This window comes from Actinoplanes sp. URMC 104, from assembly GCF_051386375.1.
In the GTDB taxonomy this organism is placed as follows: Bacteria; Actinomycetota; Actinomycetes; order Mycobacteriales; family Micromonosporaceae; genus Actinoplanes.
Window position 1 is genome coordinate 333639 of sequence record NZ_JBPQTO010000012.1, and the last position, 55258, is coordinate 388896.

Here is a 55258-nt window from a genome sequence, read left to right on the forward strand (position 1 = left end):
ACGCCAGGTCGGCGGTGTCGTTGAGCCGCACGACGAAGGGCCGCGTGGGCGTGTAGCGGATGACGCTGACCGACGCGGGGTCGGCCACGATCCGCTGGAACTGGTCGAGGTGCAGCCCCAGGGCGTCCGCCACGATGGCCTTGATCACATCGCCGTGGCTGCACGCCAGCCACAGGGCGTCGGGCCCGTGCGCCTCGGTGACCCGGGCGTCCCAGCGGCGTACGGCCGCGATCGCCCGCGCCGCCATCGCGGCCATCGCCTCGCCGCCGGGGAACACGGCCGCGCTGGGATGCTGCTGCACGACCGGCCAGAGCGGCTCGGAGGTCAGGTCCTTGAGCAGCCGGCCCTCCCAGTCGCCGTACCCGCACTCGGTCAGCCCCTCGTCGGTCACCGGGGTGACGCCCGGCAGCGCCAGCTCGAGGGTCGTGCGGCAGCGCACCAGCGGGCTGGTGACGACCGCGGCGAGCGGCAGCGGGCGCAGCCGCTCCCCGACGCGCTCGGCCTGGGCGCGCCCGGTCTCGTCGAGCTCCACGGGGCGCCGGCCGGCCAGCTCGCCGCTGGTGTTGGCCGTGGTGCGCCCGTGCCGCAGCAGCAGGAGGGTGGCCACTACGCGCCCACGCCCGACTCGGCGTGGGCCTCGGCGACGATCCGCAGCGTGTCGAGGCCGCTCTTGAGGTCGCCGACGTACGGGCTGATCGACAGCGTGCCGACGCCCGCCGCGGCGTACTGCTTGAGCCGTTCCCTGACCTGGATCTTGTTGCCCAGGATCGAGGTGCGCTCGATGAACTCCTGCGGCACGGCCGCGGCCGCCTCCGCCTTGCGGCCGCTGAGGTAGAGCTCCTGCACGCGCGCCGCCTCGTCGGCGTAGCCCATGCGCACCGCCAGCTGGTTGTAGAAGTTCTGCTCGCGGCTGCCCATGCCGCCCACGTAGAGCGAGGTGTAGGGCCGCAGCACGTCGGCGCAGCGGGCCACGTCGTCGCCGACCACGACCGGCACGCCGGCCGCCACGTCGAAGCCGCTCAGCCCGAGCCCGCGCTTGGCCCGGCCGCGCTCGATGTGCTGCAGGTGCTCCCCCGCGGCGTCGGGCGCGAAGAAGATGGCCAGCCAGCCGTCGGCGATCTCGCCCGCGAGCTCCAGGTTCCTGGGGCCGACCGCGGCCAGATAGATCGGCACGGCCTCGCGCGGCGGGTGGAAGCCCAGCCGCAGCGCCTTGCCGGGGCCGTCGGGCAGCGGCAGCGTGTAGTGCTCACCCGCGTACGACACCGGCTGCCGGGCGATCGCCATCCTGACGATCTCCACGTACTCCCGGGTGCGGGCCAGCGGCTTGGCGAACCGCACGCCGTGCCAGCCCTCGGAGACCTGCGGGCCCGAGACGCCCAGCCCGAGCCGGAACCGGCCGCCGGAGAGCGCGTCGATGGTGGCCGCGGTCATGGCGGTCGTCGCGGGCGTGCGCGCCGGGATCTGCATCACCGCCGCGCCCAGGTCGATGCGCTCGGTCTGCCCCGCGATCCAGGCCAGCATGCTGACCGTGTCGGACCCGTACGCCTCGGCGGACCACACCACCGAGTAGCCGAGCCGGTCCGCCTCCTGAGCCATCGCCAGGTGGTCGGCCGGCGTGGTCCACGCCGCCTGATAGCCGAGGTTCAATCCGAGCCGCACGATTACCCTCCCGCAGGTGGTCGTTCCCGCAGAGCCTACTGATCGCGCGGCGGTCCGGATCGGCCCGGCTCCGAGGATTTCGCTCTTGACAAGTTCTGAATAAGGTTCACCCATGCTGCAACGACCGCTCGGCCGTAGCGGGCTGGCGGTCTCCCGGCTCGCTCTCGGCACCATGACCTGGGGACGCGACACCGACCCGGACGACGCGGCCGCGCAGCTCAAGCTGTTCCTCGAGGCCGGCGGCACGCTGCTGGACACCGCCGACGTGTACGGCGACGGCGACGCGGAGTCGGTGATCGGCTCGCTGCTCGACCACCTCGTGCCCCGCGACGAGGTGGTGATCGCGACCAAGGCCGGGCTAACCCCGCACGGGTTCCGCCGCCGCGACGGCTCCCGCGGCAACCTGCTGCGCTCGCTCGACACGTCGCTGCGCCGGCTCGGCACCGACTACGTCGACCTGTGGCAGGTGCACGGCTACGACCCGATGACCCCGCTCGAGGAGACGCTGGCCGCCCTCGACCACGCCGTGACCAGCGGCCGGGTGCGCTACGTCGGCGTCTCGAACTTCGCGGCGTGGCAGACCGCCCGGGCCGCGACCTGGCAGGCGGCGTACCCGGGACGGGCGCCGATCGTGGCCGCCCAGATGGAGTACTCGCTGCTCGAGCGCGGCATCGAGCGCGAGCTGCTGCCCGCCTCGGCGGCGCTCGGCTTCGGCGTGCTGGCCTGGTCGCCGCTGGGCCGCGGCGTGCTGACCGGCAAGTACCGCAACGGCCGCCCGCTCGACTCGCGCGCCGCCACCGAGCACCTGGCGCCGTTCGTGCAGACCTATCTGGAACCGCGCAGCTCCAGCATCGTGCAGGCGGTCGTCACCGCCGCCGCCGGGCTGGGCGTCTCCCCCGTCGAGGTGGCGCTCGCCTGGATCCGCGACCGCCCCGGCGTGGCCGCCCCCATCCTGGGCGCCCGCACCGCCGGTCAGCTGCAGGGGGCGCTGCAGAGCGAGCAGCTGACCCTGCCCGCCGAGATCGCCAACGCGCTCGACGACGTGTCCGCGATCGACGTCGGCTACCCCGAGCGCGAGGGCGTCGGCTACCCGGACGGCGAGGGCTGACCCGTCGTCCTGCTGCGCCCGCTGCTGCGCGCCGCCACCTACCGGCGCGCGGTGTTCCTGCTGCTCGGAGCGGTCATCCTGCTCCCGTACGCCCTCATCGGAGCGCTGCTCGCGGGGATGGTGGCGGGTCCGCGGGAGGACCTGCCCGGCGTGGTCGTCACCGGTCTGGTCGCCGCCGCGGTGGCCGCCGTCCCGCCGTTCCTGGGCGGCACCCGCGAGCTGGAGATCGCCGCCGCCCGCGCGCTGCTCGACGTCGACCTGCCCGCCCCCGACCGCGGCCGCCCGCTCGCCCGCGAGACGCGGATCCGCGCCGCCCTCTGGTTCGGGCTGCACCTGCTGACCGGCGCGGTCGTCGGCGCCGCCGTGCTCGTCGCGGTGCCGGTGGCCGTGCTGGCAGCGGCCGGGCAGGAGCGCGTGCTCGGCCCGGTGCCCGGCCTGGCGGCCGCGGTCCTGCTGCTGCTCGGCGCGCTCTACGCCACCGCCGGGCTGGGCTCGCTGGCCGCGACGATGGCGCCGGTGCTGCTCGGCCCGTCGCAGGCCGAGCGGGTGGCCACGCTGGAGGCCCGGGAGCGGGAGCTGGCCGAGCGCAACCGGCTGGCCCGCGAGCTGCACGACTCGGTCGGGCACGCGCTCACCGCGGTCACGCTGCAGGCGGGCGCGGCGCGCACGGTGTTCGACAGCGACCCCGAGTTCGCCCGGCGCGCGCTGAGCGCCATCGAGGACCAGGGGCGTACGGCCCTGGAGGAGCTCGACGCCGTGCTGGGCCTGCTGCGCGACGCCGAGGCGCCCACCCTCGGCGAGGTGGGCCGGCTGCTCACCGGGCCGGTCGACGCCGAGATCGCCGACGTTCCAGTGCCGCCGCCGATCTCCCGGGAGGCCTACCGGATCGTGCAGGAGGGGCTGACCAACGCGGCCAAGCACGGCACCGGGCGGGCACGGCTGCGGATCACCGCGCCGGACGACCTGGTCATCGAGGTGACCAACACGATCAAGCCGGACGGCCGGGCCGGCGGCGGGCGGGGGCTGGCGGGCATGCGGGAACGCGTACGGCTGCTGGGCGGCGAGCTGACGGCGGGCGCGGACGGCGGCGTGTGGCGTGTGGTGGCGCGGCTGCCCTACGGGGGTGAGGGCCGGTGACCCGGGTGCTGATCGTGGACGACGACGACCTGATCCGCGCCGGGCTGCGGGCCGTGCTGAGCGCCGCGGACGGCGTCACGGTCGCCGGCGAGGCCGCGGACGGCGACGAGGTCGTCCCGCAGGCGCTCCGGCTGCGCCCCGACGTGGTGCTCATGGACGTGCGGATGCCGCGCATCGACGGCATCCAGGCGACCCGCCTGCTGCTGGACCGCCTCGACGACCCGCCCCGGGTGCTCGTGCTGACCACCTTCGAGAACGACGAGTACGTGTACGAGGCGCTCGCGGCCGGCGCGAGCGGCTTCCTGCTCAAGCGGGCCAGACCCGAGCGGATCGCCGAGGCGGTCCGGCTGGTGGCCCGGGGGGACTCGCTGCTGTTCCCCGAGGCCGTACGGCGCCTGGCCGCCGGCCACCAGCGGCCGTCCACCGGCCGGCTGCCGGGCGCGCCGCTGACCGAGCGCGAGGCCGAGGTCCTGCGGCTGATGGCCGAGGGGCTGTCCAACGCCGAGATCGCCGCCCGGCTGGTGCTCGGCGTCGAGACGGTCAAGTCGCACGTCGGCAACGTGCTGGCCAAGCTCGGCGTCCGCGACCGCACGCAGGCGGTCGTCGCCGCGTACCGCTCGGGGTTCATCTCCCCCTAGCGAGGGAGCCCGCTCCCCCGCCGCCGGGATCCGCCGCGGTCGATCCTCCGCGAGGGTCGGGGCATGACGAACAGGGCACCGAAACTGGCGGCCGGCTGGGCCGCCCTCTACGGCACCGTCGCGCTGGTCTGGACCGTCACCGGCAGCGGCTTCCCCTACGGCCCCGGCACCCGGGCGAGCGAGGTGAGCCCGCTGCGGGCCGTGACCGCCGAGGTCGGGGCGCCGCTGTTCGCGGCCGTCCTGCTGACGACCGCGCTGGCGCTGCTCATCATGAGCGGGGGCGCCCGGCCGCCGCGGGCGGCGCGGGTCGTGCTGCTCGGGTACGTCGGGCTGGTCGCCGCCGCCCTGCTGGTGGTGCTGCCCGACGTCCGGCTGCTGGAGGTCGCCGGCTACGCGCCGATGCTCATCCTCGGCGCGCCGTTCGGCTGGCCGCCCGTCGACTACTCCGAGGTCTTCACGTGGACGCTGGCCAACCAGGCGTTCGCCGTGCTCGGCGGCGTGCTGCTCGCCCGGGCCGCCGTGCGCTGGCAGTTCCGCACCTCGGGAGCCTGCGAGGACTGCGGACGCGACGACCGGCGGGAGGGCTGGACCTCACGCGAGTCCGCGGCGCGGTGGGGCCGGTGGGCGGCGTACCTCGCCGCGTTCATCCCGGTGCTGTACGCCGTGGTGCGGCTCGCCTGGGCGGCCGGCATCCCGCTCGGCATCTCCGAGGAGTTCCTGCGCCAGTTGCAGGACACCGGGCTGGTCTGGGCCGGCGCCGGGCTCGGCACGTTCGCCGTGGTGGGCGCGGTGCTGACGCTGGGCCTGACGCAGCGGTGGGGCGAGGTCTTCCCGCGGTGGATGCCCGGCCTGGCGGGCCGGCGGGTGCCGATCCGGCTGGCCACCGTGCCCGCCACGCTGGTCGCGATCTTCGTGATGTCCGCGTCGATCGGCTTCTTCACCCAGGGCGACGCCTTCGCCGACATGGCCGTGGAGGGGCTGGCTGCCGCGCCGATCGCGACCTGGCCCCTCTGGAGCCTCGCGCTCGCCGCGGCCACCCTCGGATACCACCTGCGGCGCCGTCCCGCCTGCGAGACCTGCGGCCGCGGAGCCGGCCACGCCGCGGTGGCGCCCGGACGGGTCGCGGCATGACCGCCGCGGCGCAGAAACTGGCGGCCGGCTGGGCCGCCCTCTACGGCACCGTCGCGCTGCTCTGGACCGTCACCGGCAGCGGCTTCCCCTACGGCCCCGGCAGCGACGCGAGCGACACCAGCCCGCTGCGGGCCGTGCCGGCGGACGTCGGCTCGGCGCTGTTCGCCTGCGTGCTGCTGCCGGCCGCCGTCGCGCTGCTCGTGATGAGCGGGACGGCGCGGCCGCCCCGCGCGGCGCGGTTCATCCTCCTGACGTACGTCCTTCTGGTCGCGGCCGGCCTGCTAGTGGTGCTGCCCGACATGCGGCTGCTGGCCCTCGCCGGCTACGCGCCGATGCTCATCCTCGGCGCGCCGTTCGGCTGGCCGCCCGTCGACTACTCGGAGGTGTTCACGTGGACGCTGGCCAACCAGGTGTTCGCCGTGCTGGGCGGCGTGCTGCTCGCCCGGGCCGCGCTGCGCTGGCAGTTCCGCACCGCCGGCGCCTGCGAGGACTGCGGACGCGACGACCGGCGCGGAGGCTGGACCTCACAGGAGTCCGCCGAGCGGTGGGGCCGGCCGGCGACGTTCGTGGCGGCCGCCGTCCCGGTCCTGTACGCGCTGACCCGGTTCGCCTGGGCCCTCGGCATCCCGCTCGGCCTGTCCTCCGACGGCCTGGACGACCTGCGCGACAGCGGGGCCGTGTGGGCCGGCACGGGGCTGGGCGCCTTCGCCGTGGCCGGCGCGGTCCTCACGCTCGGGCTGGTGCAGCGCTGGGGCGAGGTCTTCGGTCGGTGGATGCCCGGGCTCGCGGGCCGGCGGGTGCCGATCCGGCTGGCCACCGTGCCCGCCACCACCGTGGCGATCCTCGTGATGTCGGCCTCGGTGGCGTTCTACGCCGACCCGGTCTTCTACGACAAGCTCGGCACCGACACGATGGCCGTCGCGCCCATGATGACGTGGCCGGTCTGGGCGGTCGCGCTGGGCGCGGCCACGCTCGCCTACGCCCTGCGCCGCCGGCCCGCCTGCCGCGTCTGCGGCCGGGGAGCCACCGGCGCGGGGGATGCGGCAGCGCGTCAGGGCTCCGTGGTCGCCGGGTGAGAGCCGCCCGGGCCGGCCTCCTCGTCGGACCCGTCGAACGGGTCCTCCACGACGTCGAGCACGATCGGCGCGGCGTCGTCGCTCCAGAGGAACTTGCTGCTCATCCGCTCGGGGCCCGGCTCGTGCTGCTGATCGGTCATGCCGTCCCCGCCCTCTGCTCGTCCCGGCGCCTCGTCGGCCGGGAGGTATGTGTACCAGCTGTCACGGGCGGCGGTCTGTGATCGTCGCCGCAGCTCGGGGCATCGGCCGCCGACGCTTGTCGGGGCCCGCGGGGCGGGTGCACTCTAGTGGCCATGGACTACGAATACGCGCCGCTGCGGTTGCCCTCGAATGTCGATCGGTTGACCGCGGCGGCGCAGCTCGCCATTCAGGCGGAGTTCTCGGGATGGGAGCTGGCCCGCGTCCAGCTGTTCCGGGACGGCACCCGCAAGGTGATGCTCCGCCGCCGGATCCAGCCCACCCCGCAGCCGGGGCTGAGCTACTGAAGAAGGGCCCGTCCGCCAGGACGAGCCCTTCTTTCGGTCACAACTTGATCAGTGATGGTGATGGCCCGCGTGGTCGTGCTCGTCGTCGTCCTCGTCGGGCAGGAAGGGGTGCTCGTCGAGGCGCCCGACGAGCAGGTCGCCCTGCTTGGGCGCGAACGGGCCGTCGCCGTCGGAGTCCTCGAACTCGTCGAGGTCGAGCGGCTGGGAGATCTCGCTGACCGTGAGCAGGCCGTCGAGCGGCTCCAGCTCGGGCACGTCCAGCGACGACAGCGACCCGTCGCCGGCCTGCAGCAGCTCGAGCACGGCCTCGCCGACCGTCTCGACCGCGCCCGGGTCCTCGTCCTCGGGCACGGAGCTGCGGCGCGCCTCCTCGGCCCGGCGCAGCAGCGCCGACACGCTCGGCACGCGGTAGTCGCGCCGCTGGCGCACCGACAGCACCTGCGGGTACGGGTCCGCGGAGTCGGCCGCCTCGAAGCCGTCGACGCCGAGCCCGAAGCGCTGGTCGGCCTCGTTGGGGTCGATCGACTCCACGTCCCACGGCGTCACCTCGCCGTAGGCGTCGAGCAGCTTCTCGTCGTACGCGTAGGAGGCGTTGTTGAGGTCGACGTACGCCTGCCAGACGCCGTCGTCGTCGACCCGGCCCTCGGCCGCCTTGACCGCCGCGAGGTGCGCCCGGGCAGCCTCCACGACGCGCTCGAGGGCGGCGTCGAGCTCCGCGTTCTGGTCGGTCATCGGTATGGGTCCTTCCACAGATTCAGCTGTTCCGGAGCAGACGGTCGAGCACACGCACGCCGAACTTTAGCCCCTCCACCGGGACGCGCTCGTCGATGCCGTGGAACAGCGAGGCGAAGTTCAGGTCGGCCGGAAGCCGCAACGGGGCGAACCCGAAGCACCGGATGCCCAGCGTCGAGAACGCCTTCGCGTCGGTGCCCCCGGACATCAGGTACGGCACAGTACGCGCCCCCGGGTCCTCCGCGCGCAGCGCCGCGCCCATCGCGTCGACGAGTTCACCGCCGAACTCGGTCTCGACGGCCGGCTGCTGGTGCACGTGCTCGATCTCGAGGTCGGGCCCGATCAGCTCGCGCAGCTCGGCCAGGAACCGGTCGGCCTCGCCGGGCAGCGTGCGGCAGTCGATCGTCGCCGACGCGCGGCCGGGGATGACGTTGTCCTTGTAGCCGGCCTCGAGGCGGGTCGGGTTCGCGGTGTTGCGGATGGTCGCGCCGATCAGGTTCGCGATCGGGCCCAGCTTGGCGATCGCGATCTCCGGCTCGGCCGGGTCGATGTCGATCTGCAACGCTTCGCCGACCTGCTCGAGGAACGCCCGTACGGTCGGGGTGACCACGGTCGGGAACCGGTGCCGGCCCACCCGCGCGACGGCCTCGGACAGCGAGGTGACCGCGTTGTCGTCGTGGATGAACGAGCCGTGCCCGGGCCGCCCGGTCGCGTGCAGCCGCAGCCAGTCCAGGCCCTTCTCGGCGGTCTGCACCAGATAGAGCCGCAGGTCGTCGTTCACCGTGTACGAGTAGCCGCCGACCTCGCCGATCGCCTCGGTGCAGCCGTCGAACAGGTCGCGGTGGTTCTCCACCAGCCACTGCGAGCCGTACTGCATGCCGGCTTCCTCGTCGGCGGTGTACGTCAGCACGATGTCGCGCGGCGGCACGTAGCCCGTGCGCGCCCAGTCGCGGACCACGGCGAGCATCATCGCGTCGAAGTCCTTCATGTCGATCGCGCCGCGGCCCCAGAGGTAGCCGTCCTTCTCCTCGCCGGAGAACGGGTGCACCGACCACTCGCTCGCGTCGGCGGGCACCACGTCGAGGTGGCCGTGCACCAGCAACGCGCCGCGGCTGCGGTCGGCGCCGGGGATGCGGGCCACCAGGTTGGCGCGGGTGGGCGCCGACTCGTGCAGCTCGACGCCGATGCCCACCTCGCCCAGCTTGCCGGCGACGTACTCGGCGGCGGCGCGTTCCCCGACCGTCGTCCGCGGGTCGCCCGTGTTGGTGGTGTCGATGCGCAGCAGGTCGCGGCAGATGCCCACGACCTCGTCGGCGGCGGTGGTCTCCATTGGCTCTTCTTACCAGGGGTTTGTAACGACCGGCCGCTCGGGTAATGGCCGCCCGTGTCTTCGTTGAACCTTCCCCCGCTGCCGCCGGTCGGCGGCGAGACCACCGGGCGCAACGTCGTCGACGTGGTCACCGAGGAACACCGTAAGCTGCAGCGGCTCTGCGACCGGCTGCTCGCCGAGCCGGGTGACAGGCGGCTCGCCGACGTCGTGGTGGCCGAGCTGTCGCGCCACCTCAGCGCCGAGGAGCAGTACCTCTATCCCGCCGTGCGGCGCACCGTTCCCGGCGGCGACGAGCTGGCGGCGCGCGAGCTCGCCGAGGACCGGCAGCTGTTGACCACCCTGCAACATCTGCAGAAGGACCCCTCCCCCGAGCGCGCCCGGGACGTCGCCGAGGCCGTACGCCGGCACGTGGACGCCGACGCCGAGGAGCTGCTGCCGGTGCTCGTGCAGATGGTGCCGATCGAGGACCTGATCCGCGTCGGCAACCGCTTCGAGACGGCCGCCGAGGCGGCGCCGACCCGCCCGCACCCCGGCACCCCGTCGACGCCGCCGTGGAACAAGGTGGTCGACCCGGCCGTGGCCGTCGTGGACAAACTTCGCGATGCCGTCACGCGGCGGACGACGTACGCCAAGGATTTGTAGGCATTACACCGGATTCGTTAACCCATTTGTCACAAGTGTGGGAATCTTCGCACGCTCATAGGGCTAGCCTTCGATGTCTTCTTGGTCCTAACGTCACGTTATGAACCTGGAGCTGCGGCATCTCAAGGTGGTCTGCGCCATCGCCGAGACTGGCAGCGTGACCAAGGCGGCATCGCAGCTCGGGCTGGCCCAGCCGGCCCTGACCGCGCAGCTGCAGCGCATCGAACGCACTCTGGGCGGCCCGCTGTTCGAGCGGGACCGTCGCGGCGCCCGGCCCACGGCGCTCGGCGAGCTGGTGCTCGCCCGCGCCCGGGTGCTGCTCCCGGCGATGAAGGGCCTGCAGGACGAGGCGGCCCGGCTCGCCGGCGCGAGCGGGCACGACTCGATGAGCCGCTACCGGATCGGCGCGTCGGGCGGCCCGATCATCGGCGGCATGGTGTCGCGGCTGGCCCAGGCCCAGCCCGACGCGCAGATCACCACCCACGCCTCGTACTACGTCGACGACCTGGCGAACATGGTGCTCGCCGGCAAGCTCGACTACGCGCAGGTCGGGGTCTGCGGCGACGCGTTGCCGTCGGCGGACTACGGGCTGCACTGGCAGACGATCGCCGTGGACGGCATCTGCGCGCTGATGCCCGAGGACCATCCCGGCGCCAAGGAGGCCGACGTCGACCTCGCCGAGCTGGCCTCCGAGTCGTGGGTGGCCACCACCGGGGACGGCTGCTTCGGCGACTGCTTCGCGGCCGCCTGCGCGCGGTCCGGCTTCACCCCGCGGCGCATGCTGGAGAGCGACGTGCGCGGCTGCCTCGACATGGTCGAGTCCGGGATGGCGCTCGCGCTCTGCCAGGGGACGTTCCGGCCGCCGCCGGGGCTGACCTCGCGGCCGCTGCGGGGCGCGCCGCTGCGCTGGCGGCTGGTGCTGGGCTGGCACCCCGACTCGCAGGCGGCCGGCAGCGCGGCCAAGCTCATGGAAATGGCCCAGGAGGCGTACCAGGAGGTCGTCGGCCGCAACCCCGACTTCGTCGAGTGGATGGCCGACCATCCGCACCTCGGCGTGGTGGGCCTGGCCGCCGCCACGGAGAAGTAGAAAAGGGCCCGGCGCGCAGCCGGGCCCTTTCCTCGCTTGCTCAGACGTTCGCGGTCGCCGCGACCTGGAAGGTGAGCGCGCCGTCCGGGGCGTCCACCTTCACCGTCTGCCCGGGCGCCAGGTCGGCGCCGAGCAGCATGCTCGACAGCCGGTTGTCCAGCTCGCGCTGGATCACCCGGCGCAGCGGGCGGGCGCCGAACTCCGGCTGGAAGCCCTTGTCCGCCAGCCAGTCGATCGCCGCCGTGGTGAGCTCCAGGGTGACGTCCTGGTTGTGCAGCCGGCGCCGCGTCTCGCCGAGCATCAGCTCGGTGATCTGGCGGACCTGCTCCTGCTCCAGCTGCCGGAAGACGATGATCTCGTCGATCCGGTTGATGAACTCGGGCCGCAGCTGCTCCTTGAGCCGCCGGTCGAGCCGGTCGCGCAGCTCCTCGTCGGGCGAGGCGCCGCCCACCGCGCCGAACCCGACGCTGCGGCGGGTGCCGCTGATCAGGTCGGAGCCCAGGTTGCTGGTCATGATCAGCACGGTGTTCTTGAAGCTGACCGTACGGCCCTGGCTGTCGGTCAGCCGCCCGTCGTCGAGCACCTGCAGCAGCACGTTGAACACGTCCGGGTGGGCCTTCTCGATCTCGTCGAGGAGCACCACGCTGTACGGGCGGCGGCGCACGGCCTCGGTGAGCTGCCCGGCCTCGTCGTAGCCCACGTAGCCGGGAGGCGCCCCGACCAGCCGCGACACGGTGTGCCGCTCCTGGAACTCGCTCATGTCGAGCCGGATCATCCGGTCCGAGTCGCCGAACAGCGCCTCGGCCAGCGACCGGGCCAGCTCGGTCTTGCCGACGCCGGTCGGGCCGAGGAACAGGAAGCTGCCCACCGGCCGGTCCGGGTCGCCCAGCCCGGCGCGCGAACGGCGCACCGCCTCGGCGACCGCCACGACCGCGTCCTCCTGGCCGATCACCCGCTCGTGCAGGTGCCCCTCGAGGCGTAGCAGGCGCTCGCGCTCCTCCTCGGTGAGCTGCGCGACCGGGATGCCGGTGGCCCGGCTCACCACCTCGGCGATGTCCGCCTCGGTGACGTGCGGAACGCCCTCGATCCCGGTGACGCCCTGCTCGATCTTGGCCTTGAGCTGGTTGATCTCGTCGCGCAGCGCGGAGGCCTTCTCGTAGTTCTCCGCCGCCACCGCCTGGTCACGGTCGCGCGACAGCTCGTCGAGCCGGCGCTCCCGCTCCCGTACGCCCGCGTCCGGGGTCTTGACCCGCAGCCGCACGCGCGCGCCGGCCTGGTCGATCAGGTCGATCGCCTTGTCCGGCAGGAACCGGTCGGTGATGTAGCGGTCGGACAGCTCCGCCGCGGCGTCCAGCGCCTCGTCGGTGATCCGCACCTGGTGGTGCGCCTCGTAGTTGTCGCGCAGGCCGCGCAGGATCTGCACCGTGTCCTCGACCGAGGGCTCGCCGACCAGCACCGGCTGGAAACGCCGGGCCAGCGCCGCGTCCTTCTCGATGTGCTTGCGGTACTCGTCGAGGGTGGTCGCGCCGACCACCCGCAGCTGACCGCGGGCCAGGGCCGGCTTGAGCATGTTGCTCGCGTCCATGCCGCCGCCGTCGCCACCGCCGCCACCGGCGCCCACCAGGGTGTGGATCTCGTCGAGGAAGACGATCAGGCCGTCGCCCTCGCTCTGGATCTCGTCGATCACCTTGCGCAGGCGCTCCTCGAAGTCGCCGCGGTAGCGGGTGCCCGCCACCAGGCCGGCCAGGTCGAGCTGGATGACCCGCTTGTTCTCCAGGGTCAGCGGCACGTCGCCGTCCACGATGCGCTGGGCCAGGCCCTCGACGATCGCGGTCTTGCCGACGCCGGCCTCGCCGATCAGCACCGGGTTGTTCTTGGTGCGCCGGGAGAGGATCTCGACGGCCTGCTCGATCTCGTCGGCGCGGCCGATCACCGGGTCGATCTCGCCGCGGCGGGCCATCTCGGTGAGGTCCACGCCGAACTGCTCGAGGGTGGGGGTGTTCGGGTTGCCCGGGTTGCCGCCCCGGCCCTGGCTCGGCTTGGGCTCCGCGCTGCCCTGCTGCTGCAGCGCCTGCGGGTCGAGCTTGCCGGCGAGCATCCGGCCCGCCGCCGAGTCGGGGTTGAGGCCGAGCGCCATGAGGATGTGCTCGGGGCCCACGTACGAGGAGCCCAGCGCCCGCGAGATCTGCAGGCTGTCGAGCAGCGCGCGCTTGGCGGCGGGGGTCAGCGCGACCTGGGCCGGCAGCTCCTCGCGAATTCCGGCGGGGCGGCCGAGCGCGGCGAGCAGCGACTCGGGGTCGGCGCCCGCGCGGCGGACGGTCTGCTTCATCGGCTCCTGCTGGAGGACCGCCCACAGCAGGTGGTCGGTGTCCAGGTCGGCGACCGGACGATCCGGATCGGCGAGCTCGGCCGCGCGGCGGGCGGCGGCGGAGAGCACCTCACGCGCGTCGCCGCTCATGTACTTCGTGATGTCGATGCGCGCGGAGCGGCGCGGGTCGGCCGCACCGAAGAAGCGCGCGAAGAAGTCGTCCCACTGGCCGGGACCAGTCGGTCCGATCGGTCCGATGCTCATACGTCTTCTCTCTTCTTTCCGTAGCCTTCGTGCGGGCGGTTCACCCGCCGTGCACGCCCCCATGTCAGCGCCGTGGACCTGACAACCATTCCCATCTTTCGCGGAAAGTTGACTCGGGTACGCTCAACTCCATGACCGTACCTCTGGTGGTCGTCGACGGGGCCAACGTCGTCGGTTCCGTACCCGACGGATGGTGGCGCGACCGTGCGGCCGCGGCCGTCCGGCTGCGCGACGCCCTGGCGCCGGTCGCGACCCAGGGGCTGCCCGGGCTGCCGGGGCCGGTCGAGGTCGCGCTGGTCGTGGAGGGCAAGGCCCGCGACATCGCGGCCGGCGGCACGGAGGTCCGGGTGGTGCGGGCGGCCGGGTCGGGGGACGACGCCATCGTCGACCTCGTGCGTGCCGAGGCCGGCGACCGGCAGATCGTGGTCGTCACGGCGGACCGCGGGCTGCGGGAACGGGTGGCGGCCCTCGGCGCCGAGGTGAAGGGTCCGTCCAGCGTTCCGCGGCGGTAGGCTGAGGGCGTGATCGCACGCTCGACGGCCGCCGTGTGGGTGCCGGCCGCCACGTGGATCACGCCGCCGTTGCCGCTGTACGGCGATGATCACGAGCGTCGCGACTTCGCGCCGTCTCCGCCGCCCGGGTAGACGGCTCTGCGGCCGGTGCGTGGTGCGCCCGGGCTTCACGTTGCGCTCGCCGCGGCTGCGGGCCGGCCGGGCCCTTGCGCCGGGCGCGCCGGGTTCCAAGCTTCCCGGGCCTGCCGGGTTCCACGCTGAGTCGCCGGGGCCGCCGCGCCCGCCGAGGCCCGCCGGGGCCTGTCGAGTCCTCCCGGCCCGCCGGGGCCAAGCCCGCTGGGGCCCGCCGGGACCGCGGGGGCCCGCCGGGACCGCGGGGGGCCCGCCGGGACCGCGGGGGGCCCGCCGGGACCGCGGGGGGCCCGCCGGGACCGCGGGGGGCCCGCCGGGACCGCGGGGGCCCGCCGGGACCGCGGGGGGCCCGCCGGGACCGCGGGGGGCCCGCCGGGACCGCGGGGGGACCCGCCGGGACCGCGGGGGGACCCGCCGGGACCGCGGGGGGACCCGCCAAGTCCGCCCGGCCGGCGAAGCCGCCGAGCCCGCCGGGACGGCGGGGGCCGCGGGCGCGGGGGCCCGCCAAGTCCGCCCGGCCGGCCGAGGCCGCGGGGGCCGCGGGGGCCGCTGAGCTGAAACGCTGAGCCTGCCAGGCCTGTGGGCTTTTCATGCTGTGCGTGATCGGGCGCTGTGGACAGCGCCGGGGAAGCGCTTTCCGTCGCGTAGTGTCGCCCCTTCCCTGGGTGGGCGGGGGAGGTGGTGGCTCACTACGCACCGCTTGCTGATCTTGGTGGGAGATCTGTCGTGTCCGCTGAGCAAGTCGAACGGGCCGGGGCCCGTGCCGTGCTGCGCCGGCCGTCGGTGCCGCTCGTGCTCGCCGCCAGCCAGGTGGGCCGGCTTCCGCTGGCGGCCTCGCCGCTGGCGCTGCTGTTGTTCGCCCGCGAGTCGGTCAGCCTGGCCGTCGCGGGCGCGCTCGTGGCCGTCTTCACCGCGGGCATGGCGGTGGGCGCGCCGGTGCTGGCCCGCGCAGTCGACCGCTGGCGGCAGCCACCCGTCCTGTACGGGTCGGCCGCCGTGTCGACGGTGGGCTATGTGATCGCCGCGCTCGGCGGCGGGCGGCCGCTGGTGATCGGCGTGGGCGCGGCGCTCGCCGGGCTGGGGACGCCGCCGCTCGAGGCCTGCCTGCGCGCGCTGTGGCCGGCGCTGGTTCCCGCCGACGTGGTGCACTCGGCCTACGCCCTGGACATCGCGGTCCAAGAAGTAATCTTCGTGACCGGGCCGCTGGTGACCCTCGCCGCGGTGGCCGCCGCGGGACCTGTCGCGGGGCTGTACGCGGCCGCTCTGCTGCAGGTCGTGGGCGTGGTCGCCTTCATCAGGGCACCTGCCGTACGGGCGTGGCGAGGCACGGCCGCGGTGCAGCGGCACTGGCTCGGGCCGCTGCGGTCACGGCGGCTCGCGGTGCTGGTGGCCGGCGTGGCGTTCGTGGGCGCGGCGGTCGGCAGCATCCCCGTGGTGCTGACCGGCTATGCGGAGGGGCTGGGCGACCGTTCGCTGACCGGCTGGCTGCTCGCGGCCCAGGCGGGTGGCGCGCTGGTGGGCGGGCTGGTCTACACGCGCGTCACCCCGGGCGGGCGCCGGCGGTTGCCGCTGCTGACCGCGGCGCTCGCCGTCGGCTACCTGCCGCTGCTGACCGCGCCCGGCACGGTGGCGATGACGGTGCTGCTGGTGCTGAGCGGCGTCATGCTGCCACCGGTGCTGACCGCGGTGTTCCTCAACGCCGACCGGCTCGCCCCCGCGGGGACCGCCGTCGAGGCGTTCGCGTGGATCATGACCGCGTTCAGCGTGGGCAGCGCCCTGGGGGCGGCGGTCGCGGGGCCGCTCACCGCCGCGGGGGTGCGGGCCGGGTTCGCCTTCGCCCCGATTGCCGGCGTTGTCGCGGTCGCCGCCATGGCCATCACGACGCGGCGAGGGTCCACACCGGCGGGTCCGCCGGGGCTGCGGGAGCGGTGACGCCACGAGATGATCCCGGTAGGGGAAGAAGATCCACTCCCCGGGGTGAATGTCGTCGCTCCGGGGCCGGGCGTACGCTTCCGCCGATGCGGCTCGGCTGCCACTCTCAGGGTTCATTCCGGTTCACTCGCCGGTCGGGTCCGGGGCGTGCGGCAGCGCTCGCCCCGGGCGTTCCGGAAACGCTCCCATCAGGGAGCGCCCAAAGGGGACGGCCCGGACGGCGGGACACCAACGGGGCAGTAGTCTGAAGTTCGGTATGCAGGCTCCATACAGCAGGAGGCACTACGGGTGGCCAGTGTCGCCGAAGTCAAAGCGGCTGTGGACGCTGCACTGCAGCAGGTCACCGAGGGGCAGGCCGCGATACAGGCGGCCCGCGAGAAACTCGGCGAGGCGCAGCAGAGCCTGGCCTCCGCGCTGGACGGCAGCGGCAGCGACGCGGTCGGCTCGGCGCACGCCTCGCTCTCGCAGGCCGATCAGTCCCTCGAGGACTGCCTGAGCGCGACGCTGCAGGCGATCGAGCAGGCGCAGACCTACACGGCGATGCTCTGACGCGATGTCGCTGATCCAGGAACTCGGCGCGCAGCTCCGCGCGACCTCGGAGGACCTGCCGACCGGCCAGGTCACCGTGGCGCTGGAGAAGCTGCGCAGCGCGACCGAGCTGCTGATGTGGGTGCGCGAGACCTCGCAGGACCCGATGGGCGTGCCGCAGCTGGGCAACGCGACCGAGCACGCCGAGCGGGCCGCGGCCGCGCTGCGGCTGGCGCAGGACTCGATCGCCCGCTACCTGGCCGCGATCGGGCTGTCCGGCGAGGCCGCCGCGCCGCCCGACCGGGACTGGAAGGCCGGCCTCGAGCAGACCCCGCAGCAGCAGCCGGACGAGGAGGCCGCCGCGCCGGCGGAGAACCTCGGGCCGTGGTGGCAGAAGCGCGTCGCGGAGCTGACCGGTGAGCCGGCGCCGGCCGAGACCGACCGGAACAACAGCCCCGACACCGCGGAGCTGCTGCGGCGGGTGGCGACGGGGGTACGGGCCGGCGACCGCGCGCGGCTCGGCCGGGAGCTGCACGGGGTGAACGCCTCGACGGGGCTGGCGCTGTCGGCGGTCAGCTCGCCGGTGCTGCACCGGCTGGCGAGCGACCTGCTCGGGCACGACCCGCGCCCCGAGGACGTGCCCCGGCTGCGCTCGGCCGCGGAGGGACGGGTCAGATCGCTGCTGCCGGGCACGTCGCCGGCCGTGCTCGAGACGCTGATCGCACGCATCTGCCGCGTGCCCACCCAGGACAAGGAACCCCGCGCCGCCACGCACCCCGCCGACAGCGCGGTCACGTCGAGCGTGCTCACCGGCGTGCTGCTCGCCCGGCTGGGGCGCGACGCCGGCTCGCTGGACCCGAACACCCCGGATCCCGTACGCCATGAAGTAGAGGACGATGGCTGAGTCGACCACACAGCAGGTGATCGACATCCGCGCGGGGCTGTCGCACGCGCTCGGCGCGGCGTCGACCGCGCTCGACGAGGCCCGTGCCGCCTACACCCGCGCCGTCGACCGCCGCCGCCGGGTGGCGCAGGCCGCCGGGGAACGGCGCTACAAGCTGGACGCGGCCCGCGACGCGCGGCTGGCCGAGATCGACGATCAGCACAGGACGGACCTGGCCGCGTACGCCGAGGCCGCCGCGAAGGCCGCGGACCGCGCCGCGCCGGGCGCCGCCGGGGACCCGTGGGACGACTGGCAGCCGACCCCGCTCGACCGGGCCGCCGAGCTGCGCGTCGGGCGGCTGCTGCTGCCGCACCCCGAGGACGTGCCGGCGCTGGTGCCGCTGCTGGACCGCGGGCACGTGGTGGTGCGCGGCGACCGGACGCTCGGCGACGAGGTGGTGGCCGGGCTGCTGCTGCGCGCGCTGGGCACGGCCCCGCCGGGCGCGGTGCAGATCATCGGGTACGACCCGGAGCACCTGGGCGGCGGGCTGGCCCGGTTCGCGCCGCTCGCACCGGTCAACGTGCTCACCTTCGTGGGGCCGGGCGGGCTGGGCGCGCTGCTCGACGACCTGACCGACCAGGTGCGCCGGATCAACGAGACCGTGCTGGCCGGCGAGTACACGTCGCTGCGCGAGCTGAACGCGGCCACCCACCGGCGGCCCGAGCCGTGGCGGATCGCGGTGCTGCTGGGCGCGGGCGAGCTGAGCCGGGCCGAGCAGGCGCAGCTGCAGCGGCTGCTGCGCACGGGCGCGGCCTGCGGGGTGCACCTGGTCATCCAGGGCCTGCCCGTGCCGGCCGGCGACGGCGTGGAGTTCATCACGGCGGCCCCGGGCGACCACGCGCGCATGAGCAGCGCGGGGGCTCTGCCCGTACGGCTGGACGGGGGCCCGCCGCAGGCGGTGGTCGCGGCCACGTGCCGCCGGATCGCCGAGGCCGTCGCCGCCGGGCCCGCCCCCGTGGCGCTGGACAGCCTGCTGCCGCAGGTGGAGTGGCAGGAGAGCTCGGCGACCGGGCTGACCGCGCCGCTGGGCGACAGCCCGCAGGGCGTGCCGGTGCCGGTGACGCTGGCTGACTACCCGCCGCACGCGCTGATCGCCGGGCCGTCGGGCACCGGCAAGACCAACCTCATCTACGCCTGGATGGGCGCGCTCGCCGCCCGCTACTCCCCCGGCGAGCTGGCCTTCTATCTGCTCGACTTCAAGGAGGGCGTGTCGTTCGCCCGGTTCGCGCCGGGCCGCCGCGACCAGACCTGGCTGCCGCACGTGCGGCTGGTCGGGGTCAACGTCAACACCGACCGCGAGTTCGGGCTGGCGCTGCTGCGCTTCCTCGGCGACGAGCTGCGCCGGCGGGCCGACGCCGCCAAGCGGTACGAGGTGACCAGCCTCGCGGAGCTGCGGGCGGAGGACCCGGAGGGGTCGTGGCCGCGGATCGTCGCCGTGATCGACGAGTTCCAGGTGCTGCTCTCGGGCCGCGACGCGGTCGAGAAGGAGGCCGTGGACCTGCTCGAGGACCTCGCCCGCCGGGGCCGCTCGCAGGGCATCCACCTGATCCTGGCCAGCCAGGACGTGTCCGGCATCGAGGCGCTGTGGGGCCGCCCGGCGCTGGTGGCGCAGTTCTCGCTGCGCATCGCGCTGCCCCGGGCCCGGCGGGTGCTGGCCGAGCAGAACACGGCGGCCGAGTCGCTGCCCCGCTATCACGCGGTGGTCAACGCCGACTCCGGCGCGGCCGAGGCCAACCGGGTCGTCCGGGTGCCGGCCGCGGGCGACCGGGAGCGGTGGAACGCGCTGCAGCACCGGCTGTGGCGTCAGCGCCCGGCCGAGCTGGGGGCGCCGCGGCTGTTCGACGGCGACGTCGTCCCGCGGCTGGCGGACAGCCCTGACTTCCGGCGGCTCGCGCCGGCCGAGTCGACGCCCGCGCCGGCGGTGCTGCTGGGCGAGACGATCGACGTCCAGGCCCGCTCGGCGCGGACCGTGCTGCGCCGCGCGCCGGGACGCAACCTGGCCGTGCTGGGCACCCGGATGGACGAGGCGTGCTCGGTGCTGGCCACCGCCGCGCTGTCGCTGGCCCGGCAGTTCCCGGCCGACGGCGCGCGGTTCTCGATCCTGTGCCTCGACCCGGACGCCCGGGCCGCCGCGGCGGCGCTGTGCTCGCAGCTGCCCGACTGCGGCTGGTACGAGCACGACAACGCCGACTGGGTGCTCGAGGACGCGGCGGCCGAGTCGGCGGCGTCCTGGCCCGCGGACCGGCCGCATTTCCTGCTCGTCTACGCCGCCGACGCGCTGCCCGGCGGCAAGGGCGCGGCCGAGCAGCTGCGCACGATCCTTCGGCAGGGCCCGGAGCGGCGCATCCACGTGCTGGGCTGGTGGCGGGGCGCGGGGCTGCTGCGCGACGCGCTCGGCGGGCCGGCCTCGCGCACCGACCCGATCGGCGCGTGGGTGGCCCTCGACGTGCACGGCAGCGAGCTCGCGCCGTTCTATCCGGGCGCCGGCGCGCCGGCCTGGTATCCGCGGCCGTGGCGGGCGCTGCACTTCGACCGCTCGGTGCACCGGGGCGCCGAGGTCATCATCCCGTACGGAGTGGCATGAGCGACTGCACCGAGCGGCACCCGGCCGCACCGGCCCATGGCCTCGCGGGCGAGGGCCAGGAGGGCATGCCCAGAAGGGACAGCCAGTGAGCGAGCACGCGGGGCTGCAGCCGGCCGACTTCGAGACCGCCGACTACCGCAGCGTGCTGCGCCGGCTCACCACCCTGGACGAGGAGGCGGCGAACCTGCGCGCGGAGGCTCAGCGCTGGCACGACGGGCGGGTCGCGGCGGCCGACGAGGCGGTGCGCAACGCCACCCGGGCGGTCGAGGACGCCAAGCGGGACGTCGTGGCGGCGCAGCGCACGCTCGAGGAGGTGGACGCGCGCGCGGCCGGGTTGTGGTCGGAGTACGTGCACAAGGTCGGCCCGGTGGCCGAGCGCTACGGGCGCACCCCGCCGCCGGCCGCGATCCCCCGCCAGCGCAGCGACCGCGACGCCGCCGACTACCTCGACGAGGTCGCGACGAAGGTCAAGTACACGGCCCCGGCCCGGCCCATCACGGGCGGCGTGAAGATGCTGTTCGCGGCGCTGGGCTTCGTGGGCGGGGTGGCGGGCGCGATCCTCAACCAGGTGCTGCGCCAGACCGGCGGCGGCGCGGCGGACGGCACGTGGAAGGACGCGCTGCCGGTGGTGGCGCTGCTCGTGCTGCTCGCCTGCCCGGTGCTCGCGGTGGTGGGCGCCAAGCGGATAGCCGACCGCCGCGGCGCCGGTCTCGACGCCACGGCGGTGGCAACGGTGCTGCTGACCGGCCTGATCACGGCCGGCCTGCTGGTGGCCCTGCTGCGCTCGGCCTAGCCGGCGGGGACGACCAGGGCCTCGGTGAGCAGGCGGCGGGCCAGCACGAGGCGGTCGGCGTCGTCGTCGAGCGGGAGGTCGCCCACCCGTACGGGATCGCCGCCGAGCGCGAACTGCAGCGCGGGCGCGCAGTACGCCGGGAAGCGCATCGTGCGGCCGGTCAGGCGCAGCACGACGTGCTCGGCGCCGTCGTCGGCGAGCTGCCAGCGCAGGCCCTCGCGGGCGCGGACGCGGTCGTCGGGGGCCAGCCCGGCGACGAAGTCGAGCTGGGCGAGCGGGCTGACCGGCTCGGGGCGCGCCGACGGCCAGTCCCGGGCGCGCAGCCGCGCCGCGACCTCGGCCGGCTCGACCGTCGCGAGCCAGTCACGCAGCGCCTCGACGGTCTCGGTGAGCTCGGGCTCGATCGCGTCGGGGTCGGCGACGTCCACCGCGTACGGCAGGGTGGCCCGCAGGCGCGCGTCGTCGGCGGCCAGCGCGAGCAGCTCCTCGACGACGGCATAGCGGGTGAGGGCCCGTACGCCGATGGTCAGGTGCAGCGACCGGGTGCCCTGCGCCTCGGCCGAGTGCAGCCAGCCGCGCGGCAGGTAGAGCGCGTCGCCGGGGGCGAGCACCACGTCCATGGCAGGTTCGCCCTGGGCGGTGGCGGCCACCTCGTCGGCGTGCCCGCCCCACGCCTGCTTCTCCAGCGGGTCGGCCAGCACCGGCTCGTGCAGCCGCCAGCGCTTGGTGCCGTCGACCTGGAGCACGAAGACGTCGTGGGTGTCGTAGTGGGTGCTGAAGCCCTGGCTGCCCGGCGGGGTCAGGTACGCGTTGACCTGCAGCGGGCGGCGCAGCTCGGCGCCCAGCCGGCGGCTGTAGTCGATCAGCGGCGGCCACAGCCGGTGCAGCCCCTGCAGGACCAGGGTGGCGCCCTCGGCGTACAGCCGCATCACCTGCTCGTCGATGACCTGGTCGCCGATCTCGGCCCCGGCCCCGCCGCTGCCGGTGAAGCGCGCGGCGGGCAGGACCTTGCCCTGCTGGGCGACCCGCAGGAACGGGGTGCGCAGGCCGCGACGGCTGAGCAGCTCGTCGACCGCGTCCGGGGAGAGCAGGTCGGTGAAGCCGTCGGGTCCGGCCAGCTCACCGGCGCGGGACAGCAGCGGCGCCTTGCCCCAGTACGCGGCGGCGAACTTGCCGGGCTCGACGGCCACGGCCCGGGTGAGCGCCGGGCGGGAACCGCCCGGCGCGTCGAAGGTCATCCCGGGCTCTTTCAGGACGCGGAGCCGTCGGCGCCGCCGTCGTGGCCGTCCGGGTTCGCGCCGCCGTCGGCCGGGCCCTCGCCCGCGCTGCCGTCCGCGCCGCCGTCGTGGCCGCCGGGGTTCGCGCCGCCGTCCGCGGGGCCCTCGCCGCCCGCGCCGCCGTCCGCGCCGCCGTCGTGGCCGCCCGGGTTCGCGCCGCCGTCGGCCGGGCCCTCGCCGGAGCCGGACGTGGTCGAGGTGATGTCGTCGTCGCTGAGAGACATAGCCGCTCCTTGGCGTCGGTGGATGTGCCGGCCACCTCGGTGTGCCCGGCAGCGGCGAGGTACCCCGTGATCATCAGGCCTAACCGGCGCTGTGCCGGGTATCTCAGACGGATGCTCAAAATCGGGACGTCGGGCTGGCAGTACCGCGACTGGCGGCCGGAGCGGGGCGGCGACGACACCGGCTACCTGTACCCGGCGGGGCTGCCGCAGCGGCTGTGGCTGGAGCACTACGCCGAGCGGTTCGCGACCGTCGAGGTCAACAACGCGTTCTACCGGCTGCCCGAGCGGTCGACCTTCGAGCAGTGGCGGCAGCGGACGCCGGACGACTTCTGCGTGGCGGTCAAGATGAGCCGCTACCTGACCCACATCAAGCGGCTGCGCGACCCCGCCGAGCCGGTGGCCCGCTTCTTCGGCCGGGCGGACGCGCTGGGCGACAAGCTGGGCCCGGTGCTGCTGCAGCTGCCGCCGACGCTCAAGGCCGACCTCGGCGCGCTGGACGAGACGCTGAGCCTGATCCCGGCCGGCGTACGGGTGGCGGTCGAGCCGCGGCACGACACGTGGTGGACCGACGACTGCCGCCGGCTGCTGGCCAAGCACGGCGCGGCGCTGTGCTGGGCGGACCGCAAGAGCCGCCCGATCACGCCACTGTGGAACACGGCCGACTTCGTCTACCTGCGCCTGCACGAGGGGCGCGCGCGACCGTGGCCGCGCTACGGGGCCGGCGCGCTGCGCACGTGGGCCGAGCGGCTCACCGGCGTACGGGAAGCCTTCGTGTTCTTCAACAACGACCCCGGCGGCGCGGCGGTCATCGATGCGGGCGTGCTCGCCGAGGAGGCGTCCCGGCGGGGCCTGCCGACGACCCGGGTCCCCCGCCTTAAGGTGAGACCGTGCGCAACCTCGAGCTGAACGGCCGCCCACCCGGTCTCGCCGACACCCACCGGCTGGCCGTCACCAACTACGGCCACTTCACGTCGATGCAGGTGCGGGACCGGGGGGTGCGCGGGCTCGCCCTGCATTTCGCGCGGCTGGCCGACGGCAACGAGGAGTTCTTCGGCTGGCGGCCCGGGCTCGACGACGAGCACCGGCTGCGGCAGCTGATCCTGCACGCGCTCGGCGACGCCGCCGACGCCTCGGTCCGCGTCTCCTACGTGCCCGGCGAGGACCCGGCCGGTCCGCCCGACGTGGTGGTGGCGGTCAGCGACCCGGTGCCCGACGAGCCGGGCGCCCCGCTGCGGGTGCGCACCGACCCCACGTTCCGGCGCGACTGGCCCGAGCACAAGCACTCCGCGACGATGCGGCAGGTCCGGGCGCGGCTGCTCGCCCGGGCGGCCGGCTTCGACGACGCGCTGTCGATCGGCGCGGACGGGCTGGTGCGCGAGGGCACGACGTGGAACGTGGCGTTCTTCAACGGCGACCAGGTGGTGTGGCCGCAGGCGCCGATGCTCAAGGGCGTCACGATGGTGCTGCTGCAGATCGCGATGAGCATGCGCGGCACCCCGTGGACGCTGCGGCCCGTGCCGGCCACCGAGCTGCCCGACTTCACGGCCGCGGTGGCGGTCAACTCCAACGCGGCGGCCCGCGAGATCACCACGATCGACGACCTGGCCTACTCGGCGGGCGACAAGCTGGCCGAGCTCATCGCCGAGACGTGGCGCTCAGTCCCCTTCGACGCCCTCTAACAGCTCCAGCATGTCGGTGGCGTTGCGCTGGGCGTAGTCGCTGTAGCAGTTGTTGAACAGCACGTGTGTGCGGTCGGCGTCCCGGGCGAGGGCGCTCAGGCGCGGCGCCCACTGCGCCAGCTCCTCGCGGGAGTACTCGTAGCCGAACTTCTCGTGGATGTCCTTGCTGGTCCACTTGTCGCTGTGGCCGTGGAAGCGCACCACGGCCAGGTCGGCGGTGGCGGCCAGCACCGGCGGCACCGAGCTCTTGTGGCCCTGCGGCATGTCGACGCCCACGAAGGCGAGCTCGTGGGCCCGCAGGAAGTCGAGCGTCTCGTTCTGGTTGGCGCCGTCGAACCACGAGGCGTTGCGGAACTCGAAGACGGGCCGGATCGGCTTGCACCGGGCCGCGACCTCGAGGATGAACTCCTTGTTGGACCTGCGGATGCCGAACCACGGCGGGAACTGGAACAGCACCGCGCCGAGCTTGCCGGCCTCGGCGAGCGGGTCCAGCGCGGCGAGGAACCTGGTCCAGACCTCCTCGTAGGCCTGCGGAGCCAGATCGCCGGGGTAGACGTTCTTCTTGTCCGTGTCGGGCCGCAGGTCCTTGTAGAGCGCGGTCACCTTGGTCGGGTGTCCGGTCAGCAGGCTGAACGCCTTGATGTTGAAGGTGAAGCCGTCCGGCGTGCGCTGGGCCCAGAGCCGGCTGGTCTGCTCGGCGGGCGGCCCGTAGTAAGTGGAGTCGACCTCGACGACCCCGAACTGCTTCGCGTAGTACGCCAGGCGCTTCTCGGCCGTGTCGGCGTCCTTCGGATACCACCCCGAGGCGAGCAGCGTCTTGTCCGTCCACGACGCCGTGCCGACCTGGATCGTCCCCATGGTTGCCCAACCTAGACCGGATACAGCGGGTCCGCCGCGCTCGGCGGCGGACCCGGTCGGTTCTCCGCGGTCAGCCGGCCCGGCGCTCGCGGTTCTGCTTGCAGTTGACGCACGTGGTGGCCGAGGGGAAGATCTCGAGCCGCTCCCAGGGGATCGGGTTCGAGCAGCCCTCGCAGTTGCCGTATGTGCCCTCCTCGAGCCGCTGCATCGCGTGCTCGGCCTGGGTCCGCCTGTCCAGCAGGGTCCGCAGCAGCGAGGTCGCCGCGTCGCGCTCGGCCGTCTTCGACCCGCTGTCGGCCTGGTCGTCGCCCGCGGAGTCGCCCATCTCGACGAGCCGGAGCTTCTGGTTCTCGGCCAGCGCGGCCTCGTACTCGGTGCTCAGATCGTCGAACCGGGTGCGGAGGACCGTGCGGATCTGGTCGATCTCCTCCTGCGTACGCCCCTTGGCGGCACCCTTGCCCGTGATAACCGCTCCATTGACGAGCATGCGCTCCCCTGCCTTCCTCTGCCCCAACCGGCGGGTCCCCCTGCAGACGACGCCATCGCTCCGTGGTGCCGCCAGATACCCGCCGCCGGAGATCCCAAACGGGGCCTCCGCTGAAAAAGTAACCGGAGCATAACTGTCAGTGGTCGGATGCGCCACAGACTCGCTTCAGGAACGTTCGACGACGATCGCGGGCCGGCGCGGGTCATCGACGCGCACGACCACGTCGGCGAAGGAGGCCGGGTCGACCTCGGCGGCGTACCGGGCGTACGCGGGCAGGGTCCAGGCGTCCTCTCCAGGGGTGCGGCGGGCCAGCGCCGCGGCGGACATCTCGAGGTGCACGGCAAGGTCGAACGCGAGGCCGCCGCCCAGCAGCAACGGCCCGCTGACCAGCAGGATCGCGCCCGGAGGCAACGCGAGGTACGGCTCGCGGGCGGCACGGTCGGTGGCCGCGTTCCAGAGCCTGCGGAGCACCCGCCCGGAGCCGCCGGGACCGGCCGGGCCGAGCACCTCGCGGGCCAGCCCGGCCTCGTCGAACCAGCTCTGGTAGTACGAGTCGGGGTCCTGCCGGCCGAACTCCAGACGCAGCGAGGCGGGGCGCAGAAAGTCGGCGGTGTCGATGCGTACGGCCGGTCGGCCCCGGGCCCGCAGCGGGTCGACGAGAGCGTCGGCGAGCGCTCCCGGACCGGCGGCGGGCGCGCCGTCGAGGGCGACCCGGAGGTGACTGTCGGCTTTCCGACATATCAGCAGATCGACGAGCTCGTCGACGAGGCCGTCGACGGAGACGGGACGCACGCGCACGTCGTCGAACGCTACCCGGCCGCCGCCCTACCGGCGCTCCGGGCTCATGCGCCGGCCCCGGTCACTCGTTCGCCCGGATGACGACCCGGGCGTCGTCGGAGAGCCGGTAGCCGACGCCGTAGACCGTGGTGATCAGCGGGACCGCGCCGCCGAGCTTGAGCCGCAGCCGCCGCACGTGCACGTCGACCGTGCGCTCGCCGGTGTGGTCGTAGCCCCAGACGCCGGTCAGCAGCTGGCCGCGGGTGAACACCCGGCGCGGCCGCTCGGCGAGGAACAGCAGCAGGTCGAACTCGAGCCGGGTCAGCGGCAGCGGCTCGCCGTCGAGCAGCACCTGACGGGTGCCGGTGAGCAGCCGCACCTCGGGGCCGGCGGGGAGCCCGGCGGCCGGCTCGGGGTCCTCGCGCGGCGCGGCGGCCGGCTCGACGACCACCGTGCCCTGGCCGATCTCGACCAGCTCGCGGACCGCCTCGATGAGCTTGTGGGCCTGGGGCGGGATGGCGTCGCCGGTGAGCGGGATCGCGATCGTGACGGTCAGGGCGGACTCCGCCGGGCGGCGGGCAGCGGTGGAGCCGCGGCCCGGCCCGGTGGCATGTCGGGCGAGCCGTGGTGAAAGCGCACTGGCCGGCATTTACTGATCCCCCTGAAATGCATCTCGGCAATCGAATACGACCGATCACCCTCCGTAAAGCCGCGGACGATATTTCCGTCAGCTCCGTCGCCGGGTCAACCCGTCAACCACACTGTGGGAAAAACGTTCCACGCCCGAGCCGACCGCGGAAAATGCATTTCCCGAACGGATTCTGTCAGACGGATTAAGCATTGCCTAACTCGCACAGATCAGCTCCGCCGCGCGGCCCGGAGCGCTCCTGGGCCGGACATGGTGCGGGGACCGAGGCGGACGGGCACGTTCCCGTGCGCTATTCGGGCACGATTCTGAGACGAGCACCACACGGCTTTTCCGGCCTGCGGTGGAAATGACGCGGGCGCCCACGAGGGGCGCCCGCACACATCTATTTCTCAGCTGATCAGCTGCCGCCGGAGACGAGCCGGCGGCCGACCGCGGCGATGAGGCGGTCGAGCTCGGAGCCGAACGGGTTGTCGTGCACCAGGTAGGTCCAGGTGGCGCTGGGCCGCACGATCTGGGCACGCTCGGGCTCCCAGCCGTCGCTGAGGTCGACCGCCTCGAACGTCTCGATCGTGCGCTTCTCGATCTCGAGCAGCAGTTTCTGGAACGCCGGCACGGCGGCCCGGTGGAACTCGTCGAGCGGGTCGAGCTTGCCCAGCGCGCGCAGGTGCACGCCCTCGCGCACCTCGGAGAGCTCGGCCAGGTGCTCCACCCAGAGCCGGTCGAGGTGGTGCAGCGCGATCGCCCGGGCCGCGTCGGACAGCACGTCCTCGTCGATCTCCTTGGCCTTCTCGGGCGAGCGCTCGAGCAGCATGATCGCGGCGACCTCGGAGGTGAGCAGCCGCTCGCGCCGCTCGGCCAGCGCCACCCGCTGCTGCTCGATCACGACGCTGTAGCGCCAGGTGTTGCGGTGGATCTCGTGGTTGACGCCCTCGGCGACACGCTGCGCGTGCTCCACCGCGTAGTCGACCTGGTCGTCGTGCACGACGCCGTCCATGTCCATCCGCGGCGAGGCGGGCAGGATGTCGCCGGCGTGCCGGGTGACCAGCTCGTCCTCGAGGCTGACGAAGAACACCGACCCGCCCGGGTCGCCCTGCCGGCCGGCGCGGCCGCGCAGCTGGTCGTCGACGCGGCGGCTGTCGTGCCGGCCCGCGCCGATGACGTAGAGCCCGCCGAGCTCGACCACGCGGTCGCGGTCGGCCTCGTCGCTGCCGCCCAAACGGATGTCGACGCCGCGGCCGGCCATCTGGGTCGAGACGGTGACCGCGCCCAGCGCGCCCGCCTCGGCGATGATCCGCGCCTCCTCGGCGTCGTTCTTGGCGTTGAGCACGTTCGACGGCACGCCGGCCGCGGCGAGCTGCTTGGCCAGCAGCTCGGAGGCCTTCACGTCGAGCGTGCCGATCAGCACCGGGCGGCCCTTCTCGTGGGCCAGCCGGATCTCCTCGACCATCGCCTCGTCGCGGGTCTCGTGCGCCGAGTAGATGCGGTCGGGCTCGTCCTCGCGGATGTTCTCGGCGTTGCTCGGGATGACCGCGACCTCGAGCTTGAAGTACTCGCGGAGCTGCTCGCCGACGTGCACGGCGGTGGCGGTCATGCCGCAGACCGTCCTGTAGAGCGCGATGTAGGCCTGCACCGTGATCGTGTCGAGGACCTCGCCCTCGGCGGTCGCGTTCAGGCCCTCCTTCGCCTCGACGGCTGCCTGCAGCCCGTCGGGCCAGCGGCGGCGCTGGGCGACCCGGCCGCGCATCTCGTCGATGAGCTCGACCGAGCCGTTGCGCACGATGTAGTCGACGTCGCGGCGCAGCAGCGCGTGGGCGTGCAGGGCCACGTTGACCGCGGACAGGTGCTGCACCTGGTCGTCGGCGTAGAGGTCGATGCCGCCGAGCTTCTCCTCGAGCTTGCGCAGCCCGGCGTCGGTGAACGCGACGCTGCGGCCGTCCTCGGCGACCTCGTAGTCCTTGCCGGCCCTGAGCTCGCGCACCAGCGCGGCGGCCTCGTGCACCGGGTCGCTCTCGTCGGCGATGCTGCCCGCCAGCACCATCGGTACGCGGGCCTCGTCGATCAGGATCGAGTCGGCCTCGTCGACGATCGCGGTGGCCAGCTCGCGCTGCACCCGGTCCTCGATGTCGGTGACGAGCTGGTCGCGCAGATAGTCGAAGCCGGCCTCGCTGACCGAGACGTACGTGACGTCGGCCAGGTAGGCCTCGCGGCGCTGTTCGGGGGTCGACGCCTCGGTGACCCAGCCGACGGTGAGCCCGAGCAGCTTGTAGACCGGCTCCATCCACTCGGCGTCGCGGCGGGCCAGGTAGTCGTTGACGGTCAGCACGTGCACCGGGCCGTGGCCGAGGCGGACGTGACCGTACGCGGCGATGGTCGCGGTCAGCGTCTTGCCCTCACCGGTGGCCATCTCGGCGACCTTGCCCGACAGCAGGGCCATCGCGCCGAGCAGCTGCACGTCGTACGGCCGCTGCTCGAGGGCACGCCAGGCCGCCTCGCGGCCGATGGCGCAGAGCTCGGGGAAGCCGGTCGCCTCGCGGGCCGCGGCGGTCAGCGCCTCGTCGTCGAGCTCCCGCAGCGCCTCCTCACGAGCGTCGATGGCCGGCAGATGCCTGCGGAGGGGCGCGAGGTCGACCGTCGTGCCCGGACGCTGCAGAAACTTGCGAAACCGGCTCTTCAGCCGCTGCGACACACCCATGGCGGGCAACGGTACTTCATTTCCCTGAGTGATAGGTCACGACCGTCGGGCTGCACCGCGTTTGTGTCGGGGTTCCGGCGGGCACGTTCTCCTGACAGGTTGGTGGCATAAGGAGGCAGGGTGCCGAGTCAGCTCGTGTGCCGGCCGGTACGGGGATTTCCGGTCGCCGCCCTGCGGGTCAGCGGCCTCCTCGATCAGGTGACCGGCGATGCGCTCCAGCAGGCGGTCCGGCTGCGGCTGGCCGACCAGCCGACGGTGCTTCTGCTCGACGTCAGCAGGCTGCGGATCGGCGACCCGGTTGGCCTGGCGGCGCTCAACGCGACCGTCTGCCAGGCGCACGAGTGGCCGGACGTGCCGATCGTGCTCTGCGGCGCCGACCCGGGCACGGCCGGGCAGATCTGCCGGGCGCACGACTGCGCCGGGCTGGAGTTCGCCGACGACTTCGCGGCCGCGCTCGCCGCGGCCCGCGCCGAGACCGTCCCGCCCCGCATCCGGGTGCGCCTGCGGCCGGTGCCCGACGCCTGCCGCCAGGTCCGCCACCTGGTCACCCAGGCGTGCGAGGCCTGGCAGCGCAGCGACGTGGCGGCGGCCGCGACGCTGATCGCCACCGAGCTGGTGGCCAACGTCGTGCGCCACGCCCACACCACCATGGAGTTCACCGTCCGTCCGCTGCACGGCGGCCGGCTCGGCATGACCGTGCGCGACCGCAGCCGCCGGATGCCCAAGCCCACCGACGCGAGCCTGTCCGACGCGGGCGGCCGCGGCCTGCGGCTCGTGCGGGATCTGACCGACGCCTGGGGCGTCCTGCCGGTCACCGACGGCAAGGTGGTCTGGACCCGCATGCACGCCGGCTCGTTCTGACTCCGGCCGGCGCCCCGCCCCGCAGGCGGGTGCCCGCGCGGTCACTTGCGGTAGCGTCTGCGTGTGCAACCGACGGACCCCCACTTCGAGGCGCTGCTCGTCCATCTCAAGGAGACGCGCGGCTTCGACTTCACCGGGTACAAACGGTCCAGCCTGATGCGGCGGGTCAACCGGCGGATGACCCAGGTGGGCGCGGCCGGCTACGCGGACTACGTGGATTATCTGCAGGTCCACCCCGACGAGTTCACCACGCTGTTCAACACGATCCTGATCAACGTCACCGGCTTCTTCCGCGACCCCGACGCCTGGGAGTTCCTGAGCAAGGACGTGCTGGGCCCGTTGATCGCCACCAAGCCGGACGACTCGCCGATCCGCGTGTGGTGCGCCGGCTGCGCCTCCGGCGAGGAGGCGTACACGCTGGCGATGGCCCTGGCGGAGCTGCTCGGCCTCGAGGCGTTCAAGGACCGCGTCAAGATCTACGCGACCGACGTCGACGAGGAGCAGCTCAACGAGGCCCGGCAGGCGACCTACGGCGAGCGCGAGATGCAGACCGTGCCGCCCGAGCTCGTCGAGCGCTACTTCGAGGCGAACGGGGGCCGGTTCGCGTTCCGCAAGGACATGCGCCGCTCGGTGATCTTCGGTCGCAACGACCTGGTGCAGGACGCGCCGATCTCCCGCATCGACCTGCTGACCTGCCGCAACACGCTGATGTACTTCAACGCCGAGACGCAGGCCAAGATCCTCGGGCGGTTCCACTTCGCGCTGCGCGACGACGGGGTGCTGTTCCTCGGCAAGGCCGAGATGCTGCTCAGCCACGCCAGCCTGTTCACGCCGATCGACCTCAAGCGGCGCGTCTTCCGCCGGGTCCCGCGGCTCTACGCGCGCCCGGGCGTCGCGTTCGCCGACCCGCCGCCGTCCGGCGGGATGGCCGTGACCGGGCTCGACGAGCTGCGCGACGAGGCCTTCGCGGCGAGCCCGCTGGCGCAGCTCGCGCTCACCTCCGACGGGCTGGTGGCGCTCTCGAACCGCCAGCTCGAGAAGCTGTTCGGGGTGTCGTCGCGCGACATCGGCCGCCCGTTCCGCGACCTCGAGGTGTCCTACCGCCCGGTCGAGCTGCGCCGCTACATCGAACAGGTGCAGCTCGAACGGCGCACGCTGCGCATCCCCGAGGTCGACTACCAGCGCGGCAGCGAGCAGACCAACCTCGAGGTGCAGATCAGCCCGCTCGCGGGGGCCGACGGCAGCCTGCTCGGCGTCAACATCATCTTCCACGACGTGACCGCGTCCCGGCGGCTCAAGGCCGAGCTGGAGCACGCCAACCAGCAGCTCGAGGCGGCGTACGAGGAACTGCAGTCCACCAACGAGGAACTGGAGACGACCAACGAGGAGCTGCAGTCCACGGTCGAGGAGCTCGAGACCACCAACGAGGAGCTCCAGTCGACCAACGAGGAACTGGAGACGATGAACGAGGAGCTCCAGTCCACCAACGACGAGCTGCAGAGCATCAACGACCAGCTGCGCATCTCGAGCACCCAGCTCGACGAGGCCAACGACTTCCTCGAGACGGTGCTGACCAGCATGCAGGCCGGCGTGGCGGTGGTCGACCCCGACCTGCGCATCCGCATGTGGAACCGCCGCGCCGAGGACCTCTGGGGGCTGCGCTCGGGCGAGGTGATCGGCCAGCACTTCCTCAACCTCGACATCGGGCTGCCCATCGAGCGGCTGCGGCCGATCCTGCGCGGCGCGCTGGGACCCGACGCGGACAGCTCGGAGCTGCAGGTCGACGCGGTCAACCGGCGGGGCCGGCCGATAGCCGTACGGGTGGCGTGCACGCCCCTGCGCCGCCGCGAGGGCGGCACCCAGCCCGAGGGAGCGATTATCGTGATGGAGACGGGCCCGGTGGATCCCGCCTGACACCCTGTTTGGCACCCCGCGCGGCGGGGTAATCCACCCGACTCGAAAGGCGGGCACATGACCATCGCGTACAGGGTCGACTTCGACGGGTCGTACCTGGTCGCGAACGTCTCCGGCGACCTCGGCATGACCGACGTGTCCGGGCTGCACGAGCACCTGCTCAAGTCGCTGGCCGAGCAGCCCGACGCGCTGCTGCTGGACCTCTCCGGCATGCTCGTGGCCGACCCGCTCTCGCTGGCCGTGTTCACGGCGGCCTCCCGGCAGGCGTCCCGCTGGCCGGGCACGCCGATCGCGCTCTGCGCTCCCCCGCCGCCGACCCGCGAGTTCCTCGACAGCCACGCCTACCAGCGGCTCAGCGTCTTCGACAGCCTCGACGCGGCCCGCGCGAGGCTCCGCGGTGATCCGCAGGCGGCGCTGCCGGCGCTCTCGGACGACCTGCTACCGGTCAGCGGCGCCGCCCGGCACGCCCGCGACCTGGCCACCGACGCGTGCCTGCGCTGGGACCTGCCCGGCCTGGTCGGCCCGGCCACGCTGATCGCCAACGAGCTGGTCAGCAACGTCGTCGACCACGTCGGCACGATGATGACCCTGCGCTTCTCACTGCGGCCGCGATACCTCAACATCGCCGTACGGGACGGCTCCCCCGCCCTGGTGCAGGGGCCGGACGGCCGGTCGGCGGCGCCGCAGCACGGTCGGGGCCTGCTGCTGGTCGGCGCGATGGCGCACTCCTGGGGCTGCGTGCCCTCGGCCGACGGCAAGGTCGTCTGGGCGTCCCTGCGCCGGCCCGACGTGGCCTGACCTCCGGCCCTCCGCTTTACTCAGCGAGCAGTTTGGACAGCCCCGTCACGGCGAGGATGCCGGCCACGTACGGCTGGGCGCCCGTCAGCGTCAGCGACACCTCGGCGACCGAGGCGGCCGAGGCGGCGTCGACCAGCACCGCGATGCCGGCCGCGTCGAGCAGCGGCACCCCGGACAGGTCGATCAAGACCGGGGCGTGCCCGGCCAGCGCGATCGCGTGACGCAGCCCGATCCGCAGCCGCTCGGCGGTGTCCCGGTCGACCTCGCCGCGCACCCGGGCGAGCACCACGTCGCCCTCGCGCACGGCCTCGACCTGCATCGGATGCCGCTCGGGCCGGGCGTCGGCGCCCTCCCAGCGCGGCGGGACGTCGCTGAGCATGGCCTCGCGCAGCCAGGACAGCGCGCGGGTGAGCAGCCGCGACACGTGCATCTGCGAGATGCCCAGCTCGGTGGCGATCTCGGCCTGGGTGCGGTTGCCGTAGAAACGCATCGCCAGCATGCGGCGCTCCCGGGCGGGCAGCCGCATCAGCAGCTCGGCCACGGTGACCTTGTCGTCGACCAGCTCCAGATCGCTGTCGAGGTCGCCCAGCAGGTCGCCGAACTCGGCCGCCCCCTCGCCGCTGATCGGCGCGTTCAGCGAGGACGGCGAATAGCCGGCCGCCGACTCCATCGCCTCGAGCACGGCGCCGAGCGGCAGGTTGAGGCGCTCGGCGATCTCGGCCGGCGTCGGCGTGCGGGACAGCATGGTGGTGAGCACCATGGTGGCGTGGCCGACCTCGAGGCTCAGATCCTGCACCCGCCGCGGCACGTGCACGCCCCACGTCTTGTCCCGGAAGTGCCGCTTGATCTCGCCCGAGATGGTGATGACGGCGTACGCCGTGAACGAGCCCCGCTCCGGGTCGTAGCGGTCGATGGCTTTCACCAGCCCCAGCCGCGCCACCTGCTCGATGTCCTCGAACGACTCGCCGCGGCCCCGGTAACGCCGGGCCAGCCGGCCCGCGAACGGCAGGCAGAGCCGGGTCAGCGCCTCGCGCAGGGCGACCCGCTCGGTGTCCGGGGCGCTCGCGGCACGCTCCGCGTAGGCCAGGGCGGCCGCGTCGAGGTCTTCGAGCCCGCCCTCGGTCGTGGGCACGTGCGCGCGGTCAAGCTGATCGACCCGGGACTTGACGATGTCGTCCTCGGGCATGCGGTTCTCCCCTCGGCGGCCCCGCGAAGTCCGTCCCGGGCTCTCGAGACGGGGCGCTCCTGCAGGCAACTGCGCATCATCGGAGCGGTCGGACAGGTATCCGCACGCCCCTATCGGAGCGTACTGCCCCGGTTGAATGTGGCTCAAACTCTCCCGGGTGGCGTGTTCGGAATTCACCTTTCGGACGGGTGAGGCGGCGCGCCGAGCTGCTCCCGATCGGCGAGCGGCTTGTTGAGCTGTCCCATGTTGGGGGCCTCCAGCTTGGGCCGCGCCGGTCGCGGCCCCAGCCCCGTGGGCCCGTTCGCGGTCGTGTCCCCGCCCGCCGCCGGGGGCCGGTTGAGCTGGTGCTCGGGGTGGGAGACCGCGCGCGGGGCGGCGTTCTGCTCGGGCCCGGCCGGGGCGCCGCCGAAGTGCGGGGAGCTGTTACCGAGAGGCCGGGCGCCCTGCTCGGACGCCTCCCTCGCTGCCTGGCTGCCGTAGCCGAGGGCTCCGCCCAGCCCCGAGGGCTCGTCGCCGGATGCCGGGGTTGCGGCCTGCGTCGGTGTCGGCGTCGGCGCGAGCCGCCCGCCGAGGCCCGAGGCTTCGGGGGTGGGCTGCGCCGCCGGCGTCTGCAGGCCGGCCGGGCCGGGCCGGCTCATCGGCAGCCCGGAGGGCTCATCGCCGGAGGGCGCCCGCAGTCCCGAGGGGTTGTTGCCGGACGGCGCCTGCAGTCCCGAGGGGTTGTTGCCGGACGGGGCCGCGGCCTGCAGGCCCGAGGGGCTGTTGCCGGACGGCGGGCCGGGGTTCGCATGCGGGCCCGAAGGGTTGTGCCCGGACGGCGCGGCCGGCTGGAGGCCGGAAGGGTTGGTGCCCGACGGGAGGCCGGACGGGTCACCGCTCGACGGCGCCTGCGGGACTTGCAGGCCGGAGCCGTTGGGTGAGTCCGGCCCGGACTGTCCCGGCGCGGGTGGCATACCCGGGTGCCCGTTGACGGGTCCGGGCGCGGCCGGGTTCGGCACGGCGGCAGAGCCGGCCACCGGCGGCACCAGGCCGCCCGGCGCGTGCGACTGGCCGGCGGGTGGTTGGGGCTGCCCTGCCGGGGGAGCCTGCCCCGCGGCCGGGTGGGTCTGTCCCGCGGCCGGGTGCGGTTGGCCCGCGGCCGGGTGCGGTTGGCCCGCGGCCGGGTGGGTCGGCGAAACAGCGGCGGGTCCCTGCAGCCCAGCGGCCGGGCCCTGGAGCATCGGCCCGGCCGCCGGCGCATTTCCGTTGACCGCACCCGCAACAGGCGACGGCGCAATGTGGCCGTCGACCCCATTCACCCGCTGGGCAGGCCGGGCAGACGGCGTGAACTTCGGCGCATCCAGAGGCCGGTTCTGCCGCCAGTTCGGCGGCAGCGAAGGCATGGCAGTCTGCGACCCCGGCCGGCCATCAACCGCCGCCATCGCGCCCGGGGCCGCCGCATCCAAGCCGGCGCCCGGGCCGGGGAGCCCTCCGCCGGGCCCCTCCCCCGCCCCGAGCTGATCTCCAGGTGCCCCGAACTGCGTCTCACCGGACTGCAGGCCGGAGATCGTCTCGCCCGCCTGCAGACCAGACTGCATCTCAGCCGCCTGCAGACCGGACTGCATCTCAGCCGCCTGCAGACCGGACTGCATCTCAGCCGCCTGCAGACCAGACGGCGTCCCACCCGCCTGCACACCAGACGGCGTCCCACCCGCCTGCACTCCAGACGGCGTTCCACTCGCCTGCAGGCCAGACTCCGTCTCGCCCGCCTGCAGACCGGCTCGCATGTCACCCGTCTGCAGGCCAGAGAGCCTTCCGCCCGACTGCAAGCCAGAGAGCGTCCCACCCGGCTGCAGACCGGACGGTGTCTCGCCCGGCTGCAGATCGGACTGCATCGCGCCCGCGTGCACTCCGAAGGTCATTTCACCCGGCTGCGGACCAGAAAGCGTCCCGCCCGACTGCAGACCGGAGGGCGTCCCGCCCGACTGCAGACCGGAGGGCGTCTCGCCCGACTGCAGACCGGAGGGCGTCTCGCCCGACTGCGGGACGAGCTGGGTCTGGTCCGGCTGAGGGCTCGAGTAGGTCTGGCCTGGCAGGTCGTCCCACGGAGACCCCGCGACGGGGGCACGGTCGGCGTTCTGCGAGGCGGTGTCGCGCCAAGCGTCGCTCGGGTCCGAGGCGCGGGGCGCTTCGGCGGCGTCCACAACGCGGCGGACCTCATCTGCTCCGGGGAGTTCGAGGCCTGTGGACAAGCCGGGCGAGGACGGCTCGGAATGCGCTAGGTTCTCCGCACCCCGGGCGGGCGGGCCGGCAGGGGTTGTATGACGCATGACGAATCCGGCGTCGGGCCGGCCACTGATTCCGCTGGGCTCGTCTGCCGGAGCGCCGAGGTCGTGCTGAGGCGCGACGGGCTGGAAGCGGCCCAGGCCGCTCGGCTCCTGCTCGTCGGGCCGGCCGGGCTCGTACGGGTGCGCTTCGGTCGTCGGGAAGCGCCCCAGCCCGCTCGGCTCGTGCAGGACCGAACCGCCCGACTCGAAGCTCGACTCCTGCAGCGCCGAATCGCCGGGCTCGGAGCCCAGCCTCAGCAGCGCCGAATCGCCGGGCTCGAAGCTCGGCCCCTGCAGCGCCGAATCGCCGGGCCCGAAGCCGGCCGACCCGCTCGGCTCCTGCGACGTCGGAGCGCCGAACTCCCGGCGTCCCGGACCGCTCGGCTCGGTGACGTCCGCGACGTGCTGAGCGGACTCGCCGGCTTGCCAGGCGCTCGGGTCCGCTTCGGGCTTGGGGCGGCCCGACGGGCGGCCGGCCAGTTCGATGCCGGCGGGCTCGTGCGGGGAGGGCGCGGTCTCCTGGGTCGGCCAGGGCGAGTCGTGGGTGAGGTCGGACGGCTCCGATGCAGGGCTGGGTGCGATCTCCGCGGGTGAGAGCAGGTGCACGGCGGCCGCATCGGACGGGGGCTCGTCGCCGGCGGGGGAGAACGAGACGTCCACGGGGCCGACGTGCAGGGAGCTGCGGTAGGCGGGGCCGGCGGAGGGCTCGTCGAGGTCCCGTGCCCGGCGCGGACGGTATTCGGAGGGGACGGGCGCCTCGAAGGCCGGGGAGGACTCCGACGCCGCCGGGGACGGGAACGACGACGAAGTGGGCAGCGGCTCGAAGAAGGGCGGCGGCGCGGGTACGGACGGGGGCTCGAGCACTCCGGACGGGGCGAACGACACCGGAGACGCCTCGGACGGCCGAAGCGGCGGCACCGCGGTAGGCCCCGGCTCGGGACCGCGGCGGGCGGCGGCGACCAGGCCGGAGTTCTCGGCGAGGCCGGCCGCGGCCACCACCTCGGCGGCGGAGGTGCCGGCGGCGCACGGGAGGCGTTCGCCGCAGACGGGGCACAGGGTGCCGGGGGCGCCGGCGTGGGCGGTCAGCATCGCCTGGGCCGTGCGTGCCAGCACGCTGTCGGGATCCACGAACGCCTTGATCGGTGCCACGTCTGCCGCCCCCGTTCCGCGTCGAGGCCGTCGCCTCGACGAACACGAGACAAGTTCACCGCTCGACGGGTGCGGTTCGCGCGCTTTTCAGCAATTCGGCGACGGGGGTGGCAGACGTGAAACGTGCGGCGCGGTCAGCCGGCGTCCTGGTAGCGCAGGACGGCCCCGATGCCGTCGGTCAGCTTCACCTCCTCGGGGGCGACCAGCACCAGCGCGGCGTCGGTGCCGGCGATGGCCCGCACGAGGGCGGCGTCGGCGCGCACCTCGACCGGGTCGATGCCGGACGAGCGGAGCAGCTCGGCGTCCGCGGAGATCAGCGTGGGGTCGTCGGGGCCGATCCACAGCCGGTCGGTGGAGGACGGGTCGTCGACGAGCAGGACCGTGTCGACCTGGCCGCGGGTCAGGTGGGTCACGACGTCGGCCAGGCCGGTGCTGCCGCCGCCCGAGCCGGCCTGCGCCTCGAAGCGGTCGATCACCGCGCGGGTCTGCCGGTCGGCGGCGTCGGCGATGGCCTGCACGGTCACGTCGTCGAGGGCGTCGGAGTCGCCGGTCAGGTCGGCGGTGACGATCCGGTCCGCCCAGCGTTTCGGCAGGGCCTCGACCACGTACGGGCGGGACCGCGGGTCGCCGGTCACCAGGATCACCTCGGCGCCGACCCGGTCGGCCAGGTCGGTGGCGGCGGCCGCCACGTCGCCGGCGTTGCGCTTCCAGGCGTCGTCGACCGCGTGCAGGTAGCGCAGGTGCCGCCAGCCACCGGCGTTGACCTTGCGCAGCGGGAAGCTCTGGCTGCCCTTCACGTGGCGGGTGCGCGGCACCCCGTCGGCCGACACCGCGACCACCTCGCCGCCGGTGTGGTCGGCCTGCACGCGTACGTAGGGAACTTCCTCGCCCCGGGACGCCACCAGCGGCATCGCGTGCGGCAGCGGGCCCCACAGCGCGGTGTCGGCGGGCGGCGGGGCGCTCAGCGGCTCGACCAGCTCCACCGACCCCTCGGTCGCGAACACGGCCAGCCCGTAGCGGCCGGTCCCGTACGCCTGTGTCAGCACGGCCTCGCGCATCGCCGCGACCGTCGCCTCGTCGGCGCCGGCCTCGGTGAGCTGCTCGGCGAGCGCGCGGAAGCGCAGTTCGATCTGATGCTGGGCGTTCTCGTCGTCGCGGCTGGCATCGAGGTAGATCGACGCCCACGGACCGGGACGGGAGAAGAGCGGACGAAGAAATGACAAATCCATGTGCGCTGGCTACCCGATTACCTACCGTTCTCACGTATTCACTCACGGTGCCCGCGTGTTGACTCTCCGTACCATATGAGAATCCCTCAGGAGGTGATATCCATGGATGACCTCGACCTCCACCGCGAGCAGATCCTCCGGCACGTCGGGCCCGTCATCACCGGCCGTTTCGCCGGCTTCCAGACCTCGTACACCCGGGAGGTCCGGATCGGGCAGCCGCTGCTCATGACGGTGTTCCTCGCCGCGAGCGTGATTCACCTGATCGGCGCGGTGCTGCGCATGAAGGGCGCGCGCCGCAGCTTCAAAGAGCTCAAGAAGGGTCCCGAGTTCCTGGTGACGCCGCTGCGCGTCCGCGACGAGCTCGGGCAGCTGTACGAGGTCGAGATGCACGGGCAGCTCCCCCAGTCCGCGCTGCACCGCGGCGACCTCGTGCAACTGACCACGACGCCGCAGAAGGACCCCACGCTGGCGGTGCGGCTGGTGCGGCTGGTCAACCTCACCACCCTGCAGCCGCTGACCCCGCGCATCCCGACGATGTGGTCGCATCTGGGTCCCGCGCTGCTGATGCAGGCGGCCTTCGGCGTCGTCGTGCTGGTCGCCGCGCTCGCGTTCTGGGCGATGTAGGACCTACAGCTTGTCGAGCGGCACGGCGTTGGCGAGCGCCTGCATGCCGGCGTTGTTGGGATGCAGGTGATCGCCGCCGTCGTACTGCGGGTCGAGCCGCAGCGGGTCGGCCGGGTCGCGCAGGGCCAGATCGAAGTCGGCGACCGCGTCGGCCCCTCCCCCGCCGGAGGACCGGATCCACGCGTTGACCCGCAGGCGCACCTGGTCGAGCGCCGGCGTGTACACCCGGTAGCCCTTCCACGGCGTGATCGTGCAGAGCACCACCCGCAGACCCTGCGCCCGCGCCCGCACCGTCAGGTTCGTCAGGCCGGCCGTGATCTGCTCGGCGTCGGTCTGCTGCGGCGCCTGGAGGATGTCGTTGATGCCCGCGAACACGATCAGCGTGCGGGCGCCCGCCCGTTCCAGCACGTCCTCGGCGAAGCGGGCCTGCGCCGAACGGCCGGCGATCGCGTCGACGCGGTATCGCGGGTACTGCCCGTCGAGCAGGACGCGGTTGCCGGCCAGCCCCGCGTTGGCCACGCCGTAATCGGGCGCCGAGGTCACCGCGAGGCGGGCGGCGAGCAGGTCGGGCCAGCGGCGGTTGAGCCCGGCCGTCGAGGCGGCGCCGTTGGTGATCGAGTCGCCCAGCGCCACGACGGTGCCGGGCGCGCCGGTGACCTCGACCGCGGTCGCGTAGAACCAGGCCGAGGTGCCGTGCCGGTACGCGGTGGCGGCGACGTCGCCGGCGTGGTCGAGCGCGTCGGGGCTGACGAACGAGAGCTGCTTGGCGTCGGCGTGGAAGGTGGCGGCGGCGGGCTTGACCGGCGTCCACACGCTCACCAGCAGGTCGGTGTCGGCCGGGACGTCCATCGGCAGGGCGTCGCTGAGCACGTCGCCGCCGACCGGCACGGTCACGTCGCCGCGCCCGCCGAACGTCACGTCGCGCACCGAGCCGGGGACCGCGGCGCCGTCGCTGCGGTCGTTCGTGCCGTCGCGGCGGCCCCCGGCATGTGCGGAGACCGCGATCGTGACGTGCCCGAACCGGACCGGGGTGACGCCGAAGCGGTTGCTGAGCCGTACGCGCACCCGCGGCCCGGCGATGGTGCTGTGCACGACGTTGCGGATCGTGTGGCCGAGCGGCCGCTTGAAGTTGGCCGCCGACGGCGCCGCCGACCACGTGGTCGACCACTCGGGCGCGGGGGCGAAGGCGGAGGCGCTCGCGGGGGCCGCGGCCTGCGCGGTCGCCTGCGGGGAGGGCGCCGACTGGCGGAGCGGGCCGAGCGCCACCCACGTGACGGTCAGGATCGTGGACAGGACCGAAGCCACCACGACGCCGATCAGCAAGCGCCGCATGTTCAAGATCTTGCCCTCCCCAGGGTGCAGATCCGGATGAAATCCGGTACGGCAGGGTACCGCTGCGGGCGTGCCCGCCGGGGATCAACCTCCCTCGCATCGACGGGCATGGAACCGACACCGGGTGCGATCTCATGCTTTGGTGTCGCCTGGCGCGACACGCCGGGGTGTGCGAATTTGATGGGGTCTCCAGGAGGTGGTGTGCCGTGGGCGAGGACGTCGAGCAGGCGAATTTCACCCGTGAGGACCGCGCGAGGTACCGGCACAAGATCCGCCGGAGCCTGGACGTGTTCGCGGCGATGCTGCGCGAGTCGCGGTTCGACTTCGAGCGGCCGCTGACCGGCATGGAGATCGAGCTGAACCTGGTGGACGAGCACGCCGATCCGGCGATGCGCAACGCCGAGGTGCTGGGCGCGATCGCCGACCCCGACTTCCAGACGGAGCTGGGGCAGTTCAACATCGAGATCAACGTCCCGCCGCGGCGGCTGGCCGGCGACGAGAACGCCGACCTCGAGCGCACGCTGCGGGCCAGCCTCAACAACGCCGAGAAACACGCGCGTACGGTCGGCGCGCACACGGTGATGATCGGCATCCTCCCGACGCTGCGCCGCGAGCACATGACGCTCGAGGCGCTCTCGGCGAACCCCCGCTACAAGCTGCTCAACGAACAGATCTTCACCGCCCGCGGCGAGGACATGGACATCCGGATCGACGGGGTGGACCGGCTGTCGGTCACCACCGACAGCATCGCGCCGGAGTCGGCGTGCACCAGCACGCAGTTCCACCTGCAGGTCAGCCCGGCGCAGTTCGCCGCGTACTGGAACGCCGCCCAGGTGATCGCGGGCGTGCAGGTGGCGCTCGGGGCGAACGCGCCGCTGCTGTTCGGCCGGGAGCTGTGGCGCGAGACGCGGATCCCGCTGTTCGAGCAGGCCACCGACACCCGGTCCGAGGAGATCAGGGCGCAGGGCGTACGCCCCCGGGTCTGGTTCGGGGAGCGCTGGATCACCAGCGTCTTCGACCTGTTCGAGGAGAACGTGCGTTACTTCCCGGCGCTGCTGCCGATCTGCGACGACAACGACCCGTCCGAGATCCTCGAGCGCGGCGAGGTGCCCGAGCTCAGCGAGCTGCGGCTGCACAACGGCACGATCTACCGCTGGAACCGGCCGATCTACGACGTGGTGCGCGGCCGGCCGCACCTGCGGGTCGAGAACAGGGTGCTGCCGGCCGGCCCGACGGTGGTCGACACGATGGCGAACGCGGCGTTCTACTACGGCCTGATCCGCACGCTCGCCGAGGCGGAGCGTCCGCTGTGGACGCAGATGAGCTTCAGCGCCGCCGAGGAGAACTTCCACACCTGCGCGCGGCACGGCATCGACGCCACCGTGTTCTGGCCGGGCATGGGCTACATCCAGGTCACCGAGCTGGTGCTGCGCCGGCTGCTGCCGATGGCGCAGCAGGGCCTGCAGCGCTGGGGCGTCTCGCAGAACGAGCGGGACCGGCTGCTCGGCATCATCGAGCAGCGCTGCCTCACCCACCGCAACGGCGCCGCGTGGCAGGTGCAGACGCTGCACGCCCTGGAGGCCGAAGGCAGCGACCGCCAGGGCGCCCTGCACGAGATGCTGAGGCGCTATCTGCCGCTCATGCACGAGAACCTCCCCGTGCACGAGTGGCCCTACCCGGGCTGACCGGTCCGCTCGAGGAACGCGACCAGAGCCTTGTCGAAGGCGGCGGGCTGCTCGAGGTTGGGCAGGTGGCCCGCCCCGTCGACGACCACCAGCGCCGAGCCCGCGACGAGCTGGTGCATCTCCTCGCCGTCCGCGACCGGCGTGAACTCGTCGTCGCGGCCGACGACGATCAGGGTGGGGACGCGGACGCCGGCGAGCACCTCGCGGTAGTCGGGCCGCTCGGCCCGGCCGCGCAGCGCCGCCGCGGCGCCGGCCGGAGGTGCGCCGGTCATCATCGTCCGGACGTGCGCGGCCACCTCGGGCATCGCCTCCACGTTGTAGGCGGCGATCATCTTGGCCAGGTTGTCCCGGGCGTACCAGCCCATCCCCTCGGCCTCGAGCCGGTCGGCCGTGGCGCGGCGCCAGGCCTGCCCCTCGGGCGTGTCGGCGCGGGCGAACGTGTCGGCCAGGATCAGCCCGCGGATCCGCTCGGGGAATAGGCGGCAGCACTCCATGACGATCTGCCCGCCCATCGACAGCCCGCCCAGCACCACGTCGCCGACGCCCAGCACGTCGAGCAGCCCGAAGACGTCACGCGCGAACGTCGCCAGCGGCGTCCTGCCCGGCACCACGGTCGTCGAGCCGTAACCCCGCAGATCGGGCACGACGACGCGCCACCCGGCCGCGACCGCCGCGGCGACCTGCGGGCGCCACATCGAGCGGTCGAACGGGTGCCCGTGCACGAGCACGAGCGTCCGGCCCTCCCCGGCGTCGTCGTAGCCGATCGTGATCCCGTTGACCTGCGCTGTGCCCATGCGCCGACGCTAATTCGTGCGCCACGCCGCCGAACCGGCCAATCCTGAGGTTCCGGCTCTTGTCACAGCCGGGGCGCCCGTGTCGTCTTACCCGGGGAAGGACGGTGCCATGGCGGAGACCGCGGTGTTCGAGCAGGAGCGCAAGAGGATGTGGGGCATCGCGTACCGCATCACGGGGTCGGTGATGGACGCCGACGACGCGGTGCAGGAGGCCTGGCTGCGGTGGCGGTCGCGGCCCGACGACGAGGCGCGCAACCCGCAGGCCTACCTCACGACCGTCGTCACGCGCATCTGCTACGACCGGCTCACCAGCGCGCAGGCCAGGCGCGAGGTGTACGCCGGCCCGTGGCTGCCGGAGCCGGTCGTCGGCACGCCGCCGCCCGAGGAGCAGGCCGCGCTCGGCGAGTCGGTGAGCCTCGCGCTGATGCTCGTGCTGGAGCGACTGTCGCCGGCCGAGCGCATCGCCTTCGTGCTGCACGACGTCTTCGACGTGCCGTTCCCGCAGATCGCCGAGGCGGTGGGGCGCAGCGCCGCGGCCGTACGCCAGCTGGCCTCCCGCGCCCGGCGACGGGTGCGCGCCGAGTCGCCGCAGCAGCCGGGCGACCGGGCCGAGCACCGCCGGGCGGTCGACGCGTTCGTGCGCGCGGTGACCAGCGGCGACCTGGACGACCTGCTGCGGATCCTCGACCCCGAGGTGGTGTGGCGCTCGGACGGCGGCGGCATCGTCCAGGCCGTACGGTTCCCGGTCGTCGGCGCGCGGCGGGTGGCGAACCTGGTGACCGGGTTCGCCCGCGCCTACGACCCGGACGGCACCCGGCTGCGGGTGTGCGAGGTCAACGGCGCGCCCGGCGTGCTGCTGACCGACCGGACCCGCGACCTGACCGGCGTGCTCGGCTGCACGGTCGACGGGGGCCGGGTGGTGGCGCTGCACCTGATCGTCAACCCGGAGAAGCTGCGCCACGTCGCGTGTCACACCTGAGGGCGCTGCCCCGTCTGGCGGGTATGAGCATCCTCGTTCTGGGCGGCGGCTACGCCGGCCTCACCGCGGCGCTGCGCCTCGCGCGCCACCACTCGGTCACCCTCGTCGACCCGCGGGACCACTTCGTGCACCGGATCCGGCTGCACCAGGTGGCCGCGGGCGAACCCGCCACCGTCACGTATCCCTACGAGCGCCTGCTGGCCGGCACCGGCGTGCGTCACGTGCGAGCCGCCGCCGCGAGCGTGGACCCGGCCCCGCGCCTGGTCGACTGCGGCCCGGCCGGCTCCCTTCCGTACGACCGGCTCGTGTACGCCCTGGGCAGCCGCACGGCCGTCCCCGCCCGGGTTCCGGCCGCGCCGGCCGACGGCCGCACCTTCACCACCGAGACCGCAGGCCTGCTCGCCACCGCCATGACCGGCGAGGTGCGCGACGTCGCCGTGGTGGGCGGCGGCCCGACGGGCGTGGAGACGGCCGCGGAACTGGCCGAGGCGCACCCCGGCCGGCGGGTGCGGCTGCTGACCGACGGCGAGCTGATGCCCACGATCTCCGGCCGCGGGCGCGACCACGTCCGCGCTGTGCTGCGCGGTCTCGGCGTGGACGTCGTGGAAGGCGTCCGGGTCGGCGGGCCGGAGGAGGTCGACGCCGGCGCCGTGCTCTGGGCCGCGTCCATGCGACCCGCGACCGAACTCGCCCGCGAGGCGGGGCTCGACCTGGACCCGGCCGGCCGCATCCGGGTGGACGAGGCGCTGCGCTCGACGTCGCACCCGGACGTCGTCGTCGCCGGCGACGCGGGCGCGGGCTGGCGGATGGCCTGCGCGACCGCCGTCCCGACCGGCGCCCACGCCGCCGACACGATCCTGCGCGAGGCCCGCGGCGAGGCGGCCCGGCCGTTCCGGCAGCGGTACTTCCTGCTCTGCATGAGCCTCGGCCGCCGCGACGGCCTGGCCCAGCTCCTGCACCCGGACGACCGGCCGCGCTCGACGATCGTGACCGGCCGGTCGGCCGCCTGGATCAAGGAGGGCATCGTCGCCGGGGTGCCGAAATTCCTGCTCGCGGGCGCCCGCTGGTGGATGCCCGGCGACAGCCTGAGCCTCGGGCGCCGCTGACCGCGCGGCCCGGCCCAGGCTCGGCTCCCGCGCGGGCGGGGCTCCGGCGCGGGCGGGGCTCCCGCGCGGGCGCGGCTTTCAGGCTCGGGCGACCGCAACCGTCACCCGCGGGAAGATCCGCTTGGGGACGACGAGGGCGGCTGTCGGGCCCGCGGCGCACAGGGCCGCCGCCTCGGCGACGCTCGCGGTGCCCACCGCGGCGGCCACCGCGCCGCTCGGGTTGGGCGCCTCCGCCCGGGCCAGCTCGGCGGCGGGCAGCGCGGCCAGCCGCCACCCCCGCGCGCGGGCGAGGCCGCGCACTGCCGGGTCGGCGGCGCGGCGGTCGAGGGTGGCCAGCACGGTGACGTCGCCGGGGGTCAGCCCCGCGGACGCCAGGACCTCGTCGACGGCCGCAGCCAGCTCGGCCTCGCCGGTGCCGCGGCGCGCGCCGACGCCCACGACGACCGTCGCGCTCACGTGCGGACGGACGCCGCCGCGCGTACCAGCCGGGACGCGAACGCGGGCTGCCCGGCCCAGTGCAGGTGCAGGTAGGAGGCGTGCAGCGACGGGGTGGCGAAGCCTTCCGGGTCCGCGCCGCGCCACGCCCACGCCGCGCCGCCGGCCGGGGAGAGCAGCAGCCCCGAGCGCGGGTGCACGGTCGTCCGGTGGAACTCGTGCCCGGTCACTCGGGTGCCGGCCGGCGCCAGCGGGCTGTCCGAGAGCGCGACCGCGTCGCGGTAGCCGAGGGTCAGCGACGGGGTCATGGCCGCGTCCGCGTCGAGCACCCCGCACATCGGGGCGCCGTCGAGCGTGCGGCACAACCACAGCAGCCCCGCGCACTCCGCGGCGATCGGGCCGCCGGACTGCGCCAGCTCGAGCACCGAGCGCCGCAGCGGCTCGTTGGCGGACAGCTCCGCGGCGTACACCTCGGGGAACCCGCCGCCGACCACCAGAGCCCGCGCACCCTCGGGCAGGGCGGTGTCGCGCAGCGGGTCGACGATCGCCACCTCCGCGCCGGCCCCGGCGAGCAGCTCGGCCGTCTCGGCGTACGCGAAGGAGAAGGCCGGCCCGCCCGCCAGCGCGACCACCGGCCGGCCCGCGACCGGGTCGGGCGCCACCGGTGACCAGGGCTGCGCGGTGAGCGGCGGGGCGGAGCGCGCGATCGCGAGCACCTCGTCCAGGTCCACCGCGGCGGTGACCAGGTCGGCCAGGGCGTCCACCGAGGCCTGCGCCTCCGCCCGGCGTTCGGCGGCCGGCACCAGCCCGAGGTGGCGCGAGGGCGCGGCCACGGCGTCGGCGCGGCGCAGCGCCCCGAGCACCGGCGTGCCGACCTCCTCGCACGCCTCGCGCAGGATCGCCTCGTGGCGGTCCGAGCCCACCCGGTTGAGGATCACCCCGGCCATCCGCACGCTGCCGAAGCTGCGGAAGCCGTGCACCAGCGCGGCGACCGACCGCCCCTGCGCCGCCGCGTCCACCACCAGGATCACCGGCGCGTCGAGCAGCCCGGCGACCTGCGCCGTCGACCCGGTCTCGCCCGCGCCGGTGCGCCCGTCGTACAGGCCCATCACGCCCTCGACGACGGCGAGCTCGGCGCCCTGCGAGCCGTGCGCGAACAGCGGCCCGATCAGGTCCTCCCCCACCATGACCGGGTCGAGGTTGCGGCCCGGCCGGCCGGCGGCGAGCGCGTGGTAGCCGGGATCGATGTAGTCGGGGCCGACCTTGAACGGCGCCACCGGCGTGCCCCGGCGCGCGAACGCCGCGAGCAGCCCGGTCGCCACCGTCGTCTTGCCGTGCCCCGAGGCGGGCGCGCCGATCACGACGCGGGGGACGCTCACCATTCGATGCCCTGCTGCCCCTTGCGGCCCGCGTCCATCGGGTGCTTCACCTTGGTCATCTCCGTCACCAGATCGGCCGCCTCGAGCAGCGCGGGCGCCGCGTCCCGCCCGGTGATCACCACGTGCTGGGTGCCCGGCCGCGCGGCCAGCGTCGCGACGACGTCGTCCACGTCGACCCAGCCCCACTTCATCGGGTACGTGAACTCGTCGAGCACCAGGAACTTGTAGGTCTCGGCCGCGAGGTCCCGCTTGATCTGCGCCCAGCCCTCGGCGGCCTCCGCGGCGTGGTCGCGCTCGGTCCCGGCACGCTGGATCCACGACCAGCCCTCGCCCATCTTGTGCCAGGTGACCGGCGCTCCCCCGGTCGCGCCCAGGGCTTTGAGCGCGGCCTCCTCGCCGACGCGCCACTTCTCAGACTTCACGAACTGGAACACCCCGATCGGCCAGCCCGCGCTCCACGCCCGCAGCGCCATCCCGAACGCGGCCGTCGACTTGCCCTTGCCCTGCCCGGTGTGCACCGCGAGCACCGCCTGCCGTCGCCGCTGACGGGTGGTGAGCCCGTCGTCCGGCACGGTCGTGACCTTTCCCTGAGGCATCAGGCAGCCCTCCCCATCCGCAAGCTGTCGAGCGGCATCAGGTCCGCGTCGAGCGCCCGGGCCAGCCGCGCGGCCAGCCCCAGCCGTACCGGACCCGACTCGCAGTCCACGACCACCGTCGACACCCCCGCCAGTGCCGGCGCGACCCGCACCGGGTCCGGCCCGCTCGTGGCCCGCCCGTCCGTCACCACGATCAGCAGCGGCCGCCTCCGCGGGTCCCGCCGGCGCTCGGTCGCGATGGTCGCGGCGGCCGTTCGCAGACCTTCGGCCAACGGCGTACGTCCTCCCGTGCGCAGACCGGCGAGCCGCAGCACACCCACTTCGTGGCTCGACGTGGGCGGCAGCACCTGCTCCGCCCCCTGCCCCCGAAACGTGATCATCCCGATCCGGTCGCGCCGCTGATAGGCATCCCGCAACAGCGACAACACCGCCGTCTTCACCACAGACATCCGCTTCCGCGCCGCCATCGACCCCGACGCGTCCACCACGAAGAGCACGAGGTTCGACTCCCGCCCGACGTGGACCGCCTCCCGCAGATCCCGGGGCAGCACCACCCGCCGCGCCCCGGCCCCCGCCTCGCCCAGGCCGGCCTGCTCGCTCCCGGCACTCCGCACATCGGCGCGCTCAAGTTCGGCGCGATGCAGGTCAGCCCGCTCGGCGCCGGCGCGATGCAGGTCGGCCCGCTCGGGATCGGCGCGATGCAGGTCGGCCCGCTCGGCGCCGGCGCGGTGCAGGGCGGCTCGCAGGGTCGCCGGCAGGTGCGGCGCCCCGGACAGCTTGCCGGTCGGCACCCGCGAGCCGATGACGCGCCCGCGACGCGACAGTGACGGGGACCGCCGCCCGGCGTGGCCGCCCTCGCCCCGGCGCGCGATGCTCAGCGTCCGCGTGCGGAACGCCGCACCCGGCGCGACCGGTGCCGCCGCGGCCCCGCCGCCGGTCCCCCCGTCCTTCCCGAGCCGCCCAGCCTCGTCCGTCTCGCTCTCCCGCCGCTCCTCCGCGCCCGATTTTCCGGATACATCACGGTAAGGGGGTGAGACGGGCTGGGACGAGCCGGAAGGCGGCGGGCCACCACCGTTCGGCCGGCCGCCACCCGGGCCTCCGCCGGACGAGTCGTCCGGACCACCGCGCGTGTCGTCCGGGCCGCCGGGCGTGTCGCCGGGGCCCCCGGGCGTGTCTGGTCCTCCGCCCGGCGTGTCGGGGCCGGCGCCGGGCGGGTCGTCGTCGGGGTCGTCCGGGTCGTCCTGGTGGGCGTCGGCCTCGGCGAGGGCCTCCTCGAGGCGCTGCTCGTCGGTGCCGGGCGGGTCCAGCGGATCCTTGCGGCGCCGGTGCGGCAGGGCCAGACGGGCGGCATCCCGTACGTCCTCGGGGGTCACCCGGTCGCGGCCGTGCCAGGCGGCCAGGGCCACCGCGCACCGCGCCACCACGATGTCGGCGCGCATGCCGTCCACGCCGTACGCGAGGCACACCCGGGCGATGCGGTCGAGCTCGCGGTCCGGCAGCACGACCGAGGGCAGCAGCGACCGGGCCACGACGATCCGCGCCGCCAGCTCGCGCTCGTCGGCGGCGAACCGCGCGGCGAAGGCGTCCGGGTCCAGCTCGTACGCGAGCCGCCTGCGCACCACCTCGGCACGCTCGCGGGCGTCGCGCGGCGCGGCCACGGTCACCACCAGGCCGAACCGGTCGACGAGCTGGGGCCGGGGCTCGCCCTCCTCGGGGTTCATCGTGCCGACCAGCAGGAACCGTGCCGCATGCTTGACCGACACGCCGTCGCGTTCGACGTGCGCCCGGCCCATCGCTGCCGCGTCCAGCAGCAGGTCGACCAGGTGGTCGGGCAGCAGGTTGACCTCGTCGACGTAGAGCACCCCGCGGTGTGCCGCGGCGAGCAGACCCGGCTCGTACGCCTTGACGCCGTCGGCCAGCGCGCGCTGGAGGTCCAGGGTGCCCACCACCCGGTCCTCGGTCGCGCCGACGGGCAGCTCCACCAGGCTGGACGGGCGGTGCAGCGCCGGGCTGTCGGCGGGGTGCGGCCCGTCGGGGCACTCGGGGTCGGGGGCGGCCGGGTCGCACGCGAAGCGGCAGCCGCGCACGACCGCGACCTCGGGCAGCAGCGCGGCGAGAGCCCGTACGACGGTGCTCTTGGCAGTGCCCTTCTCGCCGCGCACCAGCACTCCGCCCACGGCGGGCGAGACGGCGGTCAGCAGCAGGGCGAGGCGCAGGTCGGCGAGACCGACCACGGCCGGGAACGGGTACGGCGTCACAAGGATCCCCTTCTGCGCGGGTGTCCACGCCCGCGCGGCGAGTGGTACGAGCGGCCGGAGTCTCCTGGCTCCCGGATCGCCGCTCCCCGCCGCCTTCCGACCGTCGCCGGCCGTGGCGTCGTGGCGGGTCGCTCCCCGGTCACAGTGGCGGGACCGTCCCGGATTCGCACCGGGTTCCTCCGCTACCGCTCGCTCGCCATGCTTTCCTACGGCCCGGCGCGTCGTCAACGCGGGGTGACCTGCACCGCCTTCTCCGTCGTCGGCAGCGGCTGGGGCGCGAGCCGGTCGAGCTCGCGGACCACGTCGGCCACCGCCAGCGCGGACGACTCGATCAGCGGCCGCAGCCGGGCGTACAGCTCGACGTTGTCCGGATCGGGCCGGGTGGGCTCGGCGATCGGCACCAGCGCGGCCGCGTCGTCGAGGTCGGGCAGCTCACCCACCGCGTGCCGGGCGAGCAGGCAGGCGCCGAGCGCGGTGCCCTCCGGGGTGTCGGCGACCGACACCGGCAGGTCCAGCGCCGCGGCGAGCACCCCGACCCACAGCTCGGACGCGACCGCCCCGCCCGTGGCCCGCACCTCGGTGACCGCGATGCCCTCCGCCGTGAACGAGTCGCGGACCAGCGCGAGCTGCTGACACACCCCTTCGACGGCGGCCCGTACGAGGTGGGCCCGCCCGTGCTCGCGGCGCAGGCCCAGGTAGGCGCCGCGCATGCCGGGCCGCCACCACGGCGCGCGCTCGCCCAGCAGGTACGGAAGGCAGAGCAGACCGTCGCTGCCCGGCGCGACGCCCTGGGCCTCGACCAGCAGCGCCGCGTCGCGTTCGTCCGCGTCCTCGCCCTCGGCGCCCGGGCGCTCGAAGCCCGCGGCGAAGCTCTCCCCCGCCCAGCGCACCACCGACCCGGCGTTGTTGACCGCGCCGCCGATCGCCCAGCGGTCCTCGGTGAGCGCGTAGCAGAACAGCCGGCCGTCCTTGTCCACCGTCGGCCGGTCCACGATCGTCCGCAGCGCGCCGCTGGTGCCCAGCGAGATCGCCGCCACGCCGGCCGGTGTCGCGCCCACGCCGAGGTTCGCCAGCGGGCCGTCCGCGGCCCCGATGACCAGCGGCGTGTCCGGGTCGAGGCCGGCCGCCTGCGCCACGTCCGCGCGCAGCCGCAGCCGGGTGGTCGTCGGCACCACCTCGGCGAGCTGGTCGGCCCGCACGCCCGTGAGCTCGAGCGCCTCGGGGTCCCAGCGGCGCTCGTGGATGTCGTACATGCCGGTGCCGCTGGCGATCGACAGGTCCACGACGTACGGGGCGTCGGCCAGCCCGGCCAGCATCAGCTCCTTGACGCCGCCCCAGCGCGGGGTCTTCCGCAGCGTCCCGGGGTCGTTCTCGTGCCACCAGGCCAGCTTGGTGAGCGGCGACATCGGGTGCACCGGCGTGCCCGTGCGCGCCTGCAGCCGCTTGCCGCGCCCGTCCGCGACGATGTCCTCGCTCTGCTTGCCCGCGCGCCCGTCGGCCCAGGTCACGAGCGGGCCCAGCGGACCGCCCGCGGTGTCCATCGGCACGACCCCGTGCAGGAACGCGCTGAGCCCCACCGCGACGACGTGGTCGCCGTTCTCCCGGCACGCCGCCGCGACGTCGATCAGCGCCTTCACCGCCGCGTTGCGCAGCGCGTGCGAGTCGAGCTCGGCCCGTCCCGACCCCGGCACGGACAGCGGGTAGTGCACGCTGGTCTGCGCGCGGAGCGTCCCGTCGGGCCCGGCTGCCACCCCCTTGGTCGCGGTGGTCCCGGTGTCGATCCCGATCACGACGTCCATGCGCGGCTCCCGTCCGTGGCGTCTGTCGTCCCCCAACCTAATCGCCGCCCGGAACCCCCGCCCGTCAGCGTCAGGGCACCCCGACGCGCGTCGCCCGGCCGTGCCGGGGCTGCACCTCCAGCTCGCTCGCGGCGGCCGGGATCACGGCGGCGTCGCCCGCGGCCGGCAACCAGGTTCCCTCTCCCCGTACGCGGTACCGCAGTCTGCAGTTGAGCGCGGCCACCGCGACACCCAGCCCGTGCGGCAGCCGCGCGTGCAGGATCGGATAGGTCTCGCCGAAGCCGTCGACCGCGTCCGTCGACAACCCGTCGTCGAGCATGCCGAGGTAGTTGACCCGCGGCTTCTCGTCGTCGCGCCCCGCCATCCAGAGCGCGCGCGCCCGGCCGTCCAGTGCGACCGTCTGCACCACGAGCCGCCGCCCGTCGGCCGTCGCGCCGGTCAGGTGCCATTCGGTCGGCCCCGTCCAGACGTGGTAGCCGTACGGGTCGAGGTAGCCGTCCCGCCTGGTCACGTCCCACCACTCCGTACGGGCCGGGGGCTCGCCTGCTCCCGGCAGCCGCTGCTCGATCCGCTCCGGCAGGCGGTTGAGCGCCGTGCTCGCCGGCACGACCGCCTCGATGTTGGTGAGCCACACCGGATCGCTCGCGTTCCCCGGCCGCAGCGCGATCGGCACGGTCCGGTCGGGCGCGGCGATCCGCCGGACGACGGCCCCGTCGGTCGCCCGCAACGGCACGAACGTCCGGTCGATCCGCCCCGCGGCGTCGATCTCGAAGCCCTCGGACAGCGCAACGGGAACATCCCCCGTGAGCACCACGAGGACGTCCCGGTCCGGGCCCGCGAGCAGCGCCGCGGGACCCATCCGGCCCGCCGGCACCACCAGCGTGTTGCCGCCCGGCTGCGGCCGCCCGTCGACGAGCTCGGCGAAGCCCTGCTGCTCCCACCCCGGCTCCGCGGGCATCGTGAAGCCGGCGACCGGCCCGGCCGGCGTGGCGCCGATCCAGAACACCCGGCCCCGCACGGCCCGCTCGAAACGCTCGATCAGCCCGCGGTCGTGCGCCAGGTCGCCGCGGACGCGACGCCCGACCGGAACCGTGCCGCCCCGGTGACGCGCGACCGGAACCCCGGCCCCGGCCGCGGCCACGGCCAGCGCCCCGCCGAGCACCGTGCGGCGCCGCACCGCCCTGCGGTTGCCGCCCGCCCGCACCCGGTCCAGCAGGTCCGGCGCCGGGCTGAGGTCGCCGGCCGCGCGGGTCAGCACCTCGCGGATGTCGGTGTCGGTCATCGCCCTCCCCCGTCCGTGACCAGGCTCGAACCCAGCACCTGCTTGAGCCGGTCGAGCCCGCGCGCGGCGTTGCTCTTGACCGTGCCGTCCGTGCAGCCCAGCGCCGCCGCCACCTCGTGCACCGGAAGGTCCTCCAGGTAGCGCAGCACCACGGCCGCACGCTGCTTGGGCGGCAGCTCCCGCAACGCCTCCAGCACCGCGGCGCGGATCGCGACGTCGTCGCCGTGGTCCGGCCCCGGCTGCTCGTGGTGCCGGCCCAGCGGCGTCTCCGGTCTCCGCGCGCGCGAACGCCAGCGGTTGGTCGCCCGGTTGACCAGCGCCCTGCGGGCGTACGCCTCCGGGGTGTGCTCGATGCGGCGCCACCGCACGTACATCTGCTCCAGTACTTCCTGCAGCAGATCCTCCGCGGCGTGCCGATCCCCCGTCAGCAGGTACGCGACCCGCAGCAGCCCGGTCGAACGGCTGCGCACGAAGTCGTCGAACCCCGCCCCCGGCCCTCTGGCCATCCCGTCGTCTCCCCCTGGTCGCCCTCACCCTTCCAGGACAACCGCGGGCGGCGTCAGGTTGCATCGACGATCCGTCATCCACCTCCGCCGTCTCGCAGGCTCCGCGCCGCCACCCGGCGCAGCTCCGTCGGCTCCGCGCGGCTCCGTCGGCTCCGCGCAGCTCCGTCGGCTCCGCGCGGCTCTGTCGGCTCCGCGCTGCTCTCGCGGCTCCGTTGCCGAGCACCGCCCGTCGCGCGGCGGGCCCCTTCACTCGGCCAGCAGCTTGGCGTACTCCTCCCTCAGCTCGTCGAAGCCGTGCTCCCGGGCGGCGGCGCCGCGGATGACGCCGACCGGGTCGCCGTCGAGCTGGTGCTGCAGGACGACGACGCAGATGTGCCACCCCGTCGCGACCGAGGCGGGGTCGCCCGACTCGAACAACGTGTGGCGCAGCGTGAGCAGCGTGCCCGCGCCGGCCGGCTCCAGCTCCCAGCGCAGCAGGTCACCGCCCCACGAGTACTCGAGAACGCGCGGGGGCTCCACCACCCGCACCTCGGCGGGCAGGTCGTGCCGCTCGTCCCCGTCCACCATCGTCAGCGTCGTGGGCCCCCGCTCGGTGAGGTCCCGCGCCGCGCTGAACGGCGCCCACTGATCGAGCTCCGCGGGGTCGGTGAGCGCCTCCCACACCGTCGCGGGTGGCTGGCGCAGCTCCCGGATGAAGATCAGGGTCCAGTGGTCCCCGGCCGCCGTGAGGCTCGCGCCGCCGGCCGAGCCCATGTCGATTGCCATAGCTCGTTCCTCCCATGAAAAGACGTCGTCACGTGTCGCCCTCTCCGGCCTTGCGTTCCAGGTGGCGCTCCAGCTCGGCGAGGTGGCGGGTCCACATGCGCCGGTAGGGCGCGAGCCAGGCGTCCAGCTCGCGGAACGGCCCGGGCTCGAGCCGATACACCCGCTGCTGCGCCCGGGTCTGCGCGGTGACCACCCCGGCCTCGCGCAGCACCCGCAGGTGCTTGGAGACCGCGGGCTGGCTCATGCCGAGCATGTCGACCAGCTCGGTCACCGTGCACTCCCGCACGCGCAGCTGATCGACGATGCGCCGCCGGGTCGGCTCCGCGATCGCAGCTAAAGCGTCCACGCAGACGACTATGCCACCGCTTTCATATAACTGGCAAGGCATAAGCGACGCCTGTGGAAAAGCGCTGAGGAGGAGGGAGGTCGGGCAAGGCACCTGTGGAAAACGCCGGATGGGCCGAGGGCCGGCAGACAGGCGGTCATGCAGGGCGGTACCGGAGGCCGCGGCGGTCGTGCGGGGCGCGGCAGAGGGGTCGGGCCGACGAAGGGCGGGCCGCGCCGGCAGGCGCGCGGCGGCAGAAGCGGTCAGGAGCAGCCCGGCCCGGCGG

General features: G+C 74.3%; 52 protein-coding genes and 1 riboswitch (2 of these 53 only partly in view). Of the genes, 24 read left to right on the forward strand and 28 right to left on the reverse strand.

What is annotated here, in order from left to right; genetic code table 11:
* A protein-coding gene (locus ACSNN8_RS40465; RefSeq protein WP_436656228.1) for an MSMEG_4193 family putative phosphomutase crosses the window boundary here: on the reverse strand, window positions 1–607 show its 5' portion. 83 nt of this gene lie to the left of the window's left edge; only the first 607 of its 690 coding nucleotides appear in the window; its start codon is at window positions 605–607; the stop codon falls past the left edge of the window.
* The gene (locus ACSNN8_RS40470; protein WP_436656230.1) at window positions 607–1659 is read right to left on the reverse strand and encodes an LLM class F420-dependent oxidoreductase; all 1053 of its coding nucleotides are present in this window, start codon (window positions 1657–1659) and stop codon (window positions 607–609) included. The genes ACSNN8_RS40465 and ACSNN8_RS40470 overlap by 1 nt, the downstream gene beginning before the upstream one ends.
* A 112-nt stretch (window positions 1660–1771) precedes the next feature.
* Between ACSNN8_RS40470 and ACSNN8_RS40475 the strand changes: the two genes are divergently transcribed.
* From ACSNN8_RS40475 to ACSNN8_RS40495, 5 genes are all read left to right on the forward strand, one after another.
* Entirely contained in the window at window positions 1772–2767 is a 996-nt protein-coding gene (locus ACSNN8_RS40475; protein WP_436656232.1) for an aldo/keto reductase, read from the forward strand.
* A gap of 51 nt (window positions 2768–2818) precedes the next feature.
* Window positions 2819–3904, forward strand: a complete 1086-nt coding sequence (locus tag ACSNN8_RS40480) for a sensor histidine kinase (protein WP_436656234.1) — start codon at window positions 2819–2821, stop codon at window positions 3902–3904.
* A complete protein-coding gene (locus tag ACSNN8_RS40485; RefSeq protein ID WP_436656236.1) occupies window positions 3901–4542 on the forward strand; it encodes a response regulator in 642 nt (213 codons plus the stop codon). Before ACSNN8_RS40480 ends, ACSNN8_RS40485 begins: the two co-directional genes overlap by 4 nt.
* Window positions 4543–4605: 63 nt before the next feature.
* A complete protein-coding gene (locus tag ACSNN8_RS40490) occupies window positions 4606–5673 on the forward strand; it encodes a hypothetical protein (protein WP_436656238.1) in 1068 nt (355 codons plus the stop codon).
* Window positions 5670–6749 carry a hypothetical protein gene (locus tag ACSNN8_RS40495; protein WP_436656240.1) on the forward strand — a complete coding sequence of 360 codons (1080 nt, stop codon included), beginning with the start codon at window positions 5670–5672 and terminating at the stop codon, window positions 6747–6749. The genes ACSNN8_RS40490 and ACSNN8_RS40495 overlap by 4 nt, the downstream gene beginning before the upstream one ends.
* Here ACSNN8_RS40495 and ACSNN8_RS40500 read toward each other — a convergent pair.
* The gene (locus ACSNN8_RS40500; protein WP_436656242.1) at window positions 6725–6889 is read right to left on the reverse strand and encodes a hypothetical protein; all 165 of its coding nucleotides are present in this window, start codon (window positions 6887–6889) and stop codon (window positions 6725–6727) included. The two genes, ACSNN8_RS40495 and ACSNN8_RS40500, sit on opposite strands and share 25 nt — an antisense overlap.
* A 153-nt stretch (window positions 6890–7042) precedes the next feature.
* Here ACSNN8_RS40500 and ACSNN8_RS40505 point away from each other — a divergent pair, with 153 nt between their 5' ends.
* Entirely contained in the window at window positions 7043–7234 is a 192-nt protein-coding gene (locus ACSNN8_RS40505; RefSeq protein ID WP_169179144.1) for a DUF5703 family protein, read from the forward strand.
* A gap of 48 nt (window positions 7235–7282) precedes the next feature.
* Here the strand turns inward: ACSNN8_RS40505 and ACSNN8_RS40510 are convergent, their stop codons facing one another.
* On the reverse strand, window positions 7283–7966 hold the full coding sequence (locus ACSNN8_RS40510; protein ID WP_436656244.1) for a hypothetical protein: 684 nt from the start codon (window positions 7964–7966) through the stop codon (window positions 7283–7285).
* A 22-nt stretch (window positions 7967–7988) separates the two neighbouring features.
* A complete protein-coding gene (locus ACSNN8_RS40515; protein ID WP_436656246.1) occupies window positions 7989–9296 on the reverse strand; it encodes a M20/M25/M40 family metallo-hydrolase in 1308 nt (435 codons plus the stop codon).
* Window positions 9297–9359: 63 nt separating this feature from the next.
* On the opposite strand from ACSNN8_RS40515, the gene ACSNN8_RS40520 reads away from it, so the two are divergent.
* Window positions 9360–9938: a hemerythrin domain-containing protein gene (locus ACSNN8_RS40520; protein WP_436656751.1), complete on the forward strand. Its 579-nt coding sequence runs from the start codon at window positions 9360–9362 to the stop codon at window positions 9936–9938.
* Window positions 9939–10038: 100 nt separating this feature from the next.
* The gene (locus tag ACSNN8_RS40525; protein ID WP_436656248.1) at window positions 10039–11025 is read left to right on the forward strand and encodes a LysR family transcriptional regulator; all 987 of its coding nucleotides are present in this window, start codon (window positions 10039–10041) and stop codon (window positions 11023–11025) included.
* A gap of 40 nt (window positions 11026–11065) precedes the next feature.
* Here the strand turns inward: ACSNN8_RS40525 and ACSNN8_RS40530 are convergent, their stop codons facing one another.
* The gene (locus ACSNN8_RS40530; protein WP_436656250.1) at window positions 11066–13597 is read right to left on the reverse strand and encodes an ATP-dependent Clp protease ATP-binding subunit; all 2532 of its coding nucleotides are present in this window, start codon (window positions 13595–13597) and stop codon (window positions 11066–11068) included.
* Window positions 13598–13728: 131 nt separating this feature from the next.
* On the opposite strand from ACSNN8_RS40530, the gene ACSNN8_RS40535 reads away from it, so the two are divergent.
* The 7 genes from ACSNN8_RS40535 to ACSNN8_RS40565 all read left to right on the forward strand — a co-directional run bounded on the left by ACSNN8_RS40535 (window position 13729) and on the right by ACSNN8_RS40565 (window position 21021).
* Complete coding sequence (locus ACSNN8_RS40535; protein ID WP_436656252.1) at window positions 13729–14109, forward strand: hypothetical protein; 381 nt, start codon at window positions 13729–13731, stop codon at window positions 14107–14109.
* 9 nt (window positions 14110–14118) lie between these two features.
* Window positions 14119–14241 (forward strand): hypothetical protein, encoded by a 123-nt coding sequence (locus ACSNN8_RS40540; protein WP_436656254.1) that lies wholly within the window; start codon window positions 14119–14121, stop codon window positions 14239–14241.
* Window positions 14242–14967: 726 nt separating this feature from the next.
* The gene (locus tag ACSNN8_RS40545; RefSeq protein WP_436656256.1) at window positions 14968–16173 is read left to right on the forward strand and encodes an MFS transporter; all 1206 of its coding nucleotides are present in this window, start codon (window positions 14968–14970) and stop codon (window positions 16171–16173) included.
* Between the two features lie 288 nt (window positions 16174–16461).
* Complete coding sequence (locus tag ACSNN8_RS40550; RefSeq protein WP_436656258.1) at window positions 16462–16722, forward strand: hypothetical protein; 261 nt, start codon at window positions 16462–16464, stop codon at window positions 16720–16722.
* 4 nt (window positions 16723–16726) lie between these two features.
* Window positions 16727–17605, forward strand: coding sequence for a hypothetical protein (locus ACSNN8_RS40555; protein ID WP_436656260.1), 879 nt, complete (start codon window positions 16727–16729; stop codon window positions 17603–17605).
* On the forward strand, window positions 17598–20228 hold the full coding sequence (locus ACSNN8_RS40560) for an FtsK/SpoIIIE domain-containing protein (protein ID WP_436656262.1): 2631 nt from the start codon (window positions 17598–17600) through the stop codon (window positions 20226–20228). Before ACSNN8_RS40555 ends, ACSNN8_RS40560 begins: the two co-directional genes overlap by 8 nt.
* A gap of 85 nt (window positions 20229–20313) precedes the next feature.
* Entirely contained in the window at window positions 20314–21021 is a 708-nt protein-coding gene (locus ACSNN8_RS40565) for a hypothetical protein (protein WP_436656264.1), read from the forward strand.
* On the opposite strand, the gene ACSNN8_RS40570 is transcribed toward ACSNN8_RS40565, so the two are convergent.
* Both ACSNN8_RS40570 and ACSNN8_RS40575 read right to left on the reverse strand, forming a co-directional pair.
* Window positions 21018–22259, reverse strand: a complete 1242-nt coding sequence (locus tag ACSNN8_RS40570; RefSeq protein ID WP_436656266.1) for a cupin domain-containing protein — start codon at window positions 22257–22259, stop codon at window positions 21018–21020. The genes ACSNN8_RS40565 and ACSNN8_RS40570 overlap by 4 nt on opposite strands.
* An 11-nt stretch (window positions 22260–22270) precedes the next feature.
* Complete coding sequence (locus tag ACSNN8_RS40575) at window positions 22271–22522, reverse strand: BatC protein (RefSeq protein WP_436656268.1); 252 nt, start codon at window positions 22520–22522, stop codon at window positions 22271–22273.
* A gap of 111 nt (window positions 22523–22633) precedes the next feature.
* Here ACSNN8_RS40575 and ACSNN8_RS40580 point away from each other — a divergent pair, with 111 nt between their 5' ends.
* Together ACSNN8_RS40580 and ACSNN8_RS40585 are read left to right on the forward strand one after the other, a co-directional pair.
* Window positions 22634–23428 carry a DUF72 domain-containing protein gene (locus tag ACSNN8_RS40580; protein ID WP_436656270.1) on the forward strand — a complete coding sequence of 265 codons (795 nt, stop codon included), beginning with the start codon at window positions 22634–22636 and terminating at the stop codon, window positions 23426–23428.
* Complete coding sequence (locus tag ACSNN8_RS40585; RefSeq protein WP_436656272.1) at window positions 23410–24201, forward strand: aminotransferase class IV; 792 nt, start codon at window positions 23410–23412, stop codon at window positions 24199–24201. Before ACSNN8_RS40580 ends, ACSNN8_RS40585 begins: the two co-directional genes overlap by 19 nt.
* Here the strand turns inward: ACSNN8_RS40585 and ACSNN8_RS40590 are convergent.
* The 5 genes from ACSNN8_RS40590 to secA2 all read right to left on the reverse strand — a co-directional run bounded on the left by ACSNN8_RS40590 (window position 24178) and on the right by secA2 (window position 29664).
* Window positions 24178–25059, reverse strand: coding sequence for a DUF72 domain-containing protein (locus tag ACSNN8_RS40590; RefSeq protein WP_436656274.1), 882 nt, complete (start codon window positions 25057–25059; stop codon window positions 24178–24180). The two genes, ACSNN8_RS40585 and ACSNN8_RS40590, sit on opposite strands and share 24 nt — an antisense overlap.
* 70 nt (window positions 25060–25129) lie before the next feature.
* On the reverse strand, window positions 25130–25546 hold the full coding sequence (locus ACSNN8_RS40595) for a TraR/DksA family transcriptional regulator (protein WP_436656276.1): 417 nt from the start codon (window positions 25544–25546) through the stop codon (window positions 25130–25132).
* A 165-nt stretch (window positions 25547–25711) separates the two neighbouring features.
* Entirely contained in the window at window positions 25712–26344 is a 633-nt protein-coding gene (locus ACSNN8_RS40600; protein ID WP_436656278.1) for a uridine kinase, read from the reverse strand.
* Window positions 26345–26405: 61 nt separating this feature from the next.
* On the reverse strand, window positions 26406–26972 hold the full coding sequence (locus ACSNN8_RS40605) for a winged helix-turn-helix domain-containing protein (RefSeq protein ID WP_436656280.1): 567 nt from the start codon (window positions 26970–26972) through the stop codon (window positions 26406–26408).
* A 397-nt stretch (window positions 26973–27369) separates the two neighbouring features.
* Window positions 27370–29664, reverse strand: a complete 2295-nt coding sequence (secA2, locus tag ACSNN8_RS40610; RefSeq protein ID WP_436656282.1) for an accessory Sec system translocase SecA2 — start codon at window positions 29662–29664, stop codon at window positions 27370–27372.
* 120 nt (window positions 29665–29784) lie between these two features.
* Between secA2 and ACSNN8_RS40615 the strand changes: the two genes are divergently transcribed.
* From ACSNN8_RS40615 to ACSNN8_RS40625, 3 genes are all read left to right on the forward strand, one after another.
* Entirely contained in the window at window positions 29785–30525 is a 741-nt protein-coding gene (locus ACSNN8_RS40615; protein WP_436656284.1) for an ATP-binding protein, read from the forward strand.
* A 63-nt stretch (window positions 30526–30588) separates the two neighbouring features.
* Window positions 30589–32439: a CheR family methyltransferase gene (locus tag ACSNN8_RS40620; RefSeq protein ID WP_436656286.1), complete on the forward strand. Its 1851-nt coding sequence runs from the start codon at window positions 30589–30591 to the stop codon at window positions 32437–32439.
* 57 nt (window positions 32440–32496) lie between these two features.
* Window positions 32497–33237 (forward strand): ATP-binding protein, encoded by a 741-nt coding sequence (locus ACSNN8_RS40625; protein ID WP_436656288.1) that lies wholly within the window; start codon window positions 32497–32499, stop codon window positions 33235–33237.
* 16 nt (window positions 33238–33253) lie between these two features.
* On the opposite strand, the gene ACSNN8_RS40630 is transcribed toward ACSNN8_RS40625, so the two are convergent.
* The 3 genes from ACSNN8_RS40630 to ACSNN8_RS40640 form a co-directional block, all read right to left on the reverse strand.
* Window positions 33254–34423, reverse strand: a complete 1170-nt coding sequence (locus tag ACSNN8_RS40630) for a SigB/SigF/SigG family RNA polymerase sigma factor (RefSeq protein ID WP_436656290.1) — start codon at window positions 34421–34423, stop codon at window positions 33254–33256.
* A gap of 173 nt (window positions 34424–34596) precedes the next feature.
* Window positions 34597–37878 carry a hypothetical protein gene (locus ACSNN8_RS40635; protein WP_436656292.1) on the reverse strand — a complete coding sequence of 1094 codons (3282 nt, stop codon included), beginning with the start codon at window positions 37876–37878 and terminating at the stop codon, window positions 34597–34599.
* 134 nt (window positions 37879–38012) lie between these two features.
* The gene (locus ACSNN8_RS40640; protein WP_436656294.1) at window positions 38013–39107 is read right to left on the reverse strand and encodes a Vms1/Ankzf1 family peptidyl-tRNA hydrolase; all 1095 of its coding nucleotides are present in this window, start codon (window positions 39105–39107) and stop codon (window positions 38013–38015) included.
* Between the two features lie 102 nt (window positions 39108–39209).
* Here ACSNN8_RS40640 and ACSNN8_RS40645 point away from each other — a divergent pair, with 102 nt between their 5' ends.
* Complete coding sequence (locus ACSNN8_RS40645) at window positions 39210–39731, forward strand: hypothetical protein (RefSeq protein WP_436656296.1); 522 nt, start codon at window positions 39210–39212, stop codon at window positions 39729–39731.
* A 3-nt stretch (window positions 39732–39734) separates the two neighbouring features.
* Here the strand turns inward: ACSNN8_RS40645 and ACSNN8_RS40650 are convergent, their stop codons facing one another.
* Window positions 39735–41063 carry an SGNH/GDSL hydrolase family protein gene (locus tag ACSNN8_RS40650; protein ID WP_436656298.1) on the reverse strand — a complete coding sequence of 443 codons (1329 nt, stop codon included), beginning with the start codon at window positions 41061–41063 and terminating at the stop codon, window positions 39735–39737.
* A 206-nt stretch (window positions 41064–41269) separates the two neighbouring features.
* Here ACSNN8_RS40650 and ACSNN8_RS40655 point away from each other — a divergent pair, with 206 nt between their 5' ends.
* On the forward strand, window positions 41270–42748 hold the full coding sequence (locus ACSNN8_RS40655) for a glutamate--cysteine ligase (RefSeq protein WP_436656300.1): 1479 nt from the start codon (window positions 41270–41272) through the stop codon (window positions 42746–42748).
* On the opposite strand, the gene ACSNN8_RS40660 is transcribed toward ACSNN8_RS40655, so the two are convergent.
* Window positions 42736–43542: an alpha/beta fold hydrolase gene (locus ACSNN8_RS40660; protein ID WP_436656302.1), complete on the reverse strand. Its 807-nt coding sequence runs from the start codon at window positions 43540–43542 to the stop codon at window positions 42736–42738. The genes ACSNN8_RS40655 and ACSNN8_RS40660 overlap by 13 nt on opposite strands.
* Window positions 43543–43651: 109 nt before the next feature.
* Between ACSNN8_RS40660 and sigJ the strand changes: the two genes are divergently transcribed.
* Both sigJ and ACSNN8_RS40670 read left to right on the forward strand, forming a co-directional pair.
* Entirely contained in the window at window positions 43652–44521 is an 870-nt protein-coding gene (sigJ, locus tag ACSNN8_RS40665; RefSeq protein ID WP_436656304.1) for an RNA polymerase sigma factor SigJ, read from the forward strand.
* 23 nt (window positions 44522–44544) lie between these two features.
* Window positions 44545–45627: an NAD(P)/FAD-dependent oxidoreductase gene (locus ACSNN8_RS40670; RefSeq protein WP_436656306.1), complete on the forward strand. Its 1083-nt coding sequence runs from the start codon at window positions 44545–44547 to the stop codon at window positions 45625–45627.
* 78 nt (window positions 45628–45705) lie between these two features.
* Here the strand turns inward: ACSNN8_RS40670 and ACSNN8_RS40675 are convergent, their stop codons facing one another.
* The 10 genes from ACSNN8_RS40675 to ACSNN8_RS40720 all read right to left on the reverse strand — a co-directional run.
* The gene (locus ACSNN8_RS40675; RefSeq protein ID WP_436656308.1) at window positions 45706–46083 is read right to left on the reverse strand and encodes a cobalamin biosynthesis protein; all 378 of its coding nucleotides are present in this window, start codon (window positions 46081–46083) and stop codon (window positions 45706–45708) included.
* Window positions 46080–47444: a cobyrinate a,c-diamide synthase gene (locus tag ACSNN8_RS40680; RefSeq protein WP_436656310.1), complete on the reverse strand. Its 1365-nt coding sequence runs from the start codon at window positions 47442–47444 to the stop codon at window positions 46080–46082. The genes ACSNN8_RS40675 and ACSNN8_RS40680 overlap by 4 nt, the downstream gene beginning before the upstream one ends.
* A complete protein-coding gene (gene cobO / locus ACSNN8_RS40685; protein WP_436656312.1) occupies window positions 47438–48037 on the reverse strand; it encodes a cob(I)yrinic acid a,c-diamide adenosyltransferase in 600 nt (199 codons plus the stop codon). The genes ACSNN8_RS40680 and cobO overlap by 7 nt, the downstream gene beginning before the upstream one ends.
* A complete protein-coding gene (locus ACSNN8_RS40690) occupies window positions 48037–50295 on the reverse strand; it encodes a VWA domain-containing protein (RefSeq protein ID WP_436656314.1) in 2259 nt (752 codons plus the stop codon). Before ACSNN8_RS40690 ends, cobO begins: the two co-directional genes overlap by 1 nt.
* A gap of 58 nt (window positions 50296–50353) precedes the next feature.
* Window positions 50354–50474, reverse strand: a riboswitch (cobalamin riboswitch).
* A 45-nt stretch (window positions 50475–50519) separates the two neighbouring features.
* Window positions 50520–52094 carry a gluconokinase gene (locus ACSNN8_RS40695; RefSeq protein WP_436656316.1) on the reverse strand — a complete coding sequence of 525 codons (1575 nt, stop codon included), beginning with the start codon at window positions 52092–52094 and terminating at the stop codon, window positions 50520–50522.
* A 70-nt stretch (window positions 52095–52164) separates the two neighbouring features.
* On the reverse strand, window positions 52165–53376 hold the full coding sequence (locus tag ACSNN8_RS40700; RefSeq protein ID WP_436656318.1) for a hypothetical protein: 1212 nt from the start codon (window positions 53374–53376) through the stop codon (window positions 52165–52167).
* Window positions 53373–53882 carry a SigE family RNA polymerase sigma factor gene (locus ACSNN8_RS40705; protein ID WP_436656320.1) on the reverse strand — a complete coding sequence of 170 codons (510 nt, stop codon included), beginning with the start codon at window positions 53880–53882 and terminating at the stop codon, window positions 53373–53375. The genes ACSNN8_RS40700 and ACSNN8_RS40705 overlap by 4 nt, the downstream gene beginning before the upstream one ends.
* A gap of 246 nt (window positions 53883–54128) precedes the next feature.
* Window positions 54129–54647 carry an SRPBCC family protein gene (locus ACSNN8_RS40710; RefSeq protein ID WP_436656322.1) on the reverse strand — a complete coding sequence of 173 codons (519 nt, stop codon included), beginning with the start codon at window positions 54645–54647 and terminating at the stop codon, window positions 54129–54131.
* A gap of 28 nt (window positions 54648–54675) precedes the next feature.
* The gene (locus ACSNN8_RS40715) at window positions 54676–54993 is read right to left on the reverse strand and encodes an ArsR/SmtB family transcription factor (RefSeq protein ID WP_436656324.1); all 318 of its coding nucleotides are present in this window, start codon (window positions 54991–54993) and stop codon (window positions 54676–54678) included.
* 242 nt (window positions 54994–55235) lie between these two features.
* Window positions 55236–55258 carry the 3' end of a hypothetical protein gene (locus ACSNN8_RS40720; RefSeq protein ID WP_436656326.1) on the reverse strand. Its footprint extends 211 nt past the window's final position, so the window shows 23 of its 234 coding nt (coding positions 212–234); its start codon lies beyond the right edge, outside the window; it ends in the stop codon at window positions 55236–55238.

Coding starts and splice junctions, on each gene's coding strand:
- ACSNN8_RS40475 (WP_436656232.1), top strand. CDS start 1,772: ATGCTGCAACGACCGCTCGGCCGTAGCGGGCTGGCGGTCTCCCGGCTC.
- ACSNN8_RS40490 (WP_436656238.1), top strand. CDS start 4,606: ATGACGAACAGGGCACCGAAACTGGCGGCCGGCTGGGCCGCCCTCTAC.
- ACSNN8_RS40495 (WP_436656240.1), top strand. CDS start 5,670: ATGACCGCCGCGGCGCAGAAACTGGCGGCCGGCTGGGCCGCCCTCTAC.
- ACSNN8_RS40500 (WP_436656242.1), bottom strand. CDS start 6,889: ATGACCGATCAGCAGCACGAGCCGGGCCCCGAGCGGATGAGCAGCAAG.
- ACSNN8_RS40505 (WP_169179144.1), top strand. CDS start 7,043: ATGGACTACGAATACGCGCCGCTGCGGTTGCCCTCGAATGTCGATCGG.
- ACSNN8_RS40510 (WP_436656244.1), bottom strand. CDS start 7,966: ATGACCGACCAGAACGCGGAGCTCGACGCCGCCCTCGAGCGCGTCGTG.
- ACSNN8_RS40515 (WP_436656246.1), bottom strand. CDS start 9,296: ATGGAGACCACCGCCGCCGACGAGGTCGTGGGCATCTGCCGCGACCTG.
- ACSNN8_RS40525 (WP_436656248.1), top strand. CDS start 10,039: ATGAACCTGGAGCTGCGGCATCTCAAGGTGGTCTGCGCCATCGCCGAG.
- ACSNN8_RS40530 (WP_436656250.1), bottom strand. CDS start 13,597: ATGAGCATCGGACCGATCGGACCGACTGGTCCCGGCCAGTGGGACGAC.
- ACSNN8_RS40535 (WP_436656252.1), top strand. CDS start 13,729: ATGACCGTACCTCTGGTGGTCGTCGACGGGGCCAACGTCGTCGGTTCC.
- ACSNN8_RS40555 (WP_436656260.1), top strand. CDS start 16,727: ATGTCGCTGATCCAGGAACTCGGCGCGCAGCTCCGCGCGACCTCGGAG.
- ACSNN8_RS40560 (WP_436656262.1), top strand. CDS start 17,598: ATGGCTGAGTCGACCACACAGCAGGTGATCGACATCCGCGCGGGGCTG.
- ACSNN8_RS40570 (WP_436656266.1), bottom strand. CDS start 22,259: ATGACCTTCGACGCGCCGGGCGGTTCCCGCCCGGCGCTCACCCGGGCC.
- ACSNN8_RS40575 (WP_436656268.1), bottom strand. CDS start 22,522: ATGTCTCTCAGCGACGACGACATCACCTCGACCACGTCCGGCTCCGGC.
- ACSNN8_RS40580 (WP_436656270.1), top strand. CDS start 22,634: ATGCTCAAAATCGGGACGTCGGGCTGGCAGTACCGCGACTGGCGGCCG.
- ACSNN8_RS40590 (WP_436656274.1), bottom strand. CDS start 25,059: ATGGGGACGATCCAGGTCGGCACGGCGTCGTGGACGGACAAGACGCTG.
- ACSNN8_RS40595 (WP_436656276.1), bottom strand. CDS start 25,546: ATGCTCGTCAATGGAGCGGTTATCACGGGCAAGGGTGCCGCCAAGGGG.
- ACSNN8_RS40605 (WP_436656280.1), bottom strand. CDS start 26,972: ATGCCGGCCAGTGCGCTTTCACCACGGCTCGCCCGACATGCCACCGGG.
- secA2 (WP_436656282.1), bottom strand. CDS start 29,664: ATGGGTGTGTCGCAGCGGCTGAAGAGCCGGTTTCGCAAGTTTCTGCAG.
- ACSNN8_RS40625 (WP_436656288.1), top strand. CDS start 32,497: ATGACCATCGCGTACAGGGTCGACTTCGACGGGTCGTACCTGGTCGCG.
- ACSNN8_RS40630 (WP_436656290.1), bottom strand. CDS start 34,423: ATGCCCGAGGACGACATCGTCAAGTCCCGGGTCGATCAGCTTGACCGC.
- ACSNN8_RS40640 (WP_436656294.1), bottom strand. CDS start 39,107: ATGGATTTGTCATTTCTTCGTCCGCTCTTCTCCCGTCCCGGTCCGTGG.
- ACSNN8_RS40645 (WP_436656296.1), top strand. CDS start 39,210: ATGGATGACCTCGACCTCCACCGCGAGCAGATCCTCCGGCACGTCGGG.
- ACSNN8_RS40650 (WP_436656298.1), bottom strand. CDS start 41,063: ATGCGGCGCTTGCTGATCGGCGTCGTGGTGGCTTCGGTCCTGTCCACG.
- ACSNN8_RS40660 (WP_436656302.1), bottom strand. CDS start 43,542: ATGGGCACAGCGCAGGTCAACGGGATCACGATCGGCTACGACGACGCC.
- sigJ (WP_436656304.1), top strand. CDS start 43,652: ATGGCGGAGACCGCGGTGTTCGAGCAGGAGCGCAAGAGGATGTGGGGC.
- ACSNN8_RS40670 (WP_436656306.1), top strand. CDS start 44,545: ATGAGCATCCTCGTTCTGGGCGGCGGCTACGCCGGCCTCACCGCGGCG.
- ACSNN8_RS40680 (WP_436656310.1), bottom strand. CDS start 47,444: ATGGTGAGCGTCCCCCGCGTCGTGATCGGCGCGCCCGCCTCGGGGCAC.
- cobO (WP_436656312.1), bottom strand. CDS start 48,037: ATGCCTCAGGGAAAGGTCACGACCGTGCCGGACGACGGGCTCACCACC.
- ACSNN8_RS40695 (WP_436656316.1), bottom strand. CDS start 52,094: ATGGACGTCGTGATCGGGATCGACACCGGGACCACCGCGACCAAGGGG.
- ACSNN8_RS40700 (WP_436656318.1), bottom strand. CDS start 53,376: ATGACCGACACCGACATCCGCGAGGTGCTGACCCGCGCGGCCGGCGAC.
- ACSNN8_RS40705 (WP_436656320.1), bottom strand. CDS start 53,882: ATGGCCAGAGGGCCGGGGGCGGGGTTCGACGACTTCGTGCGCAGCCGT.
- ACSNN8_RS40710 (WP_436656322.1), bottom strand. CDS start 54,647: ATGGCAATCGACATGGGCTCGGCCGGCGGCGCGAGCCTCACGGCGGCC.